49 protein-coding genes and 1 other annotated feature (1 of these 50 only partly in view) are annotated in these 57,671 nt (G+C 44.8%); of the genes, 19 read left to right on the plus strand and 30 right to left on the minus strand.

The annotated features are described in order from the left end of the window. Both ati2 and ati1 read right to left on the minus strand, forming a co-directional pair. Positions 1-1,090, minus strand: partial view of a T3SS effector inositol phosphatase Ati2 gene (gene ati2, locus NL647_RS20015; protein WP_253650600.1) — the 5' portion only. The gene continues 398 nt to the left of window position 1, outside the view; the window shows 1,090 of its 1,488 coding nt (coding positions 1-1,090); its start codon is at positions 1,088-1,090; its stop codon lies beyond the left edge, outside the window. Positions 1,091-1,132: 42 nt separating this feature from the next. Beyond that, a complete protein-coding gene (gene ati1, locus NL647_RS20020; RefSeq protein WP_005444944.1) occupies positions 1,133-1,582 on the minus strand; it encodes an Ati1 family type III secretion system chaperone in 450 nt (149 codons plus the stop codon). Positions 1,583-1,960: 378 nt separating this feature from the next. Here ati1 and NL647_RS20025 point away from each other — a divergent pair, with 378 nt between their 5' ends. Beyond that, positions 1,961-2,935 (plus strand): DUF1852 domain-containing protein, encoded by a 975-nt coding sequence (locus tag NL647_RS20025; protein ID WP_253650601.1) that lies wholly within the window; start codon positions 1,961-1,963, stop codon positions 2,933-2,935. Between the two features lie 28 nt (positions 2,936-2,963). Continuing rightward, positions 2,964-3,992 (plus strand): methionine synthase, encoded by a 1,029-nt coding sequence (locus tag NL647_RS20030; protein ID WP_005444948.1) that lies wholly within the window; start codon positions 2,964-2,966, stop codon positions 3,990-3,992. 86 nt (positions 3,993-4,078) lie between these two features. On the opposite strand, the gene NL647_RS20035 is transcribed toward NL647_RS20030, so the two are convergent. Next, positions 4,079-4,972 (minus strand): DMT family transporter, encoded by an 894-nt coding sequence (locus NL647_RS20035; RefSeq protein WP_045489511.1) that lies wholly within the window; start codon positions 4,970-4,972, stop codon positions 4,079-4,081. 183 nt (positions 4,973-5,155) lie between these two features. On the opposite strand from NL647_RS20035, the gene NL647_RS20040 reads away from it, so the two are divergent. Together NL647_RS20040 and NL647_RS20045 are read left to right on the plus strand one after the other, a co-directional pair. Next, positions 5,156-5,341 (plus strand): hypothetical protein, encoded by a 186-nt coding sequence (locus NL647_RS20040; RefSeq protein WP_226982064.1) that lies wholly within the window; start codon positions 5,156-5,158, stop codon positions 5,339-5,341. A gap of 41 nt (positions 5,342-5,382) precedes the next feature. Then, positions 5,383-5,856, plus strand: coding sequence for a MarR family winged helix-turn-helix transcriptional regulator (locus tag NL647_RS20045; protein WP_187992825.1), 474 nt, complete (start codon positions 5,383-5,385; stop codon positions 5,854-5,856). A gap of 95 nt (positions 5,857-5,951) precedes the next feature. On the opposite strand, the gene NL647_RS20050 is transcribed toward NL647_RS20045, so the two are convergent. Further along, the gene (locus tag NL647_RS20050; RefSeq protein ID WP_005444960.1) at positions 5,952-6,971 is read right to left on the minus strand and encodes a DUF2955 domain-containing protein; all 1,020 of its coding nucleotides are present in this window, start codon (positions 6,969-6,971) and stop codon (positions 5,952-5,954) included. A 9-nt stretch (positions 6,972-6,980) separates the two neighbouring features. Beyond that, the gene (locus NL647_RS20055) at positions 6,981-8,045 is read right to left on the minus strand and encodes an HlyD family secretion protein (RefSeq protein WP_005444962.1); all 1,065 of its coding nucleotides are present in this window, start codon (positions 8,043-8,045) and stop codon (positions 6,981-6,983) included. Between the two features lie 114 nt (positions 8,046-8,159). Here NL647_RS20055 and NL647_RS20060 point away from each other — a divergent pair, with 114 nt between their 5' ends. Both NL647_RS20060 and NL647_RS20065 read left to right on the plus strand, forming a co-directional pair. Beyond that, a complete protein-coding gene (locus NL647_RS20060) occupies positions 8,160-9,020 on the plus strand; it encodes a LysR family transcriptional regulator (protein WP_045489503.1) in 861 nt (286 codons plus the stop codon). A 477-nt stretch (positions 9,021-9,497) separates the two neighbouring features. Beyond that, positions 9,498-10,040 (plus strand): isochorismatase family protein, encoded by a 543-nt coding sequence (locus NL647_RS20065; protein WP_005444966.1) that lies wholly within the window; start codon positions 9,498-9,500, stop codon positions 10,038-10,040. An 11-nt stretch (positions 10,041-10,051) separates the two neighbouring features. Here the strand turns inward: NL647_RS20065 and NL647_RS20070 are convergent, their stop codons facing one another. Further along, positions 10,052-10,948: a 1-aminocyclopropane-1-carboxylate deaminase/D-cysteine desulfhydrase gene (locus NL647_RS20070; RefSeq protein ID WP_005444968.1), complete on the minus strand. Its 897-nt coding sequence runs from the start codon at positions 10,946-10,948 to the stop codon at positions 10,052-10,054. A gap of 233 nt (positions 10,949-11,181) precedes the next feature. Here NL647_RS20070 and NL647_RS20075 point away from each other — a divergent pair, with 233 nt between their 5' ends. Continuing rightward, complete coding sequence (locus NL647_RS20075; protein ID WP_253650602.1) at positions 11,182-12,435, plus strand: leucine-rich repeat-containing protein kinase family protein; 1,254 nt, start codon at positions 11,182-11,184, stop codon at positions 12,433-12,435. A gap of 99 nt (positions 12,436-12,534) precedes the next feature. On the opposite strand, the gene NL647_RS20080 is transcribed toward NL647_RS20075, so the two are convergent. Together NL647_RS20080 and NL647_RS20085 are read right to left on the minus strand one after the other, a co-directional pair. Beyond that, on the minus strand, positions 12,535-13,821 hold the full coding sequence (locus tag NL647_RS20080) for a HAMP domain-containing sensor histidine kinase (protein ID WP_009698434.1): 1,287 nt from the start codon (positions 13,819-13,821) through the stop codon (positions 12,535-12,537). After that, entirely contained in the window at positions 13,818-14,495 is a 678-nt protein-coding gene (locus NL647_RS20085) for a response regulator transcription factor (RefSeq protein ID WP_253650603.1), read from the minus strand. Before NL647_RS20085 ends, NL647_RS20080 begins: the two co-directional genes overlap by 4 nt. Before the next feature lie 152 nt (positions 14,496-14,647). Here NL647_RS20085 and NL647_RS20090 point away from each other — a divergent pair, with 152 nt between their 5' ends. The 8 genes from NL647_RS20090 (at position 14,648) to NL647_RS20125 (ending at position 24,771) form a co-directional block, all read left to right on the plus strand. Further along, the gene (locus NL647_RS20090; protein WP_253650604.1) at positions 14,648-15,688 is read left to right on the plus strand and encodes a glycosyltransferase family 2 protein; all 1,041 of its coding nucleotides are present in this window, start codon (positions 14,648-14,650) and stop codon (positions 15,686-15,688) included. Between the two features lie 2 nt (positions 15,689-15,690). After that, on the plus strand, positions 15,691-17,160 hold the full coding sequence (locus NL647_RS20095; RefSeq protein WP_053050129.1) for a glycosyltransferase family 39 protein: 1,470 nt from the start codon (positions 15,691-15,693) through the stop codon (positions 17,158-17,160). Between the two features lie 236 nt (positions 17,161-17,396). Continuing rightward, positions 17,397-17,789 (plus strand): GtrA family protein, encoded by a 393-nt coding sequence (locus NL647_RS20100; protein ID WP_253650605.1) that lies wholly within the window; start codon positions 17,397-17,399, stop codon positions 17,787-17,789. Between the two features lie 382 nt (positions 17,790-18,171). Continuing rightward, positions 18,172-20,268 (plus strand): methyl-accepting chemotaxis protein, encoded by a 2,097-nt coding sequence (locus NL647_RS20105; RefSeq protein ID WP_253650606.1) that lies wholly within the window; start codon positions 18,172-18,174, stop codon positions 20,266-20,268. Between the two features lie 580 nt (positions 20,269-20,848). Then, positions 20,849-21,517 carry a transcriptional regulator gene (locus NL647_RS20110; protein ID WP_005444988.1) on the plus strand — a complete coding sequence of 223 codons (669 nt, stop codon included), beginning with the start codon at positions 20,849-20,851 and terminating at the stop codon, positions 21,515-21,517. Between the two features lie 24 nt (positions 21,518-21,541). Then, complete coding sequence (locus NL647_RS20115; RefSeq protein ID WP_005444990.1) at positions 21,542-21,925, plus strand: RidA family protein; 384 nt, start codon at positions 21,542-21,544, stop codon at positions 21,923-21,925. 40 nt (positions 21,926-21,965) lie between these two features. Further along, entirely contained in the window at positions 21,966-23,372 is a 1,407-nt protein-coding gene (locus NL647_RS20120; RefSeq protein ID WP_253650607.1) for a cation:dicarboxylase symporter family transporter, read from the plus strand. 76 nt (positions 23,373-23,448) lie between these two features. After that, positions 23,449-24,771: a CoA-disulfide reductase gene (locus tag NL647_RS20125; protein ID WP_253650608.1), complete on the plus strand. Its 1,323-nt coding sequence runs from the start codon at positions 23,449-23,451 to the stop codon at positions 24,769-24,771. Between the two features lie 79 nt (positions 24,772-24,850). On the opposite strand, the gene NL647_RS20130 is transcribed toward NL647_RS20125, so the two are convergent. The 6 genes from NL647_RS20130 to NL647_RS20155 all read right to left on the minus strand — a co-directional run bounded on the left by NL647_RS20130 (position 24,851) and on the right by NL647_RS20155 (position 34,778). After that, positions 24,851-25,804, minus strand: a complete 954-nt coding sequence (locus NL647_RS20130) for a hypothetical protein (protein ID WP_253650609.1) — start codon at positions 25,802-25,804, stop codon at positions 24,851-24,853. A 3-nt stretch (positions 25,805-25,807) separates the two neighbouring features. Beyond that, positions 25,808-26,707 (minus strand): hypothetical protein, encoded by a 900-nt coding sequence (locus NL647_RS20135; protein WP_253650610.1) that lies wholly within the window; start codon positions 26,705-26,707, stop codon positions 25,808-25,810. A gap of 3 nt (positions 26,708-26,710) precedes the next feature. Further along, positions 26,711-27,661 (minus strand): hypothetical protein, encoded by a 951-nt coding sequence (locus NL647_RS20140; RefSeq protein ID WP_253650611.1) that lies wholly within the window; start codon positions 27,659-27,661, stop codon positions 26,711-26,713. A 3-nt stretch (positions 27,662-27,664) separates the two neighbouring features. After that, the gene (locus NL647_RS20145; RefSeq protein ID WP_253650612.1) at positions 27,665-28,615 is read right to left on the minus strand and encodes a hypothetical protein; all 951 of its coding nucleotides are present in this window, start codon (positions 28,613-28,615) and stop codon (positions 27,665-27,667) included. 4 nt (positions 28,616-28,619) lie between these two features. Continuing rightward, entirely contained in the window at positions 28,620-32,117 is a 3,498-nt protein-coding gene (locus tag NL647_RS20150; protein ID WP_253650613.1) for a T6SS effector BTH_I2691 family protein, read from the minus strand. A gap of 276 nt (positions 32,118-32,393) precedes the next feature. Next, complete coding sequence (locus NL647_RS20155) at positions 32,394-34,778, minus strand: YgiQ family radical SAM protein (RefSeq protein ID WP_050940849.1); 2,385 nt, start codon at positions 34,776-34,778, stop codon at positions 32,394-32,396. A 408-nt stretch (positions 34,779-35,186) separates the two neighbouring features. Here NL647_RS20155 and NL647_RS20160 point away from each other — a divergent pair, with 408 nt between their 5' ends. The 3 genes from NL647_RS20160 to NL647_RS20170 all read left to right on the plus strand — a co-directional run bounded on the left by NL647_RS20160 (position 35,187) and on the right by NL647_RS20170 (position 38,826). Further along, complete coding sequence (locus NL647_RS20160) at positions 35,187-37,643, plus strand: EAL domain-containing protein (RefSeq protein WP_017189427.1); 2,457 nt, start codon at positions 35,187-35,189, stop codon at positions 37,641-37,643. 86 nt (positions 37,644-37,729) lie between these two features. After that, entirely contained in the window at positions 37,730-38,440 is a 711-nt protein-coding gene (locus NL647_RS20165) for a hypothetical protein (RefSeq protein ID WP_017189428.1), read from the plus strand. Positions 38,441-38,625: 185 nt separating this feature from the next. Next, positions 38,626-38,826 (plus strand): DUF4250 domain-containing protein, encoded by a 201-nt coding sequence (locus NL647_RS20170; protein WP_005445023.1) that lies wholly within the window; start codon positions 38,626-38,628, stop codon positions 38,824-38,826. A gap of 22 nt (positions 38,827-38,848) precedes the next feature. Here the strand turns inward: NL647_RS20170 and metR are convergent, their stop codons facing one another. Next, the gene (metR, locus tag NL647_RS20175; protein WP_009699336.1) at positions 38,849-39,760 is read right to left on the minus strand and encodes an HTH-type transcriptional regulator MetR; all 912 of its coding nucleotides are present in this window, start codon (positions 39,758-39,760) and stop codon (positions 38,849-38,851) included. A 264-nt stretch (positions 39,761-40,024) separates the two neighbouring features. Between metR and metE the strand changes: the two genes are divergently transcribed. Further along, positions 40,025-42,307 carry a 5-methyltetrahydropteroyltriglutamate--homocysteine S-methyltransferase gene (gene metE / locus NL647_RS20180; RefSeq protein ID WP_253650614.1) on the plus strand — a complete coding sequence of 761 codons (2,283 nt, stop codon included), beginning with the start codon at positions 40,025-40,027 and terminating at the stop codon, positions 42,305-42,307. 89 nt (positions 42,308-42,396) lie between these two features. Here the strand turns inward: metE and NL647_RS20185 are convergent, their stop codons facing one another. The 15 genes from NL647_RS20185 to NL647_RS20255 form a co-directional block, all read right to left on the minus strand. After that, on the minus strand, positions 42,397-42,798 hold the full coding sequence (locus NL647_RS20185; RefSeq protein WP_005445026.1) for a GspS/AspS pilotin family protein: 402 nt from the start codon (positions 42,796-42,798) through the stop codon (positions 42,397-42,399). Between the two features lie 3 nt (positions 42,799-42,801). Next, on the minus strand, positions 42,802-43,098 hold the full coding sequence (locus NL647_RS20190) for a YciI family protein (protein WP_005445027.1): 297 nt from the start codon (positions 43,096-43,098) through the stop codon (positions 42,802-42,804). 120 nt (positions 43,099-43,218) lie between these two features. After that, positions 43,219-43,614: an acyl-CoA thioester hydrolase YciA gene (gene yciA / locus NL647_RS20195; RefSeq protein WP_005445028.1), complete on the minus strand. Its 396-nt coding sequence runs from the start codon at positions 43,612-43,614 to the stop codon at positions 43,219-43,221. A gap of 110 nt (positions 43,615-43,724) precedes the next feature. Continuing rightward, positions 43,725-44,297 carry a septation protein A gene (locus NL647_RS20200; RefSeq protein WP_152163155.1) on the minus strand — a complete coding sequence of 191 codons (573 nt, stop codon included), beginning with the start codon at positions 44,295-44,297 and terminating at the stop codon, positions 43,725-43,727. A 393-nt stretch (positions 44,298-44,690) separates the two neighbouring features. Next, the gene (locus tag NL647_RS20205) at positions 44,691-44,933 is read right to left on the minus strand and encodes a hypothetical protein (protein ID WP_009698417.1); all 243 of its coding nucleotides are present in this window, start codon (positions 44,931-44,933) and stop codon (positions 44,691-44,693) included. Between the two features lie 94 nt (positions 44,934-45,027). Beyond that, complete coding sequence (locus NL647_RS20210; RefSeq protein WP_009698416.1) at positions 45,028-47,577, minus strand: hybrid sensor histidine kinase/response regulator; 2,550 nt, start codon at positions 47,575-47,577, stop codon at positions 45,028-45,030. Further along, on the minus strand, positions 47,570-48,769 hold the full coding sequence (locus NL647_RS20215; RefSeq protein WP_049536664.1) for an acyl-homoserine-lactone synthase: 1,200 nt from the start codon (positions 48,767-48,769) through the stop codon (positions 47,570-47,572). The genes NL647_RS20210 and NL647_RS20215 overlap by 8 nt, the downstream gene beginning before the upstream one ends. Positions 48,770-48,931: 162 nt before the next feature. Further along, a complete protein-coding gene (locus NL647_RS20220) occupies positions 48,932-50,191 on the minus strand; it encodes a dicarboxylate/amino acid:cation symporter (protein WP_005445037.1) in 1,260 nt (419 codons plus the stop codon). A 337-nt stretch (positions 50,192-50,528) separates the two neighbouring features. Continuing rightward, positions 50,529-51,335, minus strand: a complete 807-nt coding sequence (gene trpA / locus NL647_RS20225; RefSeq protein WP_009698413.1) for a tryptophan synthase subunit alpha — start codon at positions 51,333-51,335, stop codon at positions 50,529-50,531. Beyond that, positions 51,335-52,525 carry a tryptophan synthase subunit beta gene (trpB, locus tag NL647_RS20230; protein WP_005445041.1) on the minus strand — a complete coding sequence of 397 codons (1,191 nt, stop codon included), beginning with the start codon at positions 52,523-52,525 and terminating at the stop codon, positions 51,335-51,337. The genes trpA and trpB overlap by 1 nt, the downstream gene beginning before the upstream one ends. 64 nt (positions 52,526-52,589) lie before the next feature. After that, positions 52,590-54,029, minus strand: a complete 1,440-nt coding sequence (trpCF, locus tag NL647_RS20235) for a bifunctional indole-3-glycerol-phosphate synthase TrpC/phosphoribosylanthranilate isomerase TrpF (protein WP_253650615.1) — start codon at positions 54,027-54,029, stop codon at positions 52,590-52,592. A 13-nt stretch (positions 54,030-54,042) separates the two neighbouring features. Then, positions 54,043-55,053, minus strand: a complete 1,011-nt coding sequence (gene trpD / locus NL647_RS20240; RefSeq protein ID WP_005445045.1) for an anthranilate phosphoribosyltransferase — start codon at positions 55,051-55,053, stop codon at positions 54,043-54,045. Between the two features lie 38 nt (positions 55,054-55,091). Next, positions 55,092-55,700, minus strand: coding sequence for an aminodeoxychorismate/anthranilate synthase component II (locus NL647_RS20245; protein ID WP_029790941.1), 609 nt, complete (start codon positions 55,698-55,700; stop codon positions 55,092-55,094). Positions 55,701-55,716: 16 nt separating this feature from the next. Further along, complete coding sequence (locus NL647_RS20250; RefSeq protein ID WP_253650616.1) at positions 55,717-57,282, minus strand: anthranilate synthase component 1; 1,566 nt, start codon at positions 57,280-57,282, stop codon at positions 55,717-55,719. Between the two features lie 126 nt (positions 57,283-57,408). Further along, positions 57,409-57,512, minus strand: a sequence feature (Trp leader region). Continuing rightward, positions 57,459-57,584, minus strand: coding sequence for a hypothetical protein (locus NL647_RS20255; RefSeq protein ID WP_005445052.1), 126 nt, complete (start codon positions 57,582-57,584; stop codon positions 57,459-57,461). (Overlaps the previous feature by 54 nt.) Between the last annotated feature and the right edge of the window lie 87 nt (positions 57,585-57,671).

Here is a 57,671-nt window from a genome sequence, read left to right on the forward strand (position 1 = left end):
CAAAAGTAGACTGTACTGGCTTATGGTCACTGACATTCTCAAAACCTTCTGTGATAACACTGGTTTCATGGTTTTGTAAGTTGCCTGTTTTGTTGGTTAAGCCAGTATTATCGAGCTCACCGAAGTCAGGACGGTCGCGACCTTCTTTCTGTTTAATGTTGCCAGTGTGCTTATCAAGTTGCATGTAGGTGTGGCTATTAAGTGGTTTGAACTTAAAACCGTGCTTGGCTAGGTGCGTATCATCGTGTGCGACAGGATCGTACATTACGTCAGAACCTTCAGCGATACGCTTTTCACGCTCATTTAGGTCACCAGTGATCAGAACCTCTTCGTTCGGTTTGATCCCCTCCATCAACTTGTTACCTTCGAATTCACGTTTGACTTCTTTGTTAGAGTCCAAGTGTGCAGAAATGACGTTTAAGGCTTGACCATTGATCTCCAAAGCCGTTTTTACGCCACCCTTGTTACCAGTGATACCCATGAAGAATTCCATGTTTCGACCACCGATACCGTGACGGTATTCAGACTCTTTTTTGACATTAATATCAACGCCGTCTTTTGCAAAAACAGACATTGAAGTATAGCTAACACCTTCACCAAGACCTTTCGTCATAACTTTCATTTTGTTTTGACTCAGAAGGTTCATACCATCAAGCTCAAGATCGTTAGCAAGCAATTTAGACTCTTGTTCCGCAAACAAGACTACATCATAGTCGCCTTTTTGAATCAGGTTTTGGAAGTAGTTCTTTGTGTCTTCCGGCATCTTTTGGTTTGCTTGGTTATAGGTCAAAGTTAAGACCTTAACGTTGCCGCTGCCTTCTTTTTTATGCAGTTGCTGATTCATCTGATTCAGCTTTAAATCACCGTTTTTTGAAGAATCGGCTTTACTAAAGAAACGATTAAAAAAACTGCGATTCTCTTTTTGTTTTAGAGTAACGTCACCATCGCTATTTTTAGTTACGCTGTACTCTTTACCAAATACAGAACCAAATTTAACGGTATCGCCTTCTTTGGCGTTAGTTTTGATATTTTGAATATCTGCGAGGTCTAAGTTACCTCGATGCTGGCTATTAATTTGAATTGTAGACATACATTAAACTCGTATTTTAAATAGGGGAATTCGCAGTAGAGATTAAATAAAGATCCCAGCAGGAAGTGTTTCTGGGATTGTCTCTGCGTTATCCGCTTGCTCAATAAAATGGTGCCATTGCTCCATTCTTTCTAACAGTTGCTGAAAAGTGTTCTGCACATAATCTTGAGGTTTGTTTGAGAGAGAAATAACCTTGTAGATAGTTAATCTTCGGCTATCAGGCATTAGACCGATACCAAAACCACCACGGAAAGGTTCAAGTGCGTGTTCGCCAATCGCGATGGCAATCTTTTCTGGAAGAGGGGTTGGTAACTCCACAGGGCTGGTGAGAGACATGTGTAAGTTAATGGTGGCTTCGTTCTTAAATACGGTTAAGAAAAGTGCGTCATCATGGTTATTCGTATCCGATGATAACTCGCACTGAAATAATCCGTTTTCATCAAAATCCGCGCCGTTACCTAAAAAGCTGATACTTTCTTGATAAATATCCATTGTGTTCCTTCTCTGTATTTTTCTGATGGTTCTTATTTGAATGAGAAGAATTATAAAGATGAGGGAATCGCAAGATATTAAGTATGGACGTAAGTTTTTATAATTACTTTCATTCGCTTTGTTAGCTGGTTTTGTCTAAGCCATGAATTTCTTTCATGTTCAACGTGAAGTAATACCAATGTTCTTCACGCAATGAAGCAAGTATAAAAAACAGACTGCTCTGGTGTCAGGCACTGTACAGCTGTTTTTAGTCCGAATCCTTCAAGGTAGAACGCTGCACAAACTGACGATTGGGATAATCAAAAAACAAAACCACCCCCAAGAACAGAGCGAGTAATCAGTCAGCGTTTATCTAAGGAAATAGGATACCAAGTCACCATGAATAACGATTTCACCTTTGCTATCAAAAGCATTCGTTTTGATGAGAACTACCAACCGTCAGACAGCACTCGTATCACCACTAACTTTGCAAACTTGGCTCGTGGAAGCAGTCGTCAAGACAACCTACGTAATGCACTACGAATGATCGACAACCGCTTTAATGCATTGGCACATTGGGATAACCCGACTGGCGATCGCTATTGTGTGGAATTAGAAATCATCTCGGTTGATATGGATATCCAAGGCAGTGGTGAAGCATTCCCTTCCATCGAAGTGCTTAAAACCAACATTGTTGACCGCAAAACCAACGAACGTATCGAGGGGATTGTGGGCAACAACTTCTCTTCTTATGTGCGTGACTATGACTTTAGTGTTTTACTGTTGGACCACAATAAAGACCAGCCGAAATTCAGTATCCCAGCAGGTTTTGGTGAACTGCATGGCAAGCTGTTTAAAGCCTTTGTGAAATCAGAATCGTACCAACAACATTTCCAGAAGTCGCCAGTGATTTGCTTGAGTGTATCGGACAATAAAGTGTACCGCCGCACGGAAAACCAGCATCCGGTTCTAGGTTTTGAATACCAGCCAAATGAATCGTCACTAACCGAGCAGTACTTCAAAAAGATGGGCTTGCAAGTGCGCTACTTTATGCCGCCAAACTGTGTCGCGCCGTTGGCGTTCTACTTCTTCGGTGACCTTTTGAATGACTATTCGAACCTAGAGCTGATCAGTACCATCAGTACCATGGAGACGTTCCAAAAGATTTATCGACCAGAGATTTACAATGCGAACGCGGTCGCAGGGCAGTGTTACCAGCCAAACTTGAAGAACCTCGATCACTCGTTGACCCAAATCGTTTATGACCGCGAAGAGCGCAGCCAGCTTGCAATTGAACAAGGGAAATTTGCTGAGGAGCATTTCATTAAACCTTATCAATCAATCCTTGAGCAATGGTCTGCCGCTTACGCGTAATCAATTTAGAATTTGAAAGGGAATGACGATGAAAACACTATTACCGACTTCAACAGCAGGCAGCTTACCTAAGCCATCTTGGCTTGCAGAGCCTGAAACGCTTTGGTCACCATGGAAACTGCAAGGCGAGGAACTCATTGATGGTAAACGCGATGCGCTGCGTGTCTCTTTACAAGAGCAAGAATTAGCAGGCGTCGATATTGTTAGTGACGGAGAGCAAACTCGCCAACACTTTGTGACGACATTTATTGAACACCTTAGTGGCGTAGACTTTGAGAACCGAAAAACTGTGACCATCCGTAACCGCTATGATGCGAGCGTGCCGACGGTTGTAGGTCCAGTAAGTCGAACCAAACCCGTGTTTGTGGAAGATGCGAAGTTCTTGCGTCAGCAAACCAAACAACCGATCAAATGGGCGCTGCCGGGACCAATGACGATGATCGATACGCTTTACGACGCTCACTATGGAAGCCGTGAAAAATTAGCATGGGAGTTTGCCAAGATCCTTAATCAAGAAGCAAAAGAGCTTGAGGCGGCAGGTGTCGACATTATCCAATTTGATGAGCCGGCATTTAATGTCTTTTTTGATGACGTGAATGACTGGGGTATTGCTTGCTTAGAGCGCGCTATCGAAGGACTAAAATGCGAAACGGCAGTGCATATCTGCTATGGCTACGGCATCAAAGCCAACACGGATTGGAAGAAAACTTTAGGCACTGAGTGGCGACAGTACGAAGAGGTTTTCCCGAAGCTACAAAAGTCCAATATCGATATTATCTCGCTTGAGTGTCACAACTCGCGCGTGCCTATCGAACTACTTGAACTGATCCGTGGCAAGAAAGTGATGGTTGGTGCAATTGATGTGGCAACCAACGAGATTGAAACGCCAGAAGAAGTAGCAAATACATTACGAGAAGCACTTAAGTATGTCGATGCCGATAAACTCTATCCTTGTACTAACTGTGGCATGGCACCTTTACCTCGTGAAGTTTCAACTGCAAAGCTGAATGCACTGAGTTTAGGGGCGCAAATCATCCGTAACGAGATTGCTGATTAATTTTTGTATCGATAGTTAAGGATACGAGAAAACCAAGACTGAGTGCTTGGTTTTTTCTTTACGCACAATGTTAACGACACCAGAGGTTAATAATTGATTACTTCCTGCTCAGTAGGGAGCTTCTTCCTGTATTCAAAGAACTGGGCGATCAAGTTGCAGACGACCATTAATGTCATCACACCAATCTGTACGTGAGTCAGGGAATCTCCCATGAGCGTGACGCCTAAGATCATCGCCAGAATCGGGTTAAAGGTGCCAAAGAAGCTGAGCTCATTAGTGGTAATTAAAGGGATGGTATAGACATAAGCTCCGTAGGCCACTGAGGTTAACCCGATGACAATCCAACCCATCGCCAGCCATTGTTCTAAGTTCTCTGGCAATAAAGGAACCGTGATGATTCCCCCCGAAAAAACGTCCCAATAGGCGAGAGGCAATAAAATGATGCCGCCAAAGATGAGCTTCCATGTCAGTAACTTCCACCAATGGATTTTCTTCATCACGTGTTTAGCAACAACACTTCCTGCAATCAATGCACTCATGGCACCAACCAAGAGTAATACCGCTGATAGGCTGATGGGTGCGCGGCTGGTTAAGAATAGATAAGCGGAACACGCCAATAGCACCATTGCCGACATCAATTGGATCATGGAGGGTTTGATTTGATGCGCGATCCCCATGATTGCCAAGCTCACAACAGGCAAAGCGATCATGCCTACTCCAACCAAAGTACTAGGCAGTCGCAGTGCTGCAGCGAATAACAAACCAAAAAACAACGCAATATTAAGGAAGCCAATTAAAAGTAGAGCAGGGAGCTCTGATAACTTGGGCATAGTTGGCTTTAAAATCAATAGGATGAAGCCAGCAGGTAGGGCTCTCCATACTGCTAGTGCAAAAGGTGACCAACCCACAAACTCTGATGAAACGACGGCGTAAGTCGTTCCCCAAAGTAAGGGCGCTAAGATTGCCAAGATGATTTTCATGCGTTGCCTCGATCCAGTTTTAAGTAAATTATGTTTAAGTAAACATAATTTACTTAAACATAAAATGAGGTTAAAGTCACCTTAATTGATCTTTTCTCTGATCTGCTGAATCTAAAATCAGATCATGCGGACGTCAGGCAAGAGAAAGGAGTAAAAGCATGAGTGAAATAAGAGGTGATGAAGGTGTTGGATTTGGTAAAAGCAGTAATTAAAACCCTAATAGGCTTTTTCGTAGATGTTTTCGCAATTTCAGTAATGGTACTATTTACGTTCGGTCTTATTCTTGAAGTTCTCTACTTCGATGCAAAGCTTGTTTTTAAAAAGCAGCATCGCCGTGTATGGCACAGTGGTGATAAGCAGCAAGAGTAGAATGGTATAGAGCGTTATTACACGGATTCATTATTTTGAGCATGACGAGCAAGCAAGTTGCAGAACAGTGGCTATCGATAAACCAAGAGTTGGACGGAAATGTTATTGAACTTGTGACATTGTTTGTTCGGTTTGGTACTTCACTTTCTGACACCAGAAGCCACTTTTGCAAGAAGCATGGACTAAACCCGTCGGAGTTTGATGTTTTAGCGACATTATACCGTTCTGGCGAGCCTTATGAGCTGACGGCAAAAGCACTCAAAGAGCAGACATTATTGCCATCTTCAGGCGCACTATCAAACCGATTGGAGCGCTTAGAAGCAAAAGAGCTTGTCGTCCGAAAACATGATTTAGTTGATAAGCGCTCAGTTAAAATATCGTTGTCAAAACAAGGACTCGCGCTGGTTGCCGCAATGGGGCCAGAGTTTTTTGGTGAAATGGCAGCGTTATTTGCAGCACTTCCCAATGAACAGCGACAATCGCTGTTGAGTTTGATGAGCTCACTTCAGTCTTAAGCGCGTAACCTTAGTTAAGCATTACGGGATATAAAGCTCGAATGCCGCTCACAGTAAAGTGAGCGGCATACTTCGTTTTCCGCCTCAGACAAGGCTTAATTCAACTCCACGTTCTTCACCTCAGGATGCTTCAATAACATCACTCGAATCCAATGGTGTACTACCCACATCACCATGGCAGTCAGCAATACCGCAACAAAGATAGAGCTAAAACGGTACAAGATGGAGAAGAATGCGTCTTTCTGTTCTGGCACTAAGGAAGTGGTGAGTGGTACAGATAACGCCGACATTGCCGAGAAGGCGATAGCTGCTTTGACCTGACCTTTAGTCAGCCACAAGCAGAAAGGTCCCATTGCAATAGTAAACGCCAGCCAAAACAGCAGACCGTAGCCAAACCAACTGCCCAAGATTAACTGCACCGCCATACCCGCGATACAACCTAGCGCTGTACCGATGATACGGATTTTCGCCATGGCCATTGAGCCTGCCAGTGTCATTGGCGTTAGGATGATGAGGATCGAAGCCTGCGCCGAAAGCGAGTCATACAAATCACCTATTTGGAACACCAAAAATGCCGCCATCGCTACCACCCAACCCATAGCAACTTGGCTGATGTAGTCGATATCGCTTTTTACTGGCGTGGTCATTTCTGTTTGCAAGATCTTCGACTCTGGCTCTGGGAATAACCAATAAGCGAGAGCACAGACGAAGATGTTACTGAAAGAGATCACCCAAAGATTGACGTTGAACTCTTCAATATCCATAAAATCGTAGCTAGCAAAGTTCAGAACAATCGAGCCAACCAATAACCCCATGTAGCCAAATAAATACGTCTTTGGGTTCATCATTGCAACGCACTTAAACAACATCATAATGCCCACCGCAGCAAACATTAGTAAGGGATGAAACTGAAGGTATTCAAGAATAAAGGTCGCTTGTACTGTGGTCCAAATTGCGGAGAAGAAGACCATCAAAACTAAGGGTAAGCTGAAGTGGTCCATGCGTCCAAGAACGAACAATGGCAGCATGATGGCAAAAAAGCCGTAAGACCAACCAAAGATCATGCTCAATGCCAATCCCATTGAGCAGCCAAACCAAATACGTAGTGTCTTCATCACTGCCACCTAATAGATAAAGTGGAACCAGCTTGCGAGGTGGATCTGTGCTTGTGCCATCAGTTCCCAGAATGGACTGTTGTCTGGGTAAAGCACAATGGTGGCACGTGAACCGACGAATAACGATGAAGGAAGCGCCTCTTGGCTGGTCAAATTAACGCGAGTGCGCTGCGCATCACGTACCCAACGATTGTTTACTTCTACTTTGGTCAGTGCACCGTTCGGCGTTTGTTGCGCCGCAGCGACACCATAATCACGGCTGGATAAATCGAAATCGTATACTGAGCCTGGATTGGCATCGAACGCCACCATTGCGTGATAGTTTTTATCAACTCCTGCGACGGATTTTTCTCGAAAATCTGCTGCAACCCACATAGAACCAGTTGGGACAAATGTCAGCATTGGCATATTGGTGTTTGCCATGGTACCTACTTCTAACTGTAGGTTCGTTACAACGCCGTCGCTTGGTGCCATGACTGCCGTATTGGCAAGATCGAGCTGGGCTTTTTCAATGCCATTTTGGGCAATACGTACCGCAGTGCTTTGCCCTTTTTTATCCCCCAGTTGCGCTTCAATCACTTTCAGGTTTTGTTGCTCGGCTTTAAGTGCCGCGCGAGAGACTTGGTTTTGCGCGTAAGCGTTGTCTAGCGTGGACTGTGAAATCACCTTTTGTTTAGATAGCTTTTGTAATCGTGTGTACTCACGATGAGCGTTGTTATAAGTCGCTTCGGCGCGCGCAATGTTTGCTTGCGCAGCTTCACGTTGAGAGTAAAGGGTCGCTTCTTTTTCATATGCCGATTGTAGAGACAGCTTGGCTTGCTCTAGAGCAATCTTGTATTTTCTATCGTCAATCTTGAATAGGACATCACCTTGGTGAACTGACTGGTTATTTTCAATCAGTACGTCGGTCACTTTTCCTGAGACTTCAGGTGCAACTTGCACCACATAACCCTGCACTCGACCTTCGGTGGTGATAGGTGCGTGGCGGTCGGCAATAATAATGTAGAAAAATAGTACAATGAACAGGACAATAAGTGTTCGCATCCAGTGTTTGAATTTATGATCCGCTGTCATAACTGATACCTGAATTTATGGGGCTAACAAGCAAATAAGACAAAGGATTATAGAGAAGTTGGTCACAGTTCAGTAGAATGGCAATAAGTGCATGAGTGACCTAAAAGTAGGACAATGAACGTAAGCTTTGATGATCTTCACTTGTTTAGCCAAACCGTGGTGCACGGTGGCATTAGCGCGGCAGCGCAGGCAAATCAATTGCAGCGCTCAAAAGTAAGCCGTCGCTTGCAGGAATTAGAGAAAGCCTTAGGCTGCCCATTATTGATCCGTACAACACGAACGATAGAGTTAACCGAACATGGTAAGCGTTTGTTTGAATTGGTTGGGCAACCGATAGAACATATTCAGCAAGGCTTGAATGTCATGCATGAATATCAACAAGAGTTGACGGGGAAAGTGCGTGTCGCGATTCCATCCGCCTTGATGAGCTCGGCAGCATTCAACTGGATTATAAACGAGTACACCACGCGTTATCCTGAAATGTCGGTTGAGATTGAAAACCATCAAGAGAGTGTGGATCTCAAGCGCCAAGCGTTCGATCTACAACTCCTACCGAGTGTGGCCAAAGTGTCTGATGACAGTTACGTTCAATTCAGCTTGTTGCCATATCGTAGCCACTTCGTTGCATCTCAAGCTTACCTTGAAGCGCATACACCGCTGCAAAGTATGGAAGATTTAAAGCATCACCGTTTGCTAACAAATCGCTACAACGCCGATTTGTTAGACCCTGAACTTCATGTCGCTGTGAGATCGGACGATTTAAATTTGCTACGTCTAATGGCGATTGCTGGTAATGGCATCGCCTTTATTCCACAGGTGCATTCAAAGCCAGCGCTGGAGGACGGCAAGCTGGTCGAGGTTTTGCCGGAATTTACCCATCCTAAGCAGCATTTGACACTGATTTATCCTTCTAATTTGTTCTTACCCAATAAGGTAAAGGCATTGATTGATTTGTTTAGAGAAAAATTCAAATAGCGTGAGCAGACAGTCACTTTGTCACTTTGCTTGACGGCGGAGATACCGATTCTTGATTTAGAATTACTAGGGTCTGTTGACCTTTTGCGGTTAAATTTTGTTCGAGATAAAAGCGTTTTAATCGCGGCGAGAGGTTTGTAGCCTAGTTATTCTAAGCAAAATCCTCTCAACAAAGAGTAAAACGCTTTTAGCCGAACCCTTCGGGCTGCGTTTGTGGCTCCTTTCTACTGCGTTATCGGCTTATCAGGTAGGGCAACTACATTTCAAAGCCTCTGCCTTGTATAAAGAACCCACAAACTGCTGCAAAAATCAGCTCAAAAGGTCAACAGACCCTAGATCTTTAAATCGCCGCCGCGTCTACAAACCAAGTCATTCTCGCTGAACCTAGCATTTCGAGGTTACTTGGGTATACATTGATTATGTTCGAAAGCTTGGAGCAACAAAGAAAGGCGCTTCAAGCCCGCAAAGGAGATAAGAATGCTATCGAAAAATACAACTGGTCTTATTGTTGTCGATGTACAAGGTAAACTCGCAACCTTGATGCACGAAAGTGAAGCCTTGATTGAAAGCACCACCAAATTAGTCAAAGGCGCGAAAGCTCTGAATTTACCGATTGTTTGGCTTGAGCAAAATCCGGAACGTTTGGGACCAACAGTAGAACCGATCCGAGAGGTGTTGGATAAGGCGCACTTGCCGATCGCAAAGTACACTTTTGATGGTGTGAAAGAACCAACATTCAAACTTGCAGTAGAAAACGCCAATATTGATACGTGGTTAGTTTGTGGTATCGAAGCGCATATTTGCGTATATCAAACGGCGGTATCGCTGCGTCAAATGGGCTTCAAAGTGGAGCTAGTGACCGATTGTGTCTCTTCGCGAACAGCGGCAAACAAAGCACTGGCACTAGCAAAGTTAACCGCAAACGGAGTCGGCCTGACGAGCGTAGAGATGTGCTTGTATGAAATGGTAGAAGATTGCAGAGCGCCAGAGTTCAAATCTATCCTAGCGCTTATTAAGTAACGCTACTTCGTTTATTCAAATTCTCGTTGATACCTTGGCAACATCGATTCGTTGCCAAGTAACCCACCTTGGTGGATATAAATCAGCGTCTTATCTTCATTCTCTGCCAACCACGGCTGTAGGCATTGCCACATGTAAGGGTCATACAGTAGATCGAATTCTAGGTTGGTTTGATCGTAGAGCGCATTCCACGTCTCGTAATCGCTTTGATATAAACGACCGAAATGATGTTTATCGCGTACTGAGAGAATAGTGGGGTGATTTTCGGTTTCTAGCGTGTTGAATTGCTCAGTGAGGTAGTGCGCATCACCCACACAAGCACAGGTCACGACCTCGATTCCATGAGGTTTTAAGTGTTTACTTAAGTACAGTGCGGTGGTTCCGGTTCCCGATGGTAACGCCACTACAAACTGTTTTCTGCCTTCAAGGCGTGTCCAATCAAGCAGCTCTCTCGCTAGTTGTTTTACCCCAGCTTCGGCAATCTTCGCTTTACCACCTTCCGGGACGACCAAGGTCGTATCGTCCAAGCCTCGTACTTGCTCGATGTATTCGGTTGGATGCAGTGTTGAACCAAGGTCTTGCATCGCGGTGATGCTCATACCTAAATCAAGCGCACCTCGATAGTTGCCGATAGGGGAGTCTTTAAGCCAAGACGGAATATGTTGAACATAGAACTCGAAGTTCCAGCCTTTGATTTGCGCCAGAGCGGCAAGAGAATACATCGCATTGGATTGAGCTGAGCCGTAGCTGATGAGCGTTTTGGTATCGCTGTTCTGTGTTTCCATCAACGCCATAAATTTACGTGCTTTGTTCCCAGAAAAGTGAGAATGCAGCATGTCATCACGCTTAAGAAAAAACGTGTGACCATTAAAGTTATGTTGAGTTATCGGGCTTTCAGAGAGTTTCATGCTACTGCTGACGTGTCCAACCACGCGACCTTGCCGTTAAAAAGGGCGCGTAGTGTAACGCCATTAAACCCAGATAAAAAGGCTGGGTTTCAGAGCATCAGATTCGGTTATTCCTGATGCTCTATCATAAGCACAATGGGTTTCTTTAATAAGACGATATTCCATGGCTCGCCTTTCTGCCTCAAGCCACGTAAACTACGCCGCTTATTTCTATTCAATCAGAAGGCTTGGTTTTGCAGACTCTAGAACAATTAAAAACAGGACAATTAGTAGGAATTAAACAACTAAAGTTGGCGGAAGGGCTGACAGAGTTTCCTATGGAAATTTTAGAGCTTGCAGACACGCTTGAAGTATTAGATTTATCTGGCAATGCGCTGTCTGAATTACCACAAGAATTAGAAAAGCTTACCAAGCTAAAAATCATTTTTGCTTCGAACAACCTGTTCACGCACTTACCAGAGGTGTTGGGAAAGCTTCCAAGCCTAGAGATGGTTGGGTTTAAAACCAACAAAATTAAAGAGGTAAGTGAAGCGTCACTACCAACTCAGTTACGCTGGCTGATCCTGACAGACAATGAGATTGAAGTTCTTCCAAACAGTCTGGGTGAAAGGTCGCGCCTAAGAAAGCTTGCTCTGGCGGGCAATCGCATCAAACAACTGCCAAACAGCATGGAAAACTTGGTCAACTTGGAATTGATTCGTTTATCTGCGAACCAGTTAGAGTACTTCCCGGATGTATTGATGAAGCTGCCTAAATTGGCGTGGTTGGCTTTCGCAGGTAACCCATTCTGCAAGCATCCATCTTCGCTAGACAGTGTGCCTAAAGTGACCACAAGCAGTTACTCGCTTAACCATGTTCTTGGTCAAGGTGCGAGTGGTGTGATTTCTCACGCGAACTGGACTGACGCTCAATATGACTTCCCGAGTGAAGTGGCGGTGAAAGTGTTCAAGGGCGAGGTCACCAGTGATGGTTTCCCTCATGATGAACTTGAAGCATGCTTACAAGCTGGTCATCATGACAACTTGGTCAAATCTATCGCGCAAGTGGATGACGGTACCGAGCTTGCTCTAGTGATGGAGCTGATACCAAACAGCTACTACAACTTGGGTTTGCCACCAACTCTTGAAACTTGTACTAGAGACACCTTCCCAGAAGGGTTCAAGTTGACGATGACTCAAATTGAACTGATTGTAGAGCAGATGGTAGATGTGTTTAATCATCTGCATGACAACAAGGTGTGTCATGGTGATCTATACGCTCACAACACATTGGTTAACGCGCAAGGGCAGATGATTTTTGGTGACTTTGGCGCGGCGAGCATTTACGGATATTTATCGGGCGAGCAGCAAGCAGCCATCAGAGCAATCGAGGCGAGGGCATTGGCGTGTTTTATCGAAGATTTACTTTCTGTTGGTGACGCGTCTGAGGTGGACTCTGAGAAGCATCAGCGATTGAGTACGCTAGCTGCATCTCTATACAACGCCTAACTCTACAACGCTTGGAGTCGAAAGGCATCGACGCACAGGAGTCGTCATCAGACGATAGTGCAAAGTCGGTGCCTTGGCCTGAGGGTGGAATGCACTTGGCTAGGTCTGATGTTCCAATGCAAGATTTATAACGGCTTCGCATCCACCATCTGGGTGAGTTCCGATGTCAAATTGCCAGCCGTAGCGGTGACACAGGTCATCCACAATCATTAAACCCAGCCCATGTCCTTCTGAATGAGGGATACTGGAAAAACCTTCCCCTTCATCACGAACCCAAATGGTATCTTCGTTCATGCCAATATGGATCGCCCCATATGGCGTTGCCGCAATGCCATTTCGGATCAAGTTACCAAGAATGATGGTCAAGACCGCATTGGTAGCGCGCGTTTTGGGGTTACCGTCTATCTGCACATCAAAACTGAGTGCTTTCTCATCCGCTTGCGCCTGACTTTGCGCAATAATTTGAGTGAGCTCTTCTTCGCTAATGCTTCGTACGGGTGAGTCATCTGTATTGCGTTCATATCGCACTAAGCCGAGTAGGGCGTCCACCATCGTCGACATTTGTTGCGTTGCATCTTGAATACGATGAACCTGTCGCGTTTGAAAATCCGTACTGGCGCTTCTCGCCAATAAACTGCTTGAGCCTTTCATTACCGTCAATGGTGTGCGTAGTTCATGGCTTGCATAACGTGCAAAAGCTTGCTCCCGCTTGATGACTTGATTGATCTTACGGCGATACTCATTAAGCTCATCCGCTAAGGTTTGAAACTCTTTTGCCGAACTTTCCGGCACACTAAAGGTTTGGGTTGGATCACCTTGGTGTTGGTCAAGTTGCGTTTTTAGGGCGTTAACAGGCTCGATCAAGCGTTGTGATAACCGCAGTAACAAGCTACCAAACAAGAACACCAAGATTGCGACGATAGACAGCACCATAGCAACCACCATGATGAACTCTTCGGTGGTAATTTCGATTTCATCAATCAGGGATACGAGGATTACTGGATGCTCTACACCTTTACTGGTGTAGGTGCTCATATAAATCATTCTTGAACTTGGCTCATCCCCGACTTCATCCAAAAAATGTTTTTTACCTATTAAATACTTCTGAAATGGGGCAGGTACTAAGGCAATGTCGTTGTAGGCGGTGGTCAATAGGTCTAATTGTATAACGCCTGCATTTGGATGAGATTGAAAGTGTTCGATCGCCTCTTTTTTATCGATCATGATCCGGCGCTCGCCGACACGATCTTCTGACCATAAAAGAGCACCAGTGATGAGTGCAAAGCAGAAAATACCGATAACGACAGAAACGAAAGAAAAAAACAGAGCGAGTCGCCCTGTCATACTTTGTGTGCTTTGCGTACTGGCAAGTAAGCGGTTGATCATACACCTGTCTCCAAGCGGAAGCCAACTTTTGGAACCGTAATGAGCACATGTCGTTCGAACGGCTTATCAACTTGGTTTCGCAGTTGGTAGATATGGCTGCGCAGTACGTCGTTGTTCGGCTCGTTCTCTTGCCATAGACGAAATGCAATGTCTTCGCGAGTGACGACATCTGGTGCGTTCTTCACCAACATTTCCAAAATTGTATAAGTGGTCGGATTGAGGGCGAGAAGCTTATCTTGGCGATACGCTTTACGGGTTTTCTGATCGATTGAGACTTCACCATAGGTTAACTTGCAAGACGCGACCGTACCGCGATAACGGCGAATCAAAGCGGTCATGCGTGCTTCCAATATGTCTAGATCGAAAGGTTTTGTCAGATAGTCATCCGCACCGTGGTTGAAACCTTTTAACATGTCGTCTCGACTGTCGAGTGCGGTGAGCATCAATACAGGCGTATTGTTGCCTGCTTCGCGTAATTTATTGCACATAGTCAAGCCATCCATGCGAGGTAGCATTAGATCAAGCAGAATAATATCGAAGGTATTTTCCATCGCTAATTTCAGACCAAGCTCGCCATTGTCAGCGTAATCGAGTTCCATACCCGCACACTCAAAATAGTCGAACAGCATGCCTGCAATTTCTCGATTGTCTTCGACCAAAAGTACGCGTTTCATGTATTTCTCTCCAATTTGGCAGGTTTTGGAAATTAGGGACTTTTCTTAACAGAACATTATGCACTAAGGGCGTGAAAAAGATGTCAACAACATCTCTTTCACATGGTGACTTGTAGACTGCATCCATTCATTGGATTTAGTGGAAGAGTAGCATGTCAACCTTCAACATTCACGCCGCAACCTTTTCAAAGGTGAGCCAACACGCTGAGCCTAAAACAGTCTTGTCTGTTGTGGTGCCATTCTTTAACGAGCAAGAAGTCTTGCCAGAATTCCATCGTCGTCTCACAGCAGTATTGGATGACATACCTGAGCGATGTGAAATCGTGTATGTCGATGACGGTAGCAAAGACGACAGTTTAATGATTGCTCAAAACTTTTCTCAATCTTCTAGCGACATTCGCTGTCTAGCACTTAGCCGTAACTTTGGTAAGGAATCGGCGATGAGTGCCGGTCTTGAGCATTGTCATGGCGAAGCTGTGATCGTGATTGATGCCGACCTACAAGATCCACCAGAGCTTATTCCAAAGATGCTATCTAAGTGGCGTGAAGGTTACGACGTGGTCAACATGCAGCGCAGCGAACGCCATGGCGAGACATGGTTTAAGCGCTTTTCAGCGGCGTGCTTTTACAAAGTCCTAAACAGTATGGCGAAGCTTGATGTTCCGGAAAATGTTGGAGACTTTCGCTTATTAAGCGCCAACGTTGTCAAACACATCAATGCTCTGCCAGAACGTAATCGCTATATGAAGGGCATTTTTTCTTGGCCTGGATTTAAGCAAGTTACGGTGCCGTTTGAACGTGATGCTCGCTTTTGCGGTGAAACCAAATGGAATTACCTCAAGCTGATCGGACTCGCGATGGACGGTATCACTTCCTTTTCTATCCGTCCTTTACGCCTAGCAACGCTTGCAGGTGCGTTAGTTGCGTTCAGTGCATTTATCTACGGCGCATTCATTGTGATGAAAACGGTCGTATTTGGAGAGCCAGTTTCCGGCTATCCATCCATGATGGTGGTTCAACTCGCACTTGGTGGTGTCCAATTGCTCTCTATCGGATTGCTTGGTGAATACATCGGGCGCATTTTCATCGAAACCAAGCAACGACCTCTTTATCTTATCCAGTCTGTTTTCGAGCGACCAGCAAAACATCAAACCATCCAAGCTATGAAGTTTAAATTTGGAGAATCTGCGTAGTCATGAGTATTAATAAAACCCACCTATGGCTGTTGTTGGCGTTCGCGTTGTTACTTCGCCTTATTTCTTTGGCTACGTATCCACTTATGGATACGACAGAAGCTCGCTATGGCGAAATGGCGCGTTTGATGGTGGAGACCGGTAATTGGCTCACCCCACAATTTGATTACGGCGTGCCATTTTGGGGTAAGCCACCTCTGTTTACTTGGATGAGTGCGTATGGCATTGAGTTATTTGGGCTAAATGAGTTTGCGGTGCGCGCACCTCATTGGTTAGCGGGTGTCGCGACTATTATTTTTGTTGCAGCCATGGCGCACCGTGCTGGTTTTAGTGCGCTTGTCGCATCGTTAGTGTTGGCAACATGTGGCATTTTCTCGATTGCAGCGGGCGCGGTGATGACGGATATGGCACTCACGTTAGCTATGACAATGGCTATGTTTGGCTTTTATTATTGTTGGCTCGGAAAAGACAAACACAGCCAACTTTGGGGCTATCTGGGGTTCTTCGGTCTGGCGTGTGGGTTACTCGCAAAAGGTCCGGTTGCGATTGTTATCATGGGGATTGCTGTCTTTCCTTGGCTGGTTATTCAGCATGGCTTTTTTGGTGCTTTTAAAGCCTTGTGGCAGCGTTTTCCATTGATTTCAGGCTTAGCGTTGATGTTGGCGATCGCACTGCCTTGGTACATCATGGCGGAGATGGCGACGCCGGGGTTCATTGATTATTTCATTGTTGGTGAGCACTTTAAACGCTTTGTCGTAAGTGGATGGGAAGGGGACCTATATGGTTCTGCTCATGACCAACCACGTGGCATGATTTGGCTATTCTGGCTGCAATCGGCTGCGCCATGGTCGCTCGTGTTGCCTGTTCTGGTGTGGAAGCGCCGACACACAATCAAATCAATAGAAACGGATCATCAAGGCTTGTTCAGTTTCTTAATGTGTTGGCTGATCTCGCCAATGGTTTTGTTCACTATGGCAGGGAACATTTTGCCGGCCTACGTGCTACCAGGTGTTCCTGCATTGGGTATCCTGATTGCAATGTTAGTGGATAAATATGACTTTAAGTGGCTTACTGGCACGGCAGCAGTGTTACCTGTACTGCTCATGATCGCTATGTTGGTCTTAAACATGGGCAAAGCAGACAGCCGAAGTGATCGTATTCTATTTGCAGAGATCACCGATAATGCACCTGTTTTTTACATTGGGAAACGTCCGTTCTCTGGTCAATTTTATAGCCAAGGACAAGCGAAAAAACTGGAAGATGTAACAGAGCTCAATCAACTAAATAAGTTCTACCTCATTGGTAAAGAACAACAAGTTGACAAGTTGATCCATGATAACGCCTTGAGCTGTACTAATGAGTTTACTGCTAAGTCAAAGCGCACGCTCTATACCTGCGTTATATACCCAAATAACCTCGAGATGCTAGGTTCAGCGAGAACGACTTGGTTTGTAGACGCGGCGGCGATTTAAAGGTCTAGTGGGTCGAAATCAAGAATCGGCAACAAAGTATACAAGCCAAGACCCTTATATTTGCAAAGAGCGCCCTTTGGGAGCGTGTCTTTGACTCGCTTTTTTAGTCAAACAAATGGTCGCGTCAAACACTTGGGAAGAGCTGGCTATTACACAGCGTTGTTTTCCTTGCTCTCGAATCAATGACAACGCTCTGAATTCTGCATCTTGAAGTCACTTGGGTATAGGGTAACGTGATGAGTAGATTATTGACATTTGCTATGGTGGGTGGTGTCGGCTTCATCGTCGATACACTCATTTTTATGGTTTTATTTCAATGGGCTGGGGTCGAATTAATGATGGCTCGAGGGCTGGCATTTTGCGTTGCTGCGACCACAACATGGTTGGGCAATCGATGTTTGACGTTTTCGCAATCAGCAAAGGATAGAGCATTTAACCAATGGCAAAAGTTTATGCTTAGCGCAAGCATCAGCGCATTACCAAACTTTGCCGTTTTCAAAGTCACCACACTCTTATTGGGTACACAAGGGACAACAGTTTACATTGCTTTAGTGATGGGAATTTTGGCGGGTATGGTGAGCAATTACTTGCTGAGTATGCACTGGGTGTTCCAACAATCGAGCGAATAATGGCTTGGTTATCCATATAATAATTGCAGTGAAAACAAAAAGATGAGGAAAATTAAATGTGATCTAAATCACGAAATGATTAATCGACTCGTAAGCATACCTCTACTTTAATATTTGATTACTTTCATATAAAAGCCATCTTTTTTGTAAGGTTTAAGTTCCGTAAATACAAAGAGTTATACTATCAACTTAATCACTTTATTTATTGTGCAGCTCATTACCTTTAAATATAAAATCCCCTTGCCAGTTAATTCTGTTAATAAAATTGATCTTTCTGTTCTTTTTCTGTTCATATCTTGGCGCCTCCTGTTCACTTCTGTTGTTTAAAATCCACGATATTTCAAAAACTAACGCCAACTTATTTTTAGTTACAGAGGTTTCTATGTTTAACAGTATACGAACGCGAATTGCGGTCAGCGCTGGTGGAGCGATGGCTTTCACTTTGCTTATTGCCATGGGAATGACCACAAACGCATTTACCGATGTAAACAAACAAGTGAACGAGAAGGTCAAAACGCAGTTAACAGATGCGACCAACACCGACTTGCAAAATACCGCAATTCAGCAAGGTTTGAATGTAGCCAACCAACTCGATCCTGTGTTGGCAAACCTTAAACAAGTACGTTCGATTATTGAGTTAAGTGCAGAGACAGATGCGAGCGCAGATCTTATTGTTAAACAGTTTACTGCCGCATTAGAAGCACAAAACAAAGCCGTATTTGCTGGTTATATGGTTTGGCAAGACAAAACATGGTCACAGCAAACGACTTTTAGTCCTGAAATCGGCTTTAACAGCCAAGGCTACCTCGCACCTTTCTTCTCTCCAAACGATAAGAATAGCTTTGACGCTGTCGCAATGGAGAGCTTTAGTAATACGGAGTTAAACAACAACGGTGAGCGTAAAGACGATTGGCACTTAATGCCTTACGAAACAGGCAAAACTTTCGTAATGGAGCCGTACTTTTATCCAGTTCGTGGTAAACAAGAGTTGATCACTACCATCAGTCAGCCAATTAAGCAGGATGGTAAAATCATTGGCTCACTCGGTTTTGATCTCTCGCTACACGAGCTGCAAAGTCAGAGTGAGTTGTTTGCACGAGACCTGTTTGAAGGACAAGGAAAAATCCTTATCACATCATGGAAAGGCATTACATTGGCAAACAGTCGTGATGCAGAAATGGTAGGCAAGAAGGTGTCTTCTGAGCTTGCAGCACAGTGGGCAAACATTCAGTCGATCGCGAAAGAAAAAGGTGCTGGTCTCGTTACTTTTGGTGGTGACGAATATGCGATTACGTCAATTGAAACGAGTGATGCTCCGTGGGTAGTCATGGTGTCAGTTCCCAGCAACTATCTTACAAAAAGCGTCGACACCTACCAACAATGGAGTGATGAGCAGAATACAAAAGCGCTTGAAAAAGGTGTGTGGGCGGGGATCATCGCTGCTCTTTTAGGTATTGCTGCTATGGCGTTTATTGCCAGCTCTTTAGGTAAAGTGCTCAATAACTTAGTCGAGCGCTTTAAAGATGCGGCACAAGGCGAAGGCGATCTGACCTACCGCATTGAAGTGAAAGGCAAAGATGAAACAGCGCAGCTTGCCCACTGGTTCAATACTTTCTTATCCCGTATGCAAGAAATGTTGTTGACGGTAATGAGCACTGCAGATCAGGTAGATAAGAACGCCACAGAAGGTCAAACGCGAGCAGCGGCATCTCGTGATCAACTCAACGCGCAGGTGAATGAAGTGAATTCACTGGCAACTGCAATCAATGAGATGAGTGCAACCGCGCAAGAAGTTGCAAACTCTGCGGTTCAAGCGGCTGCTGCAGCAAGCCAAGTGCAAAGCAACAGCCTAAATGGCATGACACGCATGGACAATGCGGCGAGTGCGGTCGACAATTTAGCGATGCAAGTCAACGATGCACAGCAGCAAACGCAAAACTTGGTCGATTCTAGTACCGCGATTCAGGGTATTTTGAGTGAGATTGGTGGTATTGCTGAACAAACCAACCTGTTGGCACTGAATGCTGCGATTGAGGCGGCACGTGCAGGTGAAGCGGGTCGAGGTTTTGCTGTAGTAGCGGATGAAGTTCGAAATCTAGCAAATCGTACTCAAGGTTCAACAGAAGAAATCCGCGTTATGTTGGCTCGCTTAGAACAAGAGACACAATCTATTGTCGTGTTGATGGAGCAAAGTCAGAAACAAGCCATTGATACCAAGGGCGAGACTCAAGCAGCGCATTTGGCTCTGTCTGAAATCAACCAAGCGATTGAAGTCATCAATGACATGAACAATCAGATTGCTTCTGCAGCTGAAGAGCAAAGCTCCGTTTCAGAAGAGATCAACCGCAATGTTGTGATCATCAACGATACGGCGGTAGAGGTGATGGACACCATGACATCATCGGTTGAAATCAGTAACGAGTTGACGGTCAAAGCTGGCGATCTTCACGGAGAACTCAGTAAGTTCAAGCTTTCCTAGTTTGTTTTTACTACCCTATAGTTTTATCGAACCGAGCGCATCGAGCGCTCGGTTTTTTTATGTCCTAAATAACCTGTCCAATTTTTTCTTCTGTATCTGCGTCTTTTTGAATTCAGATTCGTCTTATAGGTATGGAATGGAAATAAGTTGATTGTACGCCCACATATCTCAAGGTGATTTAGATATACAAATTGGGTATGTGAGATGAGATTTTATTCATCTTGTGTCGTGGTTTGAGCGTTTTGATTGAAGTTGATTTTATAAATCAACTTGCATTTCGAATGAGAATTTACCGTATGTGGTTTTTATTGAGTTTTAGAACTTGTTCTAGATCATTAAAGTGTTCAAAAATGCAATCTTTGATTTTAAATATTTAAACTTTGACAAGGTTTAAGAAATTAAACCGAATTCATATGTTTTTGGTGATCTTGTTCAACTATTGTGCGTGATTTTGATCATCTATTCGATTTTTGCTGGTGTTTTGAGCGTTAATTTGCGGTTTACAGAAGTTTACTCTGTATTGCTGAACTTACCCGAAAGGAGTAGTTTTCAGTCATTGAGTTCAAAAATGTAAACCGAAATGATGAGTGTAAAGCAAGTTAGATTCACCGACGAAGACAGAGCATGTTTAAGCAACTATTTTCGCTTGGCAGATACAATCGCTGACTTGATCGGACCGTATTGCGAAGTCGTTATTCATTCATTTGAAAGCTTAGAAAATTCAGTCGTGAAGATTGTAAATGGTCATCATACTGGGCGTGAAATTGGCTCGCCAATCACTGATTTGGGCTTACGTATGTGGAGTACCTTCGAGAAAACGGGCGAGGTCTCTCCGAAGAGTTATTTCACCAATGCCGCCGATGGTTCGCTACTGAAATCGACTACGTGCATTTTGGCTGGTCCAGAGCAAAAGCCGATTGGCATGCTATGTATCAACATGAATTTATCTTTCCCATTCCCTGAGATCGTCAAGACGTTGATGCCACAGTGTCACGTATCACAAACCTTGGTCAGTGAGACCTTCAGTAACAACGCCAATGATGTCATCAAGCAAGCGTTAAGTGCTGCCACGCAAGAGGTTGACCAAGATGAGACGGTTTCAGCTAAAGGTCGTAACAAAGCCATTATTCGTTGTTTGTTTGATAACGGTGTATTTGAGCTAAAAGAGACGACGACACAAGTATCAGAGCAACTTGGGATTAGCCGTCAGGCGGTTTACAAGTTTATCCGAGAATTTAAATCAGAATAAAATTAATCACTTAGGAGTTGTATCGTGAAAAAAATTATTGCCACTGAACAAGCACCAGCAGCTATCGGTCCTTACTCTCAAGGCACAGCTTACGGCGACATGGTTTACACATCAGGTCAGTTGCCACTGGTTCCAGAAACCATGCAATTTGTTGAAGGCGGCATCAAAGAACAAGCTCGTCAGTCACTAGAAAACTTAAAAGCAGTTCTAGAAGCAAGCGGTGCGGGTCTAGACACAGTATTGAAGACGACATGCTTCCTATCAGACATGGAAAACTTCGCCGCCTTTAACGAAGTGTACACAGAGGTATTTGGTACAGAAAACGCACCCGCTCGCTCTTGCGTTGAAGCAGCAAGACTACCAAAAGACGCATTGGTTGAAGTTGAAGCCATTGCATACAAAAAGTAACCGATTTTCGGACATAAATGGGTATCAATAGGAGATTCTCATGAGCGTTTCATTTATTGGATTGAGCATCCTGTTCTTTGGGTTCTACGCATTACTTGCGAACTTCAAAAAACAAAAGAAAAGCTTTAACTTCCGCGTACTGAGTGCGCTTGCTGCTGGCCTGTTATTCGGCGGTGCAATTCAGCTCGTATTCGGCGTAGGCAACGTTGCAACGGCAGGTTTTGCTGAACTGATTTCTGTGTTCGGTAAAGGCTACATCAAGCTTCTACAAATGATCGTAATCCCACTAGTATTTGTGGCGATGATCTCTTCGATCATGAACGTAGAAGGCGGCGGTGCACTATCGCGTATCGCACCAAAAATCATCGGTATTCTACTTTTCACTTGTGCTATTTCTGCTGCAGTGGGCATCGCAAGTATTTACCTGTTCGGTATCGATGCAAACGCACTAGTGAGCACTATCGGCACTAACAGCGCTATCGAAGCGCGTGGCGACTCTCTGATTGCAACGCAAGATGCGATGGCGAGCAGCGGACTGTCAGGTATGGCTCTGTCTATCATCCCAACGAACATCTTTGACATGTTAACGGGCTCTCAACGTACTTCGACGCTATCGACCGTCCTGTTCGGTATGTTCCTTGGCTACTGTATCCTGCAAGTGAAAAACCGTAAGCCAGAGAAAGTGCAAAACTTTGTTGATTTCATCAACTCAGCAAAAGAAGTAGTGCTTTCAATGGTACGTGAAATTCTGAAGCTGACGCCTTACGGTGTATTTGCTCTGATGACTACGTTCATGATGACAAACGATTTGTTCGCACTAGCAGAAATGGGTCGATTCCTACTAGCAAGCTACGTGGCAATCGGTGTAATGTTCTCTATCCACTTCGTGATGGTGTCTTTGTTCGGTCTGTCTCCTGCTAAGTTCATGAAGAAAATCTGGCCAGTGCTCGTATTTGGCTTCGGTTCTCGCTCAAGCATGGCGGCAATCCCACTAAACGTTGAAACTCAAACTCAACGTCTAGGTGTGGACGAAGAAACAGCAAACATGTCAGCAACATTCGGTACCAGTATCGGTCAGAACGGTTGTGCGGGTATCTACCCAGCAATGCTAGCTATCATGGCGGCTCAAGTAATGGGCATGCCAGTTGACCTAGGCTTCATCCTACAACTGATTGCTGTAATCGCGATTGCTTCATTCGGTATCGCAGGTGTTGGTGGCGGTGCAACGTTCGCAGCAGTAGCGGTACTAACCATCATGGGTCTAGACATTACGGTTGTGGCGATTCTGGTTTCTATCGAAGCGCTTATCGATATGGCTCGTACCGCGCTTAACATCTCTGGCTCAATGTTGTCAGGCGTGCTAACCGCGAAGAAGAATGGCTCACTAAACACTGAGCAATACAACGCAGATGTGGCTGCAACAGTGTCAAAAGAAGCAGCAGTGTAATTTCTAAACTTAATAAAGAGCACCCAACGCGGGTGCTCTCCGTTTTTCCTGAGTTCAGGTTATTTAGGTAATAAATATGAAAGTTGTTGTCGTAGGCGGTAGCGCTGCAGGTATGAGTTTCGCAGCGAAATACAAACGTAATCAGCCATCAGATGAAGTGATTGTGCTAGATAAGCGCGATTACATCTCGTTCGGTGCGTGTGGTTTACCTTACTTTGCTGGTGGCATGTTTGATGACACTGAGCGCATGATTTCTCGTACGCCAGAACAAGCGATTAAATCTGGTTTAGACGTGCGCATTGAAACTGAAATGGTGGCACTAGACTGCACAGAAAAGCAGATCAAAGTTCGTCACCAAGGCGAAGAAAGCACGATCAATTACGATATGTTAGTGATTGCCACTGGCGCACGCCCAATCGTGCCATCGTTTGGCGAGTTCAACCCAGAGCACGTATACACTCTAACCAGCATGGAAGATGGCTTGGCAGTAAAAGAAGCGCTTAAGGACATCGACAAACAACGCGTTTGCGTTATCGGCGGCGGCTTTATCGGCCTTGAAGTGTTCGATGCAGCGCACCTACTAGGTAAACACGTCACCATCATTGAGCGTGAACAACACGTGATGAGTCGTCAGTTCAGCCCAGAAATGATTGAAGTGGTAGAAGGTGCGATTCGTGAATCTGGCGCTGAGCTTAAAACTGGTTGCAGCGTATCAGCCATTCGCGACGCAGAGCAGGGCGGTTACATCGTAGAAACCGACAACGGCAATGTTGAAGCAGACGTTGTGATCATGTCACTTGGCTTCAAACCAAACACAGAAGCGTTCGAGTTACCAAAAGCAGCGAACGGCGCACTACTCGTAGATGAGTTTGGCGCAACAGAAGATGCACACATTTACGCTGTCGGCGACTGCGCTGTGGTTCACCACATGGCGCTAGGTAAATCAGTGTATGTTCCACTGGCAACCACTGCTAACAAACAAGCGCGCATGATGGCTGACAAACTAGCTGGCAAAGACACTTACATGAGCGGTTTCTTGGGCTCGTCTTGCTTGAAAGTGCTGGATTACGAACTGGCATGCACAGGTGCATCGGAATTTCTAGCTAAAGAACATGGTTTGGAAGTGAAGGTTTCAACCATTTCGGATAAGAACCAAACCGACTACTACCCAGGTCAAGAAGACATTAAAGTGAAGCTGGTTTACCACCCAGAAACCAATGTATTGCTTGGTGGTGAAATCGTGGGCAAGAAGGGCGCTGTAGGGCGAATCAATGCACTCGTTGTTGCTATCACTGCGAAGATGACCACACAGCAACTAGGCTATATGGACTTCTGCTACGCACCACCATTCGCACGTACATGGGATGCACTAAACGTTGCAGGTAACGTAGCGAAATAATTTAGTTATCCACGTAGATCAAACAAAACAAAAGGGCTCCAGAGTTGTTTCTAGAGCCCTTTTTAATGCTTGTTTTGAACTATGAAGCAGGAGTGGCTTGCTGTTCACCAGCCGCTTTTAAGCGTTCAATTTCTGACTCAGTTTGCCACTTGCCGTTGTATAGGTACTCTCGCTCTGGAAGCGGGGCATTTGACGCCCTTAAATCAAATACCTCATCGGTTTGATATTCTCTACTACAAACTGGAATACTAAACAGTCTTGATTCTGGCTTCGATTCAAACAGTTTTTTGTGGTCATCTACCTCTGTACAATCCAGTTTGTAGACCTTTGACAGTTGCGCGACCATGGATTCTAAATCCGCTTCAGTTTTAAAGAAAACATAACAATCTGATCTATCCTGTGAGCGAAAGATAGTCTTATGAGCAGTATCTCGATATCTGCATATGTCCTGCTTAAAATAGAACTGAATCACTTTCCTTTTCTTGTTGTAGTCCGCAAAAAGCCAATCTTCTCGTTCGCCTACTCTCACTTCTGTTGCTTCATCAGGCTGTCGTTTAAGCATACCAAATGAAACCAATATGAACCCACCAGCTCCGGCAAGAACCATGGGGCCAGCAACCCCAACCATCACGACACAAACTATTGCTCCAATCCAACCCATGGCTTGAGTCGCAGAGTTGACCCAATTCGGTAAATCACGTCGCTTTTTTATAACCAATCCGCGATCGGACAAGGTGTAATCATAACGATTGTCCAAACCAAATGTCAGATAAGATACACCAGACATGATTATCGTCAGACCCGATAAAATATAAGTTAAGATCATGTCACTGTTATCATGTAGGAAATAGGTAAGGAAAAATAATGGACTGACAGTGGCTATAGCAATCGATAGGTATAAGTATCGAAAAGGCTCTTCAATATCGTGCTTGTGCCAGGTTGTGAGATCTTTCCCCCTTAGAATTTCTTGCTCTTGCGCTTCTTGATAAACCGCCAATTCTTCTGGGGTGATATAAAATGGTGAATATGCCAAGGGTTACTCCTTGGCTAAAATTGAAGATATATATTCTAAATCAGGTAATGGAGCGTTTGATGTTCGTAACGTTCCCACTGCTTCTAACGGGTAATGTGTCCCGCGGAATGGCGTTGTTTTGTATATTTCTGGAAGTTTCGAGAAATCGAATAAGTCTTTCGCTTTTTGGACTTCTTTACAATCCAGTTCAAACTCTTGATTAAGCATGTTTAAGGTTTCCTCTAATTGCTTTGGTGAAGAGACGAATAGATAGGAACTTCCAATAGAGTGGTATCTTGTTACCGTTGTTTTAGCAGTGTCTTGGTACGAGCAGTCATCGTGTTTATGATATAGTTCGATTACTTTTCTATTTTTGCAGTATTCACAACAAAGCCAATTTTCACGGAGAGCCACAAGTACTTCAGTCTCCTCATTTGGTTGTCGCTTTAGCATTCGAAACGAAACCAGTATAAACCCCCCGGCTCCGACAAGAACCACAGGTCCGGCAAACGCAACCATCAATATACATACAATAGCTCCAATCCAGCCCATGACTTGAGTTGCAGAGTTTACCCAATTCGGTAAATTACGTCGTTTTTTTATAACCAACCCGCGATCGGACAAGGTGTAATCATAACGATTGTCCAACCAAAATGTCAGATAAGATACACCAGACATGATTATCGTCAGACCCGATAAAATGTAAGTTAAGATCATGTCACTGTTATCATGTAGGAAATAGGTAAGGAAAAATAATGGACTGACAGCGGCTATAGCAATCGATAAGTATAAGTATCGAAAAGGTTCTTCAATATCGTACTTGTGCCAGACTGTCAGATTATTCCCTTTCAGGATCTGTTGTTCTTGCTCTTCTTGATAAGCCGAAAACTCGTCTGGGGTGATGAAAAAAGGTAAATAAGCCAAGGGTTACTCCTTGGCTGTTGTTAGTTCAGATTTAGATTTTTCAATCTCAGACTCGGTTTGCCACTTGCCGTTGTAAAGGTATTCCCATTCAGGGATAGGTGCGTTTTGAGCTCTAAGTTCAAACGTATCATCCAGGGGGAACTCTAGGCTTCTTGCTGGTTCCGAGAGCAAGTCGTCAGGTGAATAAGCATTGAACAAGGCTTTGATATCCTCGAATTCGGTACATTTAAGTTGATACTCTTCAGAGAGCTTTTCCAGTACTCTTTTTAAGTCATTGGTTGACTTAAAAAATAGAAAACTCCTACCGCGATTATGGCATCGATTAACGGTCGTTTTCGCTACATCTCTGTAATCGCAATCGTCATACTTATGATAGAGAGTAATAACCTTGCGTTTTTTGTTGTAGTAAGCAAATAGCCAATTTTCACGCTTTGCAATTCTGATATTTGTGCGCTCTTCGGGTTGGCGTTTAAGCATTTTGAATGAGACCAAAATAAAAGCGCCTGCGCCTGTGAGAGCCATTGGGCCAGCGACAGTTACCATTAATATACAAATAGCAGCCCCAATCCAGCCCGTTGCTTGACTAGCGCTGTTCATCCATTTCGGAATGGTACTACGAGACTTAGTAATAAGCCCTTTTTCTGAAAAAACATAATGGTATCGCTTTAAAAGCCCCCACCTCATCAGAAAATAAAAAAGCATGGAGCAAAATGACAAAACAGACGCTAAGAAAATTGTGTCATCGGTTCGTTCAAAGTTTGCTAAGGCAAAAAATATCGCAATACAGACACACAAGGTTACGAGAGTAAAATAGAGGTGGATGTATCGAGAAGGCATCTCGACGTTTACAACACTCCAACGTAAAACATTGCTACCTGAGCTGATTTCTTGCTCTTGAGTCTCTTGATAAACCGCCAACTCTTCTGGGGTGATATAAAATGGTAAATGAGCCAAGGGTTACTCCTTGGCTGTTGTTAGTTCAGATTTAGATTTTTCAATCTCAGATTCGGTTCGCCACTTGCCGTTGTATATACGTCGCCATTCAGGAAGCGGGGCATTTTGAGCCCTAAGGTCAAAGGTATCAGCTACCGGAAATTCAAGGCTGCGAGACGGGATATCTTCAATTCGAGGTTCAGGTCTTCCTTCAAAAAACGCTTTATGGTCTGGAAAATCAATGCATTCAATGCCGTACTTGTTTGAAAGGGTCTCTAGCATTGCATCAAGGTCTTGAGCAGTCCTAAAGAATATGTAGCTATAACCACGAGTTTGAGCTCTGAAGACCGTGTGCTTCTCTAGATTCCATTTGGAACACTCGTCATACTTGTGGTAGAAGCGAATCACTTTACGCTTTTTGTTGTAGTAGGCGAACAGCCAATCCTCACGTTCGCCTACTTTAATTTCGGCTACTTCATTTGGTTGGCGTTTAAGCATTTTAAAGGAAACCAATATAAATGCGCCAGCGCCTGCTAGCGCCATTGGGCCAACAAGTAATACCATTAATATACATACGATAGCTCCAATCCAACCGACAGCTTGTGTAGCATTGTTCATCCAACGCGGTACAGTACTTTGTGACTTAATGACAAAGCCTTTATCAGATAAGGTATAAGTATACCTTTTGACAAAGTTGAGCCTCAAAAGAAAATATATAACTGACGTGGATAAACAAAACCCGCTAGCTAGAGTTAGTGCGGATGATAAATTGTTTAAATCAGCAAGTACGGAAAAGAGAATAATGAAGATAGCCGCAGGAATCGAAGTCATCTTCAAATAAATGTATCTAGAAGCTTCTTCGACATTTTTTGTTTGCCAGTTTTTAAAGCCTTGACCAGATGAAATCTCATGCTCTTGTACCTCTTGGTAAGCAGCAAGCTCTTCTGGGGTGATGTAAAATGGTAAATAGGCCAAATGGTTACTCCTGTAAGCTAAGTTCACTAACACTTGAGTTCAATGAGCTTATGATCGCTACTTGTTTAGTATTGTCTGAAATTGCTGTATAGGTTGCACGTTGTTTTGCACTGTTTTGGAACCAGTACTTACGGCTTAATTTGCTTTCATCGTCTAGGATGTACTCTATCTCCAATGCTAAGTAGTCAGTCGAGCCTTTGATGGGTAAATTCAATTTATAAACACTTTGAGAATCTGACGAGCTAGTCAGGGTTTCCAATTCGACTCCTGCGTGCCAAACACCTGATATCAATTCCTCTTCAGTTGCCGCAGTATTTGTTCTGAATTTGATTCCGTTTCTTGCTGCACTAATTGGGAGCTGAATATGTAGTTCAATAGCAGATAACTCTTGTTTCACTGCTGGATATTGGGTTTGTGAATTAGGAGCTACTCGCAGTATCGGCTGTTGATATATTGTTGGTTGTTCCATAATAGTGTGCAAATCAAATAGTGCTTTTTGAACGACTTCTGAATTGTGCATGTTTCTTTCTAATAACACTTCAGAACGACTCCATTTTAATCGATTTGCGCTATAGCCCCAGGGTAAATTATCTAACCACTTCTGGTACCCATCTAGTTTATTCTTGTTCCTAATGTAGTTATTCAGTAGATAAATTGCTGTAGCAGCTGCTATGACAAACATCATCGGCCAACCAAAGGTAAAAGTCGTTGTTAGAGCCCCCGTAGCCCCAAGCACCTGAACAACACTAGTACCTGTTAGCGTTAATAATGAGTAAAAATTGATGCGCTCGAAAATCTGCTCCTGACCTGTGAGGTTATCAATTTTGAACCAAGAACGGTACGCTTCTATACCCGAGGCTAGGGCTCCGAGAGCTCCGGTGATAGCAAGCCATTTATTGAAGACCTTTAGATCATCAATTGCTAGGTTTACATAGCCATCTACTTGATTTGAAACTAGAGACTTTAACGTATTAAAGGATTTTCTTCTGAGCTGGTCATTTCCTTTTACTTGGTTCCACAGTTTACCAGTGCGAATTCCCGTCCAAGCGTTTACTGTATAAAAAAGCTTTTGCTGGATATCTAAAAATTCATCTGAGGACATTAACCCTGTGTCTTGAATACTGCTCATGGCATCACCAAGCGCGATGCAGTTAAATACTAATGCCATAAAGCCTAGACCACCGGCATTCTCGAACAGTTTATTCAAATCATCGAGCTTATTAGTCGCGAGCCGCATTCGCAGTTCGACGGTTTTTTGAGGCAGATCATCGGGTAATACAATACGCTGTGGGTACTCCAATGTAGCCACAGCGAGTGCCTTCTTAATAGTCTTTTTATTTTTTAAAGCTGTTGTGTATTTAGAGTCAGCTTTGCGGTTATTTTTCTGGAAGTCAGCAATGATTGCGTCATTTTTTTCGAGCTTAATCAGATAATCATTTACGCGTGTTTTCCATTTTTTTAAATCGCGAGCGTAACCTTCTTTTATAGTTACTGGCATATTGTGTGCCATATGCTCTGCTATAACAGCAAACAGATAATAGCTATGGCGGTTCAGAGGTTTAGCAAAAACAGGCATCAGCATAATCGATGCTTGTGAGGTCAAGCTAACGCCAAACTCTATAACGCCTTTTGCAAGCGCACCTATTGCAGATTTAAAGATAATATCGAGCTCTTGGAAACCTTTGCCGATATCCTTGAGAAAGTCCGTTTCCGCAGTGTTTGGGTTGGAAACAAAATCCATGATCTTAGAGTACATGCTCACACGGTTGCTTGTAGCAGAGATCTGGTCCATCAACTGATTATCAGCATCAGAATTTTCCGAGGCGATCGACTGTTCATTCTGCGCCTCAGTAATATTCTTCTCTATTACTTTAAATAAGCTTCGGCTGAACCCAGAGGCATAGAGAGCAAGTAAACTGGTTGGTTTCTCCCATTGGCTTTCAGCCCATTGGCGGTCTTCTTCTTGCATCACCAGAGTAAATGACTCAACGGCTTGCTTGTGCAGTTGATACAAGCTGTACTGCGTGTCTTCGCTGTATAGGTCGAAGGTTCTTTCGAGATGATGCGGTGTCAAAGACTCCATTACAGCGATAAAGTCGCTTTTTACTGAAACAACTTCGGCAAGCATGGTTTCTTTTTGCTCTGACAGCTCTTGCATTTCGCTCAGCATTTGCTTCCAGTTGAGCTGCTTGCGCCAGCGTTCAGTCGCTATCCATTGCTCGTATTTACCAAATCGACTCGCAGAAATTCGATATTTGTCCTGTATTGCTTTGGCAATGTCACTTTGGGTATGTTGGTGTGATTCAATCGCTCCAGCGGAAAATTTGGCAGGATAGCCAGATTGAACTGAGCTTTTGTTTTGCTCTGCCAAATCAAGTTGGTGAGAGGAATCATAATACTCAGCCATGTCGGTATAAAACGACAGCTCTTCGCCATTACGCTTAACGCTAGCTGGCATGTCGATCTCGTCACTTGCACCAAACATACATAGTTGCATGGCAGTCTGCATCAAGTTCCACTGGTTTGAAAACTGGTCAGTGAAAAGGCGGTATGGGCTTGCGGCACCAACAAAATGCAGTGATATATCTTGAATGTCTGCGGCGTAATCTTTTATCGCGACGAAGTAGCCCGATTCTTCTTCTGGAATCGCAGAGGTTAAGTCACTCTCGGCTGCGACAGGTTTAAAGACGGAACCATCTTCATCAGCTTTGGTAGCGATGCCAGAATCTGCAAAACGCCCATCATCAACGGCAGAAGGTTCAATATCAGCCACTTGAGTTAACTTATCGATTGGTGCAATGTTGTGCTGATTCTCGTTTGCAGACAGAACAACAGTCTGCATGCGATCGATATGATTACTCGGATTGTTAAGGACGCGCATGAACATGTTCCATGTCCAGCGGTGTTCAGAGTAACAAATCGACAGCACGCTCCCATCTTCGTAAGTAAGAAAAGGTTTTGCGCCTTCTGGGGTACCACGCTGTTCGGATTCTGGGCTTTCCGACTCTCCCAGCTTGTAGAGCGTGAATTGCGTTCCTTTGATTTCGTATTCGTCTAGGCTTTTGTTGATTGCATCATAGACATACAACCAACCATCGCGAAGCTGACGCAAGGTATAGCCAACGGTATTGAGTTTGGCTGGGCCTTGGCCTTTCCATTCGTCAGGCAAACCAAAAGGTTGCGTTTCTTCTGTCTCTAGCTGATCGATGGCGTAGCGAACAGGGATGAAGTGTGCCGGTAAAGCCTCCGTTGGTTCTTTCTCGGTTTTTAAATTGAGAGGTTCTGGTTCAGACGGCGGTGGCGGATCGATTTTTTTGGTTTCTCCCTCCCAAAACATACTGCGCTCTGGAGGCGAGCCAGCCATATCATCGGATGCGGTGGTTGGAACGGTATTCAGAGATTTCAACGTGCCATCGCTTTCAAATGCCTGAACAGCTTCTTCGTGGGTATAGCTGTTGTCGTGCCAAAACATCGAAGTTTTTGGAGGAAGTGGATTACTCATCGTCAGCCTATGTTTAAGAGTTTTACTCCATTAGGCAAATATCGCACCAAAATAAAACAACTATAAATCAGCATGTTAGGTTTTCTACAACTCTGCTTTAACCAAAAAGTTGTTTGTTTTTCCAAGAAGTTGGTTGGCGTATACCATTTTTTGTATCGAAAGAGACCAAGTGTGGTTTGAAAGAGCTTGTTCTAAAGAGCAATGATTATCCAGACAAAAAAAAAAGGCTCCAGAGTTAACTCTGGAGCCCTTTTTTAGCATTCAAGTTCTATTGAATTAACGACGTTTTGGTTTGCGTTGACCTGCTGGTTTGCCTTGACCTTGAGGGCGACCTTGACCTTGCGAGCCCGTACCGTTTGAGCGATTTTGATTGTTGCTACCAGGGCGTGAGCCAGAATTTGGACGTTGACCGTTAGCGCCGCCATTACCGCGGTTTTGGTTTCCACGACCTTGTCCATTTGAGCCGCCTTGTGCTTTGCCTGAACCGTTGCGGTGACCAGATGGCTTGCCATCACGTGAGCCACCTTCAGAGCGCTTGTTCAAGTGACCACCGAAGCCTGGTTGGTTCTTGGTGTGTTTGGTTGCAAAACGATTTGCGCCGTGGCGACCAGACTTACGACGTTGCGCTGGTGTCAGTGCATCAATGTCTTCTGCAGGGACTAGACAGGTTGGCTTGTCACCAATCAAGTGCTTTTTACCCATGCTGATCAGTGCTTCACGGATCATCGGCCAGTTAGCTGGATCGTGGTAGCGAAGTAGGGCTTTATGTAGGCGACGTTGACGTTCACCTTTCGCCACTGGCACATCTTCACGTTGCTTGTACTTCACGCGTTTCAGAGGGTTTGTCTCTGAGTAGTACATCGACGTTGCGTTACACATTGGTGATGGGTAGAAGTTCTGTACTTGGTCACACTCGAAGTTGTTCTTCTTCAGCCATAGTGCCAAGTTCAGCATGTCTTCATCTTCAGTACCTGGGTGCGCCGAGATGAAGTAAGGGATCAGGTATTGTTTCTTACCCGCTTCCGCGCTGTACTTCTCAAACATCTCTTTAAAGCGGTCGTAAGTACCCATGCCCGGCTTCATCATCAGATCCAGTGGACCTTTCTCTGTGTGCTCTGGTGCAATTTTCAGGTAACCACCGACGTGATGAGTCACAAGCTCTTTGACGTATTCTGGTGATTCAATCGCAAGGTCGTAACGTACGCCAGATGCGATCATGACTTTCTTCACACCTTCTACTTTACGCGCGGCGCGGTAAAGATCGATGGTGTGTTTATGGTCTGTGTTTAGCTTGTTACAGATGCCCGGGAACACGCAAGAAGGACGACGACAGTTTGCTTCTGCTTTCGGATCGCTACAACCAAGACGGTACATGTTTGCTGTTGGGCCACCCAAGTCAGAGATTGTGCCCGTAAAGCCTGGAACTTTGTCGCGGATCTCTTCCAGCTCATTAATGATGGACTCTTGCGAACGGTTTTGGATGATACGACCTTCGTGTTCGGTAATTGAACAGAAAGAACAGCCACCAAAACAGCCACGCATGATGTTAACCGAAGTTTTGATCATGTCGTAAGCCGGGATCTTTGCTTTGCCATACATAGGGTGAGGAACACGCGCGTACGATAGGCCGAATACGTAATCCATTTCTTCTGTCGTCAAAGGAATTGGCGCTTGGTTTACCCAAAGCTCGCGGTCGCCATGACGTTGCAATAGAGCACGACCCGAATATGGGTTGGTCTCTAAGTGCAGAACACGGCTGGCATGGGCATAAAGAATACGGTCGTTGTGCAATTTTTCGAAGGCTGGTAGGCGCACCGCTGTGTTCGCTGCATCATGACGTGATGGACGAATCGTGATTGGCTGTGCAACAGGCTCTTCTTTTTTAGTATCGCACTGAGTTTCCACTTCGTATGGGTTCTTTGGTACGAACGCTTCTTTACGAGGTTTCTCAATACGAGAAGAATCGATAACGGTGTAACCTTCTGGTTCAGCTGGTAGGTTCACTGCCGTACCGCGAATGTTGGTCATGGTAGAAATATCTTCGCCATCAGCAAGACGGTGAGCCACTTCCACTAGGGCACGTTCTGCGTTACCAAAAAGAAGGATGTCAGCTTTTGCATCGAACAGAACAGAGCGGCGCACTTTATCTGACCAATAATCGTAGTGAGCTACGCGACGTAAGCTAGCTTCGATACCACCAAGAACGATAGGTGTGCCTTTATAAGCTTCACGACAACGTTGCGAGTACACCAACGTTGCACGATCTGGGCGTTTTCCGCCTTCGTTGTTTGGCGTGTAAGCATCATCATGACGAAGTTTTTTGTCCGCCGTGTAACGGTTGATCATGGAGTCCATGTTACCCGCGGTGATTCCGAAGAACAGATTTGGCTTACCAAGCTGCATGAAAGCGTCTTTGTTGTTCCATTCTGGTTGAGCAATGATACCGACGCGGAAGCCTTGTGCCTCCAACAGACGACCGATGATCGCCATACCAAAGCTCGGGTGGTCCACATACGCGTCACCCGTGACAATGATAATGTCACAACTATCCCATCCTAGGGCATCCATTTCTTTGCGACTGGTCGGCAAGAAAGGTGCCGTACCAAAACACTCAGCCCAGTATTTTTTGTACTCATGAATAGGAGTAATGTCGTTGGTCATATTTTGCTCTCTGTTCCAAGGAGCGCGAATTATAGCGATTTGATGATCAGGTATCTATACCCAACTCTCTTAATCAAGCTTAGTTCAGCCACTTTTATTTCTAGATGAAAATGACTCGCAATTAGAGGTGGGTTTTCTTGTGTTATCTCCTTCTAGCCCTTGTGGTTATTGCCTTTGTCTAAGATTAAAAATTATCGTTACGCAATAGTGTGCTTATGTAAAACTCTTCCTATAATTTAACTAGTGCATACAAATGCATACGTCATTTTGACTCCAAATAATGACTGAATGCGTAGACATTCCAGATTGTGTTTTGACCACTTTGCAATCATAAAAAAACAGCAAAACGCGGCGACACGATGGGAAATCATTAGACAGAGTGAAAGGCTAAAAATAGGGGGCTAGGTAATGAGTGAAGTATTGTCTATTGCACAAGGAGAAGTGCACCCAGCGTCCGGTCAGCATCAAATCATCGAGTGGTCTTATGATATCTATACTCGAGAGTTTGAATGTGACCAACGAGGGATGATGTCCATATTCGGCTTAAAAGAGCCATTAAAAGGGTTGGATGATTTGTTTGACCACATGCTGCTGGGTCAACAGGGGGCTGCGAGGGAGAAAGTCTCTCAAGTAGAGCTTAATGGCGGGCATGGCAGTTTGTCTTGCTGTTTAATGCCTAACGAATCCATGCTGGTTCACGTTGATTTGAGTTTTGAACGTCTTAATGATCATGTGGTTCAAGGTATGGTTATCCCCCAACTCAGTATTACAGGTTGTGAAGAGCTGGCAAAAATTCTCGAAACGATTTTTGATTTGCCAAACGTTGGCATCTTAGTCGCCGATCAGGAAACAAGAATTCTTGGCTGTAATCGAGCCTTTGAGCAGCAAATGGGGTATGAAAATCGTGATATTGTTGGTTTGAAAACCTACATTTTTAGCTCGGACCATCACAGCAAAGCTTTTTATGACGATATCTGGGAACAGATTGATCAAGAAGGTTTCTGGAATGGGAACCTATTGAGCCGCACTGCCAACGGTAGCAATCAAGCGCATCATTTATGTATTTATCGTTTGAACTTCACTTCGGGTCGAACGCTCTTTCTTGGTTTTTCGACGGATATTTCTGCATCGTTATTGTGGATGAAGAAAGCCGGAGAACAACCCCAACAATGGTCTGCTTTCCTGCCTCCACGTGAAGAGTTCGAATCTCGACTTGCCAAGCTAGTACAAGAAACTGGTAACAAAGAGCTTAATATCGTTATGACTCTACGTCCTAATTTCTCACCAAAAACCATACTCGAACAACAACTCGGTCTTGCTGATTTTGTGATGCGCAGCCGACACGCGAGTATTGCCGGTCAATTGTCAAAAGATGTGTTTGTGGTGTGTTTGCAAACTCCGCACTGTCAGTGGTTAAGCCCTCTACGTCTGATCCAAATTGCACTAAGAGGCTTCTTTGTTGAACTAAGAAATGAATTAGGAACCAGTATGCATGATGTGATTGTAGAGGGACAAATGGGGGTGTCAGTCCTAGGCTACGATACTAATAACCCAAGACAGGCACTAGTACACGCTGCTCAAGCGATGGTTTCCTCATCTTCTGGGGATAAGAGCTACTTCAATTTTTACAACAGTGAACTGCACGATGAGTTGGTTAAGCGTCATCATTTAGAAGCGTTTTTAAGAACGCAAATTGAGAGTCAGTTGGTTGATGTGTATTACCAACCGATCATTGAAACTCGTAGCGGAAAGGTGGTGAAGTTCGAAGCTTTGGCGCGCTTTTACCACCATAACAAAACCTATGACACGCAAGAAATGATTTCTGTAGTCGAAGACTTGGAGTTGGTCGCCGCTTTGGATGATGTGGTATGCCGAACGGCGCTGAAGCAATTGCCTCATATTCAAAAAGTGTATGGTGAGGATATTGGTTTAACTATTAATCGTTCATTAAATACCAAATTGGATTCGTTGCAAGTATTGCAAAGCTCGTTTGATTTGATCGCTGAAAGTGGAGTAGATCCAAGTCGAATCACTATTGAGCTCACTGAAACGGCTTACTTTGAACAAGACCAAGAACACACCACTGCCCTTGAAGAGCTACGAGGGCAGGGTATTAAGATCGCCATTGATGACTTTGGTACGGGGTACTCTTCGTTTTCTTATCTGGAAAAGGGGCAGTTTGATCTGCTTAAAATCGATCGTAAGTTTGTCAAAGATATCGAAGAGGGGAGCACTAAATACAACATCGTGAAGATGATTACGGAACTGGCACACAAACTTGGCGTTAAAGTCGTTGCCGAAGGCGTTGAATCGGAACAGGAATTACAAGTGCTTGCGAATGTGGGTGTGGATTATATGCAAGGCTTTTTGTTTTCTCAGGCGGTGCCATTGGTGTTACTAGATAAGCCGCAATGCCATCAGAAACGCTTTAAGGACGTCAAGGTTAAGCCAACTCACGACGCTCCTTTGTTGTCATTGAGTCATCGTGACGTTCGTCGCTTAGACCCGGGTGAGCCATTGTCGTTAGCGGTTGAATTTATGAACTTGAGCCCGGATGCGCCGCTCGTAGTCGTGAATGAAAAACGCTGTGTCGGACTGATCACCAAAGAGCAGGTGAACTTGCATTTGACGCCTGCAATGGGGACTGATTTGGAGTCAGAAAGAGAAAACCGCATTTGGAAACGTCCGGTAAACCAAATTATGAACACGGAATTTGAGCAAATAGATGCGAGTATTTCAGTTTCACAAGTTCGCGAGTTGGTCAAAACAGGCAAAAAATTTCCTTGGATTTTATGTGACTCGCAAAATGAATACCGCGGTTTATTGACCCAAGAAGATGTATTGACGTATCTAGCCACGCTCTAGTCGTGGCTTGGCCGTAATAAAGCACAGTAGCATGTTGGGTTTAGGTGGTTTGGCGATAGGCGATTTGCTATTATCGCCACCCCAAAATGACTTTTGAGTTTGTATTCAACATGATTCAACAACTGCTGTTAACTTTTCCTCCAATGCTGTTTGGCGCTCAAGCGCTGTTGACGTTGCTTTTGATCAAAGGTGATATTTGTCCTGGTCAACGTGGTCGTCTGCACAAGATGCTGCCATCTATAGGTATTCTTTGGTTGGCAGTAGCGTCGCTTCGTATTGAAGCATTCATGATCGTATTCGCGATTTTCTACTTCTACTCTCAAGTTCAAACTAAGAAGACACGTGAGAAAGGTCCGCTATGGGCGTTGCATCTAGCGAATGGCTTAGCGTTTGCGTATGTGAGTATCCAAGTATTCGAGCAAGCGCATTGGGCGGCTTCTGCGTCAATGGCTGTCATGATTTTCTTTTTGGGGGCAGTATTTGCTCAGTTGCTTCTCGTTATCGCGCGCAGTCGTTTGCAAGCTTTCCACCGCATTTTACCTGTGGCTGGTGTGGTATCGGGTATGTTGCTAGTCGTGCTGACCTTGTTTTCTGCATATCAACTTGATGAAGCAACACTGAACTCAGTCACACAGCATATCTTGGCGTCGCTAGCCATGTTGATCATAGCGATTGTGGTTTGGTGTTGGCACATCTTTACGCACAAAGCACCGAATAAGGCTCAGCTTGCTGCAGCGCTGCTGCTTGCTTTGGCATCCATGACAAGTCTCCAAGGCCTGTTTCTACTTGGCGCGTAAGCTGCTGGGTTATCTTTTCCCCATACAATTTCACAAATGAGCTCGGGATTTAGACCGAGCTCACTTTCAAATCATTCGATTAAGTCTACGCTTTAGTTATAGCCTCTATTTGTTTAGAGCGCGCCTAGACGCATGTGCTCAACAAAACCCTGAGGCTAAATACCTTGTCTTAGAGGAGTGTCGCTATGGACTTAAGCAATGTGAGTAACTGGGACAGCATTATTTTGCTGGGTATCGTCAATGAAAAGCTGCGCTTAGAATGCGACAGTTTCGAAGAGCTGGTTTCTATGTACGAGATGGATGTTGAATCGGTAGTGGGCAAGCTTGATATGCTCGGCTATCAATATGACCCACTTACCAATCAGTTCAAATCTTACGAACGCTAATCTTGTCTCTATATCTGAATCATTAAGCCATCTTGATGCCATCAAGGTGGCTTTTGCATTGTTGGCGTGCCGTGGCAAAGAATGCTTGTAGATAGCGCTTCTCCTTTTCTGAATTTCGTGTTGCGGCAAACAAACGACGCCATAACCCATTACCAAAAGGCTTACTGGTGATGAGCCCTTGGCGCGAAAACTCTGAAATCGCCCAATTAGGCAGTGCGGCAACACCTAATCCTGCTGACACCATTTGCACTAACATCAAAGTATTATCTGCTTGCTTCCACTTCGCAGGTTCAACCCCCGCTGGCTGTAAAAAGTGTTTCACGACATCTAATCTCTGTTTCTGAACCGGGTAGGAGAGCATGGTTTGATCGGCAAGATCTTCTGGTTCAATGATGTCTTTATTAGCAAGCGGATGGCTGGTGGACGTGATCAAACGCATTTCGAAATCAAACAGCGGCTCATAGTGTACTTCTGAGCGTGGTTGAATGTCGGATGTGATCACCAAGTCAAGCTCTCCGGCAAGCAACGCAGGGAGAGGTTCAAAACCAAAACCGGAAGAGAAGTCGAGCGTGACGCTTGGCCAGGTAACTTGGTATTCCTTCAACGCAGGCATCAGCCATTGAAAGCAAGAATGGCACTCGATAGCCATATGTAAACGTCCATTGACATCTTCTTTCAAGCTCGCGAGTTCATTCTCTGCTCGGGCGAGTTTGGGTAAAACGTCATCGGCAAGACGAAGTAATATTTCACCTTCGGATGTGAACTTCACTGGTCGTGTTTTACGCAAAAACAACTGACCACCGATGCGAGATTCAAGATCTTTGATTTGGTGAGAAAGAGCGGATTGCGTCAGGTGCAGTGCTGTCGCTGTGGCCGTGAGTGACCCTGTGTCTCGTAACGAGGTCAGAGTGCGTAAGTGTTTCAACTCTATCATGAATCCCATTCATCCTTGTGTTTCTACCATGAGCTTTATTAACTTACCGATAAAAATTGGATATGTAAACGTCTAGACGTCTATTTGTTTTGAGAGATTACGAGTGAGTGCTCTCATTATGAATTTTCCTAATAAACAAGTTGAATAATTGGATGTTGTTCAATTTGCCCCTCAGAGAGATAGTTTTAGCCATCCAGACATCTTGGTGAAATTTAATCTCGATGTACTGACTCAAATATCAGACACTGCAAAAGGAATACGGACATGACAACGACAACGCATATTCTTGGATACCCACGCATTGGCGAAAAGCGCGAGCTGAAGTTTGCACAGGAGAAATACTGGCGAGGAGAAATTGAACAAACTGAGCTTAAACAAGTAGGGGCGACACTTCGTGAAAAGAACTGGGCTACTCAAGCTGAAGCGGGATTGAGCTTCGCGACGGCTGGCGATTTTGCTTGGTATGATCATGTATTGACCACCACTCTGCTGCTAGGGCACACACCAAAGCGCCACGCTAATGGCTTTCCGGATTTAGACACACTATTCAAAGTCGGGCGTGGGCAATCTCAAGCGGGTTGCGGTTGTTCTGGGGCGGCTGCGTCTGATATGACCAAGTGGTTTAATACCAACTATCACTACATTGTGCCGGAGTTCAGCAAAGACGATAGTTTTGAAGTCAGTTGGCCTCAATTGTTCGAAGAGGTGAACGATGCCATAAAACTGGGTCATAACGTGAAACCCGTTTTGTTGGGGCCATTGAGCTACCTGTATTTAGGAAAAGAAATCGAAGAAGATTTTGATCGCCTCACCTTATTGCCAAGATTGCTAACCGCTTATCAAGCGATTCTGTCCAAATTAGCAAATCAAGGCGTCGAATGGGTCCAAATCGATGAGCCGATTCTTTCTCTGGAGCTTGAAGAGAAGTGGGGCGACGCATTCAAATTGGCATATCAAGTCATTCGTAGCGATGTCAAAGTTCTACTTACTACCTATTTTGATTCGGTGAGTGACACGTTAGATAAGATTGTCGAATTGCCAGTTGATGGCCTTCATATCGATTTATCCGCGTCGCCTGAGCAGCTTGATGAGGTGGTGGAAAAACTGCCACAAGGTTGGGTACTTTCTGCGGGTGTGGTGAATGGTCGTAATGTATGGCGCTCTGACTTGAGTGCGCAGCGTGAACGTTTGCAACCCGTTAAGGATAAACTTGGTGACAATCTATGGGTAGCCAGCTCTTGCTCACTGTTACACAGCCCTGTGGATTTGGATCTTGAGCCAGCGCTCAGTGATGAAGTTAAAAGTTGGTTTGCGTTTGCCAAACAAAAAGTCACGGAAGTTGCGTTACTTGGTCGTGCGCTCGATGGTGACCACAACGCGATATTGGCGTGTGATACATATAGCCAACCAATTAAAGATCGCAAAACGGCTGCTTATGTCAACAAGCCACATGTACAAGCCCGCTTGAATAGCATCTCAGCATCCTTAACTGAGCGCAGCGCACCCTATGCAGAGCGAGCTGCGCATCAAGCGGAAGTGTTAGGGTTACCTCTACTACCAACGACGACGATTGGTTCCTTCCCTCAAACCAGTGAGATTCGTGTTCAGCGCAGTGCGTTTCGTAGTGGTCAACTTTCGACGGATGACTATCACCAAGCGCTAAAAGGGCACATTGCAGATGCGGTTAGACGTCAAGAAGCCCTCGATCTTGATGTATTAGTGCACGGTGAAGCAGAGCGTAACGATATGGTGGAGTACTTTGCAGAAAACTTAGCAGGGTTCCAGACGACGAAGTTTGGCTGGGTTCAAAGCTACGGTTCTCGTTGCGTTAAGCCTGCTATTGTTGTCGCAGATATTGAACGTGAAAAACCAATCACGGTTGAATGGTCAACTTATGCTCAGTCTTTAACGAATAAGAAAATGAAAGGGATGCTGACAGGACCAGTGACAATTCTATGTTGGACTTTCCCTCGTGAAGATATCACCCGTAAAGCAATTGCTGACCAACTTGCTTTGGCACTGCGCGATGAAGTGTCTGATTTACAACAGGCTGGCATCAATATCATTCAAATTGATGAACCTGCTATCCGTGAAGGTTTGCCACTGAAAAAACGTGACCATAAAGCGTATCTGCAATGGGCTGTCGATGCATTCAAGATCGCGGCGGCAAGCGCTAAACCAGAAACGCAAATTCATACGCACATGTGTTATAGCGAGTTTAATGAAATCATTGATTCTGTTGCCGCGTTAGATGCAGATGTGATTACCATTGAAACTTCGCGCTCGAACATGGAATTGCTCAAAGCGTTCGAAGACTTCAATTACCCTAACGAAATCGGTCCGGGCGTTTACGATATTCACTCGCCGAACATTCCATCGGAAGAATGGATCGAAGAGCTAATCAAGAAAGCGGCAGAGAAGATTCCGGCACAGCGTTTGTGGGTAAATCCTGATTGTGGATTAAAGACGCGTAACTGGTCAGAAACAGAAGCTGCGTTAGCGAATCTAGTCTCCGCGGCGAAAAAGCTACGAGCGGAGCTGGTTTAGTCGTGAAGATTGAGTAGAAACGAAAAAGCGAGGGGATAGCCCCTCGCTTTTGCTTGTTTGTGATTGGATTAAGCTAACCATTCCAACCTTTACTGTGGCTTTTGACTCGCCGTACAGGTTTGTTCTGAAACCAACTCGTCTGCCATCAACTGACCACGAGAATTTCTAATTTTAATGCGGTACATCAAGCCCATATCGATCTGTTCACGCACTGTTGGTGTGTTGCAGTAAGTATAGATACTGGTGTTCAGTACTTGATTTAGTGGTTTTGCACCGAGTGCATCGTCGTTATAGATCATCATCATCTCAACCACATTTTTGTTGGATGATACGCGTAGGATCTTGAGTGGACCGTATTCGAGCGGTAAACCCGCAGAGAGAACGCCTGCACGATTAGATGCCATCAATTCAAGTTGACGCTGCTTATCATCATTCGATGAACAACCCGCCAAGGCACCTAATGCGAGGAAGAGACACAGTAATTTTTTCATAACTTAAAACACTTTTTTGAACGGTTTTACGATCACGTTTTCGTAAACACCCGCCGCAATATAAGGATCCGCATCAGCCCAAGCTTGCGCATCTTCCAAAGATGCGAACTCGGCGATTACGGTCGAGCCAGTAAAGCCCGCTTCACCTGGATTGTCAGAATCGATAGCTGGCATTGGACCGGCGGTCAACAAGCGACCTTCATCATGAAGCTGTTGCAAGCGCTCAAGATGTTGAGGGCGAACACTCAGACGCTTTTCCAATGAATTCTCGACGTCCTGAGAAAAGATGACGTACCACATAGCATAGTTCCTTAATCGGTGGGGTAAAGCCTTAATTTAACGCCTTTTTTGTGCCTCTCACAAGTCAACATAAGAAATTGTGAGCTTCTTCCTAGCATTTGGTCCCTTTCGGGTGCTTTGTTACTTCAGAATTGGGCGAGGCTTACCATCACTGTCGATAGCGACATAGTTAAAGGTGGCATCACAAACCATGAAACGGTCTTCAACACCATCGACTTTGACTGGTTTTACCCAAACCTCTAGATCAACGCTCATCGAAGTGCGACCAATTTTACTGCATACGCCGTAGCAACATACAACGTCCCCAACGCTAACAGGCTTTTTAAAGGTAATGCTGGAAACTGACACAGTAACAACGCGACCTGAAGATATTTCTTTGGCCAAGATTGCGCCAGCTAAGTCCAACTGAGACATGATCCAACCACCGAAGATATCGCCGTTGGCATTGGTGTCGGCCGGCATTGCCAAAGTACGAAGCAGTAATTGCCCTTTAGGTGAATGACCTTCTTCACTCATGATGACATCCTAATATTTCTAATATGCAAAAAATGGAGCAAACAACAAAACAGCGACCCTTGGGTCGCTGCGAATAATCAATGTGCGCGGATTATAGCAAAACTGAGTTTTTAATCATCAACCGATACATCGGATGAGTTTTCTTTCTGCTCTTTGTCGTCTTTTGGTAGATGTTTGTAGATATAAAAGCCTGTTGCAATCATATAAACCACTGTCGCAATCAATAAGCCAAACACCTTAAAGTTAACCCATACATCAAGCGGTAAGGTATACGCGATGTAGAGATTGAATACGGCGAAGAAGGAGAAAAAGCCAACCCAAGCCCAGTTTATTTTGTTCCAGACGGCGTCAGGTAGCGTTAATTCTTTGCCTAACATGCCTTTTATAGCGGATTTCCCCATGGCGTGACTTACCGTTAAGCCAGCGGCAAACATGACGTAAACGATGGTTACTTTCCATTTAATAAAGTTGTCGTCATGCAGGAAGATGGTCATACCACCGAAGACCGCCACCATAATGAAGGTGACCAGTTGCATCTTTTCCACTTTTTTGTACAAGGCAAATGTCACAACCAACTGGATTGCCGTTGCGACAATCAATGCGCCTGTCGCCACATAAATGTCGTACATCTTGTATAGGGCAAAAAAGATAATCAGAGGGATAAAATCAAGGATTTGCTTCATATGGCAAATACTACCTAGTTGTTGAGTTGAGGACAGTCTAGCGAAATCTGAGGCAAAGTGAACATCTATATACCCAAGTGACTTCAAGATGCAGGATTCAGAGCGTTGTCATTGATTCGAGAACAAGGAAAACAACGCAGTGTAATAGCCACCTCTTTCCAAGTTGTTTGACGCAGTAATCGGGTCAATGACACGCTCCCAAAGGGCGAGTTGTCTTGGCTTGTATACTTTGTTGCCGATTCTTGATTTAGGCCCACTAAACCTTTAAATCGCCGCCGCGTCTACAAACCAAGTCATTCTCGCTGAACCTAGCATCTCGAGGTTACTTGGGTATAGGTCGAAAGGAAAATAAAATTGCCGCTCAAGAAGCGGCAATTTGAGGTAACAAGTAGGTTAGGCGACCTCTTGATATCGAGTAATGAGCGTTTTCACGTCCTCTAGATAACCTTCGCGTAGTAGGTTGTCGACGGTCGCTTCAAGCTCGTCATGACTCATGGTGAAACATGTTGATTTGCCGGTCATTAAATTCAGGTACTGGTGATACTCTTCTTCGGTGTAATGTCCAACACGGTCAAGCAATAAGGTTTTGATGCCGTGGTGTATCAAGCCGTAATATGTGTGTCTATGAAGCATCATGTTCACTCCTTATCAAGCGACTCTTCCTTGTTGTTGAGGGCTTGAATCAATGGATAATTCGATTTGTACTTCAGTAATGCATATCAGGTGCCAACTATTCGCTCTGTGTTTCAAAAGTGTGCGAAGCCGCGTCCTTATCTAGCCACTCTTTGAGAACATGACGTAGAGCAGCCAAGGTGGTGGGCTTCTCTAACCGTCCATCCATGAGCTTACTAATCATCTCCAATTCACGTTCTCCGGACTCTCCAGATAAAGCGATGATAGGGGTATAAGCGGACATTGCTTTGATGTGCTTACTCGCTTCAAAGCCATTCATCACAGGCATCTGCACATCCATTAAAACCAAATCCACGGAGTGGTTTTTAAACATTTCAACGGCATTCTCACCGTTGTTGGCTTGCAGGCTATTCACGCCGAGTTGGTTTAAATACATCTTCACCAATGCACGTTGCACCTCTTTGTCATCAACAATGAGTACTGTTGGTGCATCTTTATCTATTGATACGTTGTCAACGACGTTTTGTTCAGTGCGTGGCTGGTTTTGTTTCCAGTCATTGAAATACGGAGTCCGCAGTGTTTCTGCTTTCGGTGCGTTGGGCACTACAGGGAAATACAGATGGAATTCGGTAAACTCACCGCGCTTCGATACACATTCAATTCGTCCACCAAACGATCGCATGACGCGTTGACAGTAGCCCAACCCTAAGCCACTGCCGCCACTCTTTTGATGTGAGAAAAAGTCATCAAAAATTTTATGAGAAATGGTTTCGTCTATGCCTGGACCTGTATCTCGAAAGATCAGTACGTTCTCGTAAGAACCGGTTTTGGTGCTGATCTCAATTTGACTGTCTGGATAAGAGTCAAAATAGTAAATTGCGTTGCGAATGAGATTGAAAATGACAAAGTTGAATAAGGTTTCATTAAGTTTTGCCACAAAGTCAGCGTGTTGCGGTAAGCGGATTCGTTCAATAATCTTCTCATTTTCAAAACCGTAGCGACTTACGGCTTGGTCTACAGCCTTATGGATAGAGGTCATGGCAATCGGCTCGTGCTCAGGTGAGCTATCACTGACCTCGCGCAAAATGATATCGATTAATTGGCGGCCGCGTTGGATCGCTGTTTGTCCATTCTCAATATCAACCAAGATCTGTTCGGTCGGTGCTTGAGATTCGATGTGCTGCTTTAAGGCTTCAAATTGCAACTGCACTTGGGCGAGTGGGTTGCGCATCTCGTGAGCAATCGAATTGGCAAGTGCTCGGCTTTGGCGAATACGGCGATCTGCTTCGATAGTGCTTTGTACTCGAGTAAGCAGCGTCTGCAAGGCGGAGATTTCCTCGTTAGAGAACATCTGATTGTTGATTTTATGCGGCGAGACCAATAGGTGCGTGACAGATTTACCCTGACCAAACAGCGGCATCACCAATGCTGTATTGTTCGAACTCATCTTATCGTAAAGCGCTTTCATTGAACGCTTAGCTGGAACTTTGTATTCAAGTTCTTCAGAAAGCTCATCAAAGACAAGCACTGAATTGTTTGATGAAAGGTAATCTTCGTAGAATGTTTCATTGTAGTTACTGGTGACCAGGCGCAGCTTGTCATTAGGAATCTGCAGCAGTGTTCCTAAGCGGCGCATTGCATCATCAATTGAGAGTTTAAAGTCCTCTTCTAGCGCCAATATTTGTTGGACAGGTGTCTTTTTGTCACCGTAAATCAGGAAAGAGGCGTAACGGCTTACGCGTTTGTATAGCAAGCCCCAAGTGATCCCGATTAAAGCGCAGATCGGCGTGGCAATTAACCATTGGTTATTGTCGGTCATCGGGATAAAGATAGCCCCCAATGGAAGCACGAAAATAGCACATACCAATAAGGCACTTAACGTCATGTACGCTAGGTACTTCACGCTGTAGAAGCGCGAGGTCAGCAGTGCATATCCGACAAAGAGCATCTCACTGATCGACAGCGCGGGTGGCAACCATGTCAGAGAGAAATCACCCAAGAAGTAGGTCATACCAAGATGAATGGTCGCGGTAGAGAGCATGAATACTAAAATGCCCGCGATCATGTAGTTGGTTTTTGCTAGCGTAAGTTTGCTGCTGTTTGCTCGCATGGCGACGAGGTTGACCAAAGTGAGCACAACGAAACTGACCAAACCAATAAAGAAATAGGACGTGTGTGAGCCAAATTCGATAACAAACTGGCTAGGACCTTCAATATCGACGTGTTCGACTGTCAAATCTGGACGCAAATTGATAAACAGTGAATACACCGTCAAGGTGACAAAGATACCTTGCTGCCACAAATGCACTTTGCCTTTGCGTTGCTCTGCCGCAAGCTGGCAAGAAAAATAGTAAGCAAAGGCGAAAGCAAAAAAGGATGCTAAGTTAGCAAACTTCGCCATAAAGATACCCGCCGAAGCACCAAGCTCAGGCAAGAGATTAGTATGGAAGTAAGCGTTACTGCTGATCCACGCAATGATACACACTGAATACGCAATGTAGGGCGCATGGTGTGTACCAAAGATCACTTCGTTCTTTTGTTTGAGTCGATAGCAGTAATAGCTTAACCAGATCATCACCACCGCCACTGTCGCAAGTAACGTGATGGCTTTGGTGTAAACGATTGCCTCTAAGCTGAGATCAAACATGTTCGTCCCTTTCGACCGATTTGCCTTTTCTTATCGCACTTACGGTGCGTTTGTAGTGGCGAAAATCGATGTTATTGAAGGCTTTGACCATCATTTCAAAATTCCAAAATCCACGGTAAGTCTGTTTACCGTCATTGTTTAGGTCGCAATATCCCGAATGGAAATACGCTTTCTCATCAATTGCTTTATAAAAGTTGAGCATGAAAGGTTGCTCAATGATTGTGAAGCCGACTTTGTAACCTGCTTGGTGCAAAACACTCATTAATTCTTTTTGAGCAAGATAGAGATAGTAGAGCTTTTGTTGAGCATTTCCACTTACCGTCAGCCGCAATACTTCGCATACCGATTTTTTATCAGACAATTGTAACTTGAATTCGTTATCAAATTCTTGGAGAGAGTAACACTTTGACAGTGTTGGCGATGTAAACAGCTGTAAGCGAGCTAGGGTCTCTTCTGCGTGCTCTGGTAAGCAATAATGCCACTTTGCATTGCTAAACTGCGGCGCATAACTTAGCCATGTATTGTGTATCTGCCAATTCTGAATCAAAGCTGAAGCAACGAGCGTTGGACACGATTCTTCATCAGGGTGCTTGAGTAAGATGAAGTGCTTACCGACTTGAGATAGAAAGAGTAAAGGCAACATTTCGTACCACTTTTCACCTTGTATAAAAAGCTCAAGATTACTCAATGTAATTGCATCACTGATTGACATTGCATGCGGATGGCTGGGGATTTGTACCGCAAGTTGCGCATCTTCTATTCGCTCAATCAATACGCCGTAGTACGCGCTGTCCTTAAATGGCAAGGAGGGCGAAGTAGGGGCAGACGTTGTGAATGGAGCTTTGGCTTTGATCGCGGCAATTTCGCACGCGCACCAAAACTCGAGCCAATGCATGTAACATTGACCGACGACTTTTTCTAGCAAAGCAATATCGGCTGAAAGTGTGCTTGGGTAACGTTGCACAAGATCTCGATAGTCCATCAATTCGAACAGCACAGAAAAGCTGTTGTCCTGATGTTCAGGGAAGATAGAGACTAATTGGTTTCTGCGATAATCAGTAATAGTCTGAAATAGAGCAGCGCGCTCATGCGGTTGATATGCGTTGATGACGAGTTCAAGCAATGCTTGCTGTTTTGTTTCGATAGGCAGACAGCTCGTCGACAGTGAGCCTAAAGACGACGTAAATTTCATGGTTCAACCTAGCCTAGGTTTATTGATTTTTTATGTTTATGGCTCCCTTATATCACTTGAGAAAAAATATGCCATTGGTTTCTATTTAAATGGTTACTTACTGCAATGTTAAGTACAAAAAAAGCCGCTCTTTTGAGCGGCTTGTTTAAAATACGTTCAGGCTTATGCTTCTTGCTTTTGAAGCTCAACTTGTGCCGCTTCTTCTTCAACTAAAGCATCTACGATAACTGCACATGCAGCGTCACCGGTGATGTTTAGTGCGGTACGAATCATATCGAAGATACGGTCTAGAGCGAACAATAGTGGCAGACCTTCGATTGGAATACCTGCAGCAAGCAGTACTGCAACGACTAGGAATGACGGGCCTGGAACACCAGCTTGACCTACTGCACCTAACGTTGAAGTCACGATGATAGCGATGTACGCGCCCATGCCTAAGTCGATGTTGAACAGTTGCGCGAAGAAAATTGCAACCAGACCATAGTAAATTGCGTTACCGGACATGTTGATGGTTGCGCCAAGAGGAAGAACAAAGGATGCTGTTGAGTTTTTAACGCCCAGCTCTTTCTCACACGTATCCATTGTAACTGGTAGTGTCGCCATCGATGAAGCTGTAGACAGGGCAACCGCTTGTGGCTTCTTCATTGCAGATACGAACTTTTTCGCCGATGTCTTAGTGAAGATGTGCACCATTGCTGGGTACACAACGAAACCGAAGACAAGGATTGCTGCAACGTAAACAACGAAAAGCTTGAACACTACCATTAGAGCGCCAAACCCGAACGTACCCACAGCTTCAGCCATAAGACCGAATACACCAATAGGGGCAATAATCATGACCTTGTTGATCATCCAAACCATTGCGTCAACGATGCAGTTTACGCCATTGATGATTGGTTCACGGCGTGCTTTTTCTTGTTTTGAAATCGCAATACCGAAAAACATACAGAACACAAGGATCTGAAGGATGTTCGCTTCGTTTAGTGATTGGAAAACGTTCGTTGGAATCATACCAGTGATGGTAGCCCAGAAAGTAGGTAGTTCACCTTTTGAAGCGTACTCAGCAGAAAACATGCCTTCAACGCCAGAAACGTCGATACCCATGCCCGGTTGGAATACTTCACCCATAAACAGCGCTAGTGCAACAGCGAGCGCTGACGTTAGACCGAAGTAACCTAGGGTTACTAACCCCACTTTACCTGCAGATTGGCTGTTACCTAGACCAGCCGCACCTGAGATCAGCGCCACTGCAACCAAAGGGATCACAAGCATTTTGATCAGGTTGATAAAGATAGCACCAAGCGGCGCGAATACAGTCGCACTTTGACCCATGAAGGCACCAACGGCAGTACCCACGATCATTGCAATGACGACTTGCACGCCAATGTTGTTTAGCAAACTCTTTTGTTTTAACACTTCCATAACCTCTGTGCTAATAATATGTAAAATCCTAAAATTACCCACCAATCTAAAGTTGTTATTTGGATAATTATATCGCCTTGCTTTTTACACTTATCATTCACAATTAGCAATACAATTTCCGTACAAACTGACCAACTAACTGGGAATTTATTGATGAATGATAGTTTTTTAATCAGAGGCAAACGATTGCTATCGATCGTGGTGATATTTTTACTGGGTGATGTTTATAAAATAGATGATAAGGAAGAGGAGAATTTAGAGAATGGATGTTAAAAAAAAGATCGATTCCGAATGGTTAATAAGGAATCGATCTCATATTCCACAAATCAGTAATACGTTATTTTTGTGTTGCAGCTTTCATTGCTGATACAAACTCGCCAAGCTTGTTGAGCATGGTTTGCGGTTGCTCTACGTTTGCTTCAATGATCTTCACAACAGCCGAACCAGAGATAGCACCTGCAGCACCTGATTCTAGTGCTTCTTTTACTTGAGCTGGCTCTGAGATACCAAAACCGAGTAACGCTGGTGGCGCATTGAATTGGTTCAGCTTATCTAGCATATGACCAACTGGCATGTTTGCTTTGGTTTCTGCACCAGTAACGCCGGCACGAGAGAGTAGATAAGTATACCCACCGCCAAGCTCTGATACTTGCTTAAGTGTTTCGTCACTGGCTGTAGGTGGCGCGATAAAGATTGGGTGAATACCAAACTTCTCAGCGGCTGCGACAAACTCTGCACTTTCGTTGGTTGGTACGTCTGCAATCAGAACAGAATCGATGCCCGCTTTTGCACAACGCTCATAGAAGTTCTCGATACCACGTGAGTAAACAAGGTTTGCGTACATCAGAAGACCAATTGGTAGCTCGGGGTATTTCGCTCGGATCTTACCAATTTGCTCGAAGCAGATATCAGGCGTAGCACCAGATTCTAGAGCACGAATGTTCGCCCCTTGAATTGTCGGACCATCTGCCAGTGGATCAGAGAATGGGATACCCAGCTCTAAAGCATCTGCACCGGACTCCACGAGCGTTTCCATGATTTGGTAGGACTGTTCAGCGTTTGGATCGCAAACCGTTACGAACGGTACAAACGCGCCTTGGTTTTTCTCGTTTAGGCGCTCAAACATCTTTGCATAACGGCTCATTAGATCGCTCCTTTTTCTTCTAGGATGGCGTGCACAGTGAAGATATCTTTATCACCACGACCTGATAGGTTTACAACTAACAATTGCTCTTTTTCTGGGTTCTCTCGAGCCATACGCAGGGCGTGTGCCAGTGCATGAGAAGATTCGAGAGCAGGAATAATACCTTCATGACGCGCAATTTCTTGAAATGCTTCTAGTGCTTCATCATCGGTGACGTTGTCATATTCGGCACGACCAATAGCGTTAAGATGCGCATGCTGTGGACCTACAGATGGGAAGTCTAGACCCGCAGAAACAGAGTAAGACTCTTCTACCTGACCGTTTGGATCTTGCATCAAAGGTGCTTTCATACCAAAGAAGATACCCGTTTTACCGTGCTTAAGTGGTGCACCATGTTGGTCTGTATCGATGCCTTTACCCGCAGGTTCTACACCAATTAGGCGAACGCTTTCTTCTTCGATAAAGTCAGCAAACATACCAATCGCGTTTGAGCCGCCACCGACACACGCGATAACGGCGTCAGGAAGACGACCTTCACGTGCCAAAATCTGATTCTTCGTTTCTTCACCAATCATTCTCTGGAAATCACGAACGATCGTTGGGAATGGGTGAGGACCTGCAGCTGTACCTAGTAGGTAGTGTGCGTCTTCGTAAGTTGCAGACCAGTCGCGTAGTGCTTCGTTACATGCGTCTTTAAGTGTTGCTGAACCTGAGTGAACCGGAATTACTTCAGCACCCATGAGTTTCATACGGAATACGTTCGGGCTTTGACGTTCAACGTCTTTTGCACCCATGTAAACACGACATTTCAGACCAAGTAGCGCACACGCTAGTGCAGTTGCTACGCCGTGTTGACCTGCGCCGGTTTCTGCGATGATTTCGTTTTTACCCATGCGTTTCGCAAGCAGCGCTTGACCTAACACTTGGTTAGTTTTGTGTGCGCCACCATGAAGTAGATCTTCACGCTTGAGGTACAGTTTGGTTTTCGTACCTTTAGTTAGGTTACGAGTTAGAGTCAGAGCTGTTGGACGCCCCGCATACTCTTGAAGAAGCGTCATGAATTCACTGCGGAATTCTGGATCTTCTTGTGCGTCGATAAACGCTTGCTCTAGTTGCTCTAAGGCTGGAACTAGAATTTGCGGAACGTACTGACCGCCGTATTCGCCAAAGTAGGCATTCAGTTTTGCCATCGTGATATTCCTTCTCGTATTTTTTTCGCTACGAATAGCTTTAAATTTTTAGCTACAAACAGCTTTAGTAGTTGCGAATTGCATTGAATGCCGCGAGCAACTTCTGTGAATCTTTCTTACCTGGTGCACTTTCTACACCAGAATTTAAATCTAGTCCCAAGCAGCCCAAATTTGCTGCTTGTCTTGCATTCTCTGGCGACAACCCGCCAGCCAGCATAATTTGACTTGGGTCGCCGATCAGTGACCAATCAAACACGTGACCTGTTCCGCCTGTTTGAGTGCCAACTTGAGCATCCAAAAGATGGCGGTCTATGTTATCTACAAGCAGTTCTGGCTTGGCATCAGTAACGCCGTAAGCTTTCCAGATTTCAACACCTGATGGTAGCTCTGCTTTGAGTTGGTTGACGTAAGCTTGATCTTCTTGACCGTGCAGTTGGACTGCTTTTAACCCCAGAGAGGTCACCATTGAAGCAACAAAGTCGATGTCGTGGTTTTGGAATACACCTACATAATGAAGAGGTGCGCCACTCATCGTTAGACGAGCACTTTCCAGATCCACAGCACGCTTTGACTTTTCAACAAAAATTAGACCGCCAAACACTGAGCCAGCTTGGTATGCCTTTGCAGCATCATCAGGATGAGTTAAGCCACACACCTTGTTTTCACCCAACGTCACTTTACGAACCGCAAGCTCTAGGTTGTCTTCTGCCATCAGCGAGCTACCAATCAAGAACCCGTCTGTGTATTCCACTAAATCACGAACTTGTTGATGCGTATAAATGCCAGACTCTGAAATCACGGTTGCGTTTGGTGCTAATTCGCGAATTGTTGGTGCCAGTTCTTTAGTACGATTCAAATCAGTACTTAGGTCGCGCAAGTTACGATTATTGATTCCGATAACACGCGCTCCTAACTTAACCGCGCGATGAAGCTCTTCTTCGTTGCTAACTTCAGTCAGAATACCCATGTTTAAACTGTGTGCCGCTTCTTCTAGCGCTTTGTACTCTTCGTCATTCAGGACTGAAAGCATCAGCAATACGGCATCGGCGCTGTAATGACGCGCTAGGTAAACTTGGTAGGCATCTACCATAAAGTCTTTGCACAGAACGGGTTGTTTGACTTGACCACGCACTTGAGGAAGAAAGTCAAAGTTACCTTGGAAGTACTTTTCGTCTGTTAATACCGAAATTGCATCAGCATGGTTGTTATAAACCGATGCAATGTAATCCAAGTCGAAGTGATCACGAATCAAACCTTTAGAAGGAGATGCCTTCTTGCATTCGGTGATGAATGCCGTCTTTTCGCCACTCAGAGCGTCGTAGAAGCTGCGGTCCGATGGCAGCAAATCAGACTGAAATGTGCTTAGCGGTTGAGACAACTTACGGTCTGCTACCCATTGATATTTATCGCGGACAATTTTCGCCAGTACTTCTGCCATTTCTGCTTCTTTTTTAGAAACGTGCTCAGACAGGTTGTCAGCTTGCTGAGTGTTGAAGTCAGTCATCTTCTTCAATTCCTTAAGCGTGTGCGGCAAGTTGTTGTACCAATTGGTACGCCTTGCCTGAATTCATTGCCTCAATCGCTTGTTGCGTGTTGGCTTTTAAATCTTCGTCACCGAATAGACGCATTAGCAGAGCAACGTTCACTGCCACTGCACCCAATTGTGCGTCTGTACCTTTACCCGTCAGGATATTGGTAATGATCGCCTTGTTTTCTTCAGGATCGCCACCTTTGATTGCTTCTAACGGGTGCGCTTCTAGACCGAAGTCTGCTGGTGTTAGCGTGTACTCAGTGATCTTGCCGTCTTTGATTTCTGCAACCGTTGTTTCGCCATGAATCGCGACTTCGTCCAAACCACTTCCGTGTACCACTGCGGCGCGCTTCATACCCATTTGTAGCATGGTTTCCGCGATAGGACGAACCAGTTCTTCACTGTAAACACCCATCAATTCGATGTTTGGACGAGCTGGGTTAATCAGCGGACCAAGAATGTTAAAGATGGTGCGTGTTTTCATAGTTTGACGCACAGGCATCGCATGGCGCACACCACCGTGGTATTGAGGTGCAAATAGGAAAGCAACACCGATATCGTCGACCGCTTTGCGCGTATCTTCTGCGCTCATGGCTAGGTTGATACCAAATGAATCAAGAAGGTCAGAAGAACCCGATTTGCTTGAAACGCTGCGGTTGCCGTGTTTTGCTACTTTTAGACCACATGCTGCAGCAACAAATGCCGCGGTGGTTGAAATATTGATGGTGTTGTGACCGTCTCCACCAGTACCTACGATATCTGCGAAATCGTAATCTGGGCGAGGAAATGGGTTTGCGTTTGCCAGCAGTGCTTTTGCCGCACCCGCAATTTCATCCGGTGTTTCGCCTTTGATTTTTAGTGCAGTCAGTGCTGATGCCATCAAAATCGGATCGAGTTCACCACGGATGATGATGTCGAAAAGTTGTTGGCTCTCTTCCTGAGTCAGTGACTCTTGCTCGTACAACTTGGTAATAATAGGGTTGATGATTGCTTCCATATTTCCTCTCCTAAATTTCTTATGTGCCAAGCGCTTTTTTAAGCAGTGAGGGGATTCACTGAAGTTTGTGCTTCGAGTGCCCATTCAATGGCATTGGCCAACAGTGTCGCTCCGTAGGTCGTCATAATAGATTCCGGGTGGAACTGGAACCCGCAAACTTTATCTTCTTCATGTACAACAGACATGACCAAATCATCCACTTCTGCTGTGATGGTTAGGCTCTCAGGAACCTTGGTTGCAACTAACGAGTGGTAACGTGCAATTGCAAGTGGTGATGGTAGGTTTTGGTAAATCGCATGGTTTTGGTGCTCCATCATAGAGACCTTACCGTGAATGATTTCGCCTGCACCAGCAACGGTACCGCCGTAAGCTTCAACAATTGCTTGGTGACCAAGACAAATACCAATCATAGGAACTTTGCCTTTCAGCAATTGAATTAGCTCTGGCATTGAGCCTGCTTCAGACGGCGCACCAGGACCTGGCGATAGCAGTACCACAGGGTTCTCAAGCTCATTCACTGCTTGTTCAATGGTTTTTGCTGGAATGTTGTTTCGGTAAATCTTGACTGAGTGACCTAGCGAGCGGAACTGATCCACAAGGTTGTAGGTGAACGAGTCAAAGTTATCGATAAAAATGATATTAGCCATCTCTGAACCCTATTCCTTATTGTGACTTATGTGCTGCTTGAATAGCAGAAATTACCGCTTGGGCTTTCCCGCGTGTTTCGTCTGCTTCTGCTTGTGGATCAGAATCAAACACCACACCTGCGCCTGCTTGAACTTGAGCAATGCCGTTCTCAACATAAGCTGAGCGGATCACGATACAAGTATCTAATGTACCTTCGCCGGTAAGGTAACCTACTGCGCCTCCGTAGCTACCGCGGCGTGCGCCCTCTACATCACGAATCAACTGCATTGCACGAATCTTTGGTGCGCCAGTTAGTGTGCCCATGTTCATACAAGCTTGGTAAGCGTGCAGGGCGTCTAGATCGTTACGTAGTTGCCCAACGACACGAGATACCAAGTGCATTACGTGGCTGTAGCGGTCGACTTTGAGTAAGTCTGCGACGTGGCGAGTTCCAGCTTGAGCAATACGTGCGACGTCATTTCGTGCTAAGTCGACTAGCATCATGTGCTCAGCGTTTTCTTTCTTGTCAGTGCGCAATTCGAGTTCGATACGGCTATCCAAGTCAAAATCGATATCACCGTTTGGACGTTTGCCACGGCGGCGAGTCCCTGCGATTGGGTAGATTTCAATTTGGTTAGTGTCTGTTTCGTACTTGAGTGCACTCTCTGGTGATGCTCCGAATAGAGTGAACAGCTCGTCTTGCATGTAGAACATGTAAGGGCTTGGGTTGCTCTGTTTTAGCTCTTTATAAGCTGCCAATGGAGAAGGGCAAGGTAGGGTAAATCGGCGAGACGGTACGACTTGGAATACATCCCCTTTTACGACGAACTCTTTTAGGTCACGAACGATTTGGCAGAAGTCATCGTCAGACACGCTTGGTCTAACTGTCACATCAGCGATTTGCTCTGCACTCGGCAGTAGTTTTGGTGCTGCGCATTGTGCACTGATTTCTGAGATGCGAGTTTCTAGCGCTGTTTTTTCTGAATCATCAACAAATAAAGTTGCTTGCAGCTGACAAGATTCTGTTTGGTGGTCCACAACCAGCAGTGTTTCGGCGACGTAGAAAACATAATCTGGGCATTGGTTTGTGGCTTCTGCATTGCCCAGTGGTTCGAAGTTAGCGACCAAGTCGTAGGCAAACAAACCACCAAGGAAAATCGCGTGTTTGTCTTGGTTCGAGATATCGAAGCTGTGCTGAACCAAACGCAGCGCATCAAATGAAGAGGCTTCACGCAGTCGAGAGTCTTCATCTAGCGTGTCGCACGGGTGGGTGAAATCTAAAGTCAGTGTTTCGCCATCGAGCTCACTCTCGACACCACCACGGATGTTTTGGTTTAAGTGAGTTAGTAGGTTCTTACCGTTATTGGTCAACGCTTGCATTTTGACAGTGTGACCGTAACAAACGATGCGTACGGCTGAATCAACAATCAACAGCGACTTCAAATCTTGCTTTGAATCGATCTCAGCAGATTCCAGCAACAGACTGTCAGTTTTGTTCTCACATAATGTGTGGAACAAGCGAGTCGGGTCTTGAGTATAAGGGACGGAAGCCGTCAGTACTTCAAGCTGTCCAAGTTTCTTAATTTCAATGGCCTTGTTCACAAGACCTCCTTATAGCTGTTTTATATCTTCCTGCCGTACATAGTCGCATAAAGCAAACGTTCACCCAATCTAGTTTTGGTCATATCCGATGAATGTTTGAGCAGTTAACTGTGAGGTAGACGGCAAAACAAAAAGCCCGCTGAAGTAGCGGGCTTTGTGACATTTCATTCGTTAAACTAGAAGTACACGTTCGCCCACCAAGAACTTGTCCAAGTGCGCCACCAAGCTAGATCAACAGAATTCATCTTATTAAGACGATCTGCAACTTTCGCTTCCTGGTTTTGGTTAAATTCTTGTAACATGGTGAGCCTTAAATTAGGTACTTCGTATTTGTGTACTAGTTAACTAGTGCAGAGATAAAAAGTCAACCCCAAAACAGCATTAAAACG

Origin of the sequence: Vibrio sp. Y29_XK_CS5 (genome assembly GCF_024181835.1) — a bacterium.
In the GTDB taxonomy this organism is placed as follows: Bacteria; Pseudomonadota; Gammaproteobacteria; order Enterobacterales; family Vibrionaceae; genus Vibrio; species Vibrio harveyi.

Bases quoted from the DNA above. Each gene is read 5' to 3' on its own strand.
- ati1 (WP_005444944.1), bottom strand. From the start codon at position 1,582: ATGGATATTTATCAAGAAAGTATCAGCTTTTTAGGTAACGGCGCGGAT.
- NL647_RS20025 (WP_253650601.1), top strand. From the start codon at position 1,961: ATGAATAACGATTTCACCTTTGCTATCAAAAGCATTCGTTTTGATGAG.
- NL647_RS20030 (WP_005444948.1), top strand. From the start codon at position 2,964: ATGAAAACACTATTACCGACTTCAACAGCAGGCAGCTTACCTAAGCCA.
- NL647_RS20035 (WP_045489511.1), bottom strand. From the start codon at position 4,972: ATGAAAATCATCTTGGCAATCTTAGCGCCCTTACTTTGGGGAACGACT.
- NL647_RS20045 (WP_187992825.1), top strand. From the start codon at position 5,383: ATGACGAGCAAGCAAGTTGCAGAACAGTGGCTATCGATAAACCAAGAG.
- NL647_RS20050 (WP_005444960.1), bottom strand. From the start codon at position 6,971: ATGAAGACACTACGTATTTGGTTTGGCTGCTCAATGGGATTGGCATTG.
- NL647_RS20055 (WP_005444962.1), bottom strand. From the start codon at position 8,045: ATGACAGCGGATCATAAATTCAAACACTGGATGCGAACACTTATTGTC.
- NL647_RS20060 (WP_045489503.1), top strand. From the start codon at position 8,160: ATGAACGTAAGCTTTGATGATCTTCACTTGTTTAGCCAAACCGTGGTG.
- NL647_RS20065 (WP_005444966.1), top strand. From the start codon at position 9,498: ATGCTATCGAAAAATACAACTGGTCTTATTGTTGTCGATGTACAAGGT.
- NL647_RS20070 (WP_005444968.1), bottom strand. From the start codon at position 10,948: ATGAAACTCTCTGAAAGCCCGATAACTCAACATAACTTTAATGGTCAC.
- NL647_RS20080 (WP_009698434.1), bottom strand. From the start codon at position 13,821: ATGATCAACCGCTTACTTGCCAGTACGCAAAGCACACAAAGTATGACA.
- NL647_RS20085 (WP_253650603.1), bottom strand. From the start codon at position 14,495: ATGAAACGCGTACTTTTGGTCGAAGACAATCGAGAAATTGCAGGCATG.
- NL647_RS20090 (WP_253650604.1), top strand. From the start codon at position 14,648: ATGTCAACCTTCAACATTCACGCCGCAACCTTTTCAAAGGTGAGCCAA.
- NL647_RS20095 (WP_053050129.1), top strand. From the start codon at position 15,691: ATGAGTATTAATAAAACCCACCTATGGCTGTTGTTGGCGTTCGCGTTG.
- NL647_RS20100 (WP_253650605.1), top strand. From the start codon at position 17,397: ATGAGTAGATTATTGACATTTGCTATGGTGGGTGGTGTCGGCTTCATC.
- NL647_RS20105 (WP_253650606.1), top strand. From the start codon at position 18,172: ATGTTTAACAGTATACGAACGCGAATTGCGGTCAGCGCTGGTGGAGCG.
- NL647_RS20110 (WP_005444988.1), top strand. From the start codon at position 20,849: ATGATGAGTGTAAAGCAAGTTAGATTCACCGACGAAGACAGAGCATGT.
- NL647_RS20120 (WP_253650607.1), top strand. From the start codon at position 21,966: ATGAGCGTTTCATTTATTGGATTGAGCATCCTGTTCTTTGGGTTCTAC.
- NL647_RS20125 (WP_253650608.1), top strand. From the start codon at position 23,449: ATGAAAGTTGTTGTCGTAGGCGGTAGCGCTGCAGGTATGAGTTTCGCA.
- NL647_RS20150 (WP_253650613.1), bottom strand. From the start codon at position 32,117: ATGAGTAATCCACTTCCTCCAAAAACTTCGATGTTTTGGCACGACAAC.
- NL647_RS20155 (WP_050940849.1), bottom strand. From the start codon at position 34,778: ATGACCAACGACATTACTCCTATTCATGAGTACAAAAAATACTGGGCT.
- NL647_RS20160 (WP_017189427.1), top strand. From the start codon at position 35,187: ATGAGTGAAGTATTGTCTATTGCACAAGGAGAAGTGCACCCAGCGTCC.
- NL647_RS20165 (WP_017189428.1), top strand. From the start codon at position 37,730: ATGACTTTTGAGTTTGTATTCAACATGATTCAACAACTGCTGTTAACT.
- NL647_RS20170 (WP_005445023.1), top strand. From the start codon at position 38,626: ATGGACTTAAGCAATGTGAGTAACTGGGACAGCATTATTTTGCTGGGT.
- metR (WP_009699336.1), bottom strand. From the start codon at position 39,760: ATGATAGAGTTGAAACACTTACGCACTCTGACCTCGTTACGAGACACA.
- metE (WP_253650614.1), top strand. From the start codon at position 40,025: ATGACAACGACAACGCATATTCTTGGATACCCACGCATTGGCGAAAAG.
- NL647_RS20185 (WP_005445026.1), bottom strand. From the start codon at position 42,798: ATGAAAAAATTACTGTGTCTCTTCCTCGCATTAGGTGCCTTGGCGGGT.
- NL647_RS20190 (WP_005445027.1), bottom strand. From the start codon at position 43,098: ATGTGGTACGTCATCTTTTCTCAGGACGTCGAGAATTCATTGGAAAAG.
- yciA (WP_005445028.1), bottom strand. From the start codon at position 43,614: ATGAGTGAAGAAGGTCATTCACCTAAAGGGCAATTACTGCTTCGTACT.
- NL647_RS20200 (WP_152163155.1), bottom strand. From the start codon at position 44,297: ATGAAGCAAATCCTTGATTTTATCCCTCTGATTATCTTTTTTGCCCTA.
- NL647_RS20205 (WP_009698417.1), bottom strand. From the start codon at position 44,933: ATGATGCTTCATAGACACACATATTACGGCTTGATACACCACGGCATC.
- NL647_RS20210 (WP_009698416.1), bottom strand. From the start codon at position 47,577: ATGTTTGATCTCAGCTTAGAGGCAATCGTTTACACCAAAGCCATCACG.
- NL647_RS20215 (WP_049536664.1), bottom strand. From the start codon at position 48,769: ATGAAATTTACGTCGTCTTTAGGCTCACTGTCGACGAGCTGTCTGCCT.
- NL647_RS20220 (WP_005445037.1), bottom strand. From the start codon at position 50,191: ATGGAAGTGTTAAAACAAAAGAGTTTGCTAAACAACATTGGCGTGCAA.
- trpA (WP_009698413.1), bottom strand. From the start codon at position 51,335: ATGAGCCGTTATGCAAAGATGTTTGAGCGCCTAAACGAGAAAAACCAA.
- trpB (WP_005445041.1), bottom strand. From the start codon at position 52,525: ATGGCAAAACTGAATGCCTACTTTGGCGAATACGGCGGTCAGTACGTT.
- trpCF (WP_253650615.1), bottom strand. From the start codon at position 54,029: ATGACTGACTTCAACACTCAGCAAGCTGACAACCTGTCTGAGCACGTT.
- trpD (WP_005445045.1), bottom strand. From the start codon at position 55,053: ATGGAAGCAATCATCAACCCTATTATTACCAAGTTGTACGAGCAAGAG.
- NL647_RS20245 (WP_029790941.1), bottom strand. From the start codon at position 55,700: ATGGCTAATATCATTTTTATCGATAACTTTGACTCGTTCACCTACAAC.
- NL647_RS20255 (WP_005445052.1), bottom strand. From the start codon at position 57,584: ATGTTACAAGAATTTAACCAAAACCAGGAAGCGAAAGTTGCAGATCGT.